39 protein-coding genes are annotated in these 43,729 nt (G+C 72.2%); 28 read left to right on the top strand and 11 right to left on the bottom strand.

Annotated features, from left to right (window positions below):
* Positions 1-205 precede the first annotated feature (205 nt).
* The 8 genes from SZ60_RS04790 (at position 206) to SZ60_RS04825 (ending at position 8,215) form a co-directional block, all read left to right on the top strand.
* Positions 206-1,594 (top strand): alpha/beta hydrolase, encoded by a 1,389-nt coding sequence (locus SZ60_RS04790; RefSeq protein WP_197073506.1) that lies wholly within the window; start codon positions 206-208, stop codon positions 1,592-1,594.
* Between the two features lie 180 nt (positions 1,595-1,774).
* Complete coding sequence (gatC, locus tag SZ60_RS04795) at positions 1,775-2,074, top strand: Asp-tRNA(Asn)/Glu-tRNA(Gln) amidotransferase subunit GatC (protein ID WP_043594160.1); 300 nt, start codon at positions 1,775-1,777, stop codon at positions 2,072-2,074.
* A gap of 2 nt (positions 2,075-2,076) precedes the next feature.
* Complete coding sequence (gatA, locus tag SZ60_RS04800; protein ID WP_043594162.1) at positions 2,077-3,627, top strand: Asp-tRNA(Asn)/Glu-tRNA(Gln) amidotransferase subunit GatA; 1,551 nt, start codon at positions 2,077-2,079, stop codon at positions 3,625-3,627.
* Positions 3,627-5,126, top strand: coding sequence for an Asp-tRNA(Asn)/Glu-tRNA(Gln) amidotransferase subunit GatB (gene gatB, locus SZ60_RS04805; RefSeq protein ID WP_043594163.1), 1,500 nt, complete (start codon positions 3,627-3,629; stop codon positions 5,124-5,126). The genes gatA and gatB overlap by 1 nt, the downstream gene beginning before the upstream one ends.
* A gap of 37 nt (positions 5,127-5,163) precedes the next feature.
* Positions 5,164-5,961: a hypothetical protein gene (locus SZ60_RS04810; RefSeq protein WP_043594165.1), complete on the top strand. Its 798-nt coding sequence runs from the start codon at positions 5,164-5,166 to the stop codon at positions 5,959-5,961.
* Positions 5,954-6,790, top strand: a complete 837-nt coding sequence (locus tag SZ60_RS04815; RefSeq protein WP_197073507.1) for a DUF3097 domain-containing protein — start codon at positions 5,954-5,956, stop codon at positions 6,788-6,790. Before SZ60_RS04810 ends, SZ60_RS04815 begins: the two co-directional genes overlap by 8 nt.
* A gap of 101 nt (positions 6,791-6,891) precedes the next feature.
* Entirely contained in the window at positions 6,892-7,746 is an 855-nt protein-coding gene (locus tag SZ60_RS04820; protein WP_043594166.1) for a hypothetical protein, read from the top strand.
* A gap of 52 nt (positions 7,747-7,798) precedes the next feature.
* The gene (locus SZ60_RS04825; RefSeq protein ID WP_043594168.1) at positions 7,799-8,215 is read left to right on the top strand and encodes a DUF3054 domain-containing protein; all 417 of its coding nucleotides are present in this window, start codon (positions 7,799-7,801) and stop codon (positions 8,213-8,215) included.
* 24 nt (positions 8,216-8,239) lie between these two features.
* Here the strand turns inward: SZ60_RS04825 and SZ60_RS04830 are convergent, their stop codons facing one another.
* Positions 8,240-8,566 (bottom strand): hypothetical protein, encoded by a 327-nt coding sequence (locus SZ60_RS04830; RefSeq protein WP_043594170.1) that lies wholly within the window; start codon positions 8,564-8,566, stop codon positions 8,240-8,242.
* A 191-nt stretch (positions 8,567-8,757) separates the two neighbouring features.
* On the opposite strand from SZ60_RS04830, the gene SZ60_RS04835 reads away from it, so the two are divergent.
* From SZ60_RS04835 to SZ60_RS04855, 5 genes are all read left to right on the top strand, one after another.
* On the top strand, positions 8,758-9,474 hold the full coding sequence (locus SZ60_RS04835; RefSeq protein ID WP_043594171.1) for a DedA family protein: 717 nt from the start codon (positions 8,758-8,760) through the stop codon (positions 9,472-9,474).
* Positions 9,475-9,517: 43 nt separating this feature from the next.
* Positions 9,518-10,402 (top strand): hypothetical protein, encoded by an 885-nt coding sequence (locus SZ60_RS04840; RefSeq protein ID WP_369700690.1) that lies wholly within the window; start codon positions 9,518-9,520, stop codon positions 10,400-10,402.
* Between the two features lie 90 nt (positions 10,403-10,492).
* Positions 10,493-11,503 (top strand): SDR family oxidoreductase, encoded by a 1,011-nt coding sequence (locus tag SZ60_RS04845; protein WP_043594173.1) that lies wholly within the window; start codon positions 10,493-10,495, stop codon positions 11,501-11,503.
* Complete coding sequence (locus tag SZ60_RS04850) at positions 11,500-12,963, top strand: NAD(P)/FAD-dependent oxidoreductase (RefSeq protein WP_043594175.1); 1,464 nt, start codon at positions 11,500-11,502, stop codon at positions 12,961-12,963. Before SZ60_RS04845 ends, SZ60_RS04850 begins: the two co-directional genes overlap by 4 nt.
* A gap of 109 nt (positions 12,964-13,072) precedes the next feature.
* Positions 13,073-13,528 (top strand): SRPBCC family protein, encoded by a 456-nt coding sequence (locus SZ60_RS04855; RefSeq protein ID WP_043594176.1) that lies wholly within the window; start codon positions 13,073-13,075, stop codon positions 13,526-13,528.
* Positions 13,529-13,625: 97 nt separating this feature from the next.
* On the opposite strand, the gene SZ60_RS04860 is transcribed toward SZ60_RS04855, so the two are convergent.
* Entirely contained in the window at positions 13,626-15,308 is a 1,683-nt protein-coding gene (locus SZ60_RS04860; RefSeq protein ID WP_043594178.1) for a long-chain-fatty-acid--CoA ligase, read from the bottom strand.
* A 123-nt stretch (positions 15,309-15,431) separates the two neighbouring features.
* Between SZ60_RS04860 and SZ60_RS04865 the strand changes: the two genes are divergently transcribed.
* The 3 genes from SZ60_RS04865 (at position 15,432) to lepB (ending at position 18,050) form a co-directional block, all read left to right on the top strand.
* The gene (locus SZ60_RS04865) at positions 15,432-16,250 is read left to right on the top strand and encodes an SDR family oxidoreductase (RefSeq protein WP_200925478.1); all 819 of its coding nucleotides are present in this window, start codon (positions 15,432-15,434) and stop codon (positions 16,248-16,250) included.
* A 130-nt stretch (positions 16,251-16,380) separates the two neighbouring features.
* Positions 16,381-17,298 (top strand): oxygenase MpaB family protein, encoded by a 918-nt coding sequence (locus SZ60_RS04870; protein ID WP_043594181.1) that lies wholly within the window; start codon positions 16,381-16,383, stop codon positions 17,296-17,298.
* A gap of 110 nt (positions 17,299-17,408) precedes the next feature.
* Positions 17,409-18,050, top strand: coding sequence for a signal peptidase I (lepB, locus tag SZ60_RS04875; protein WP_043594183.1), 642 nt, complete (start codon positions 17,409-17,411; stop codon positions 18,048-18,050).
* A 78-nt stretch (positions 18,051-18,128) separates the two neighbouring features.
* On the opposite strand, the gene SZ60_RS04880 is transcribed toward lepB, so the two are convergent.
* Both SZ60_RS04880 and SZ60_RS04885 read right to left on the bottom strand, forming a co-directional pair.
* Positions 18,129-19,823 carry a long-chain-fatty-acid--CoA ligase gene (locus tag SZ60_RS04880; RefSeq protein ID WP_043594185.1) on the bottom strand — a complete coding sequence of 565 codons (1,695 nt, stop codon included), beginning with the start codon at positions 19,821-19,823 and terminating at the stop codon, positions 18,129-18,131.
* Positions 19,824-19,910: 87 nt separating this feature from the next.
* On the bottom strand, positions 19,911-20,468 hold the full coding sequence (locus SZ60_RS04885) for a TIGR03086 family metal-binding protein (protein WP_043594186.1): 558 nt from the start codon (positions 20,466-20,468) through the stop codon (positions 19,911-19,913).
* 111 nt (positions 20,469-20,579) lie between these two features.
* Between SZ60_RS04885 and SZ60_RS04890 the strand changes: the two genes are divergently transcribed.
* Both SZ60_RS04890 and yidC read left to right on the top strand, forming a co-directional pair.
* The gene (locus SZ60_RS04890; RefSeq protein ID WP_052505164.1) at positions 20,580-20,876 is read left to right on the top strand and encodes a DUF6412 domain-containing protein; all 297 of its coding nucleotides are present in this window, start codon (positions 20,580-20,582) and stop codon (positions 20,874-20,876) included.
* 94 nt (positions 20,877-20,970) lie between these two features.
* Positions 20,971-21,714 (top strand): membrane protein insertase YidC, encoded by a 744-nt coding sequence (yidC, locus tag SZ60_RS04895; protein WP_043594188.1) that lies wholly within the window; start codon positions 20,971-20,973, stop codon positions 21,712-21,714.
* Between the two features lie 54 nt (positions 21,715-21,768).
* On the opposite strand, the gene SZ60_RS04900 is transcribed toward yidC, so the two are convergent.
* Positions 21,769-22,320, bottom strand: coding sequence for a YceI family protein (locus SZ60_RS04900; protein ID WP_043594190.1), 552 nt, complete (start codon positions 22,318-22,320; stop codon positions 21,769-21,771).
* Between the two features lie 165 nt (positions 22,321-22,485).
* Positions 22,486-23,490 carry an aldo/keto reductase family protein gene (locus SZ60_RS04905; RefSeq protein ID WP_043594192.1) on the bottom strand — a complete coding sequence of 335 codons (1,005 nt, stop codon included), beginning with the start codon at positions 23,488-23,490 and terminating at the stop codon, positions 22,486-22,488.
* A gap of 182 nt (positions 23,491-23,672) precedes the next feature.
* Between SZ60_RS04905 and SZ60_RS16340 the strand changes: the two genes are divergently transcribed.
* The 8 genes from SZ60_RS16340 (at position 23,673) to SZ60_RS04945 (ending at position 33,281) form a co-directional block, all read left to right on the top strand.
* Positions 23,673-25,124 carry a glycosyltransferase gene (locus tag SZ60_RS16340; protein WP_052505165.1) on the top strand — a complete coding sequence of 484 codons (1,452 nt, stop codon included), beginning with the start codon at positions 23,673-23,675 and terminating at the stop codon, positions 25,122-25,124.
* An 85-nt stretch (positions 25,125-25,209) separates the two neighbouring features.
* Positions 25,210-25,821, top strand: a complete 612-nt coding sequence (locus SZ60_RS04915; protein WP_082059883.1) for a GtrA family protein — start codon at positions 25,210-25,212, stop codon at positions 25,819-25,821.
* A gap of 15 nt (positions 25,822-25,836) precedes the next feature.
* The gene (locus SZ60_RS04920; protein WP_231567053.1) at positions 25,837-27,327 is read left to right on the top strand and encodes a glycosyltransferase; all 1,491 of its coding nucleotides are present in this window, start codon (positions 25,837-25,839) and stop codon (positions 27,325-27,327) included.
* The gene (locus SZ60_RS04925) at positions 27,324-29,330 is read left to right on the top strand and encodes a glycosyltransferase family 39 protein (RefSeq protein ID WP_052505166.1); all 2,007 of its coding nucleotides are present in this window, start codon (positions 27,324-27,326) and stop codon (positions 29,328-29,330) included. Before SZ60_RS04920 ends, SZ60_RS04925 begins: the two co-directional genes overlap by 4 nt.
* Before the next feature lie 98 nt (positions 29,331-29,428).
* Positions 29,429-30,295 carry a DUF4397 domain-containing protein gene (locus tag SZ60_RS04930; protein WP_052505167.1) on the top strand — a complete coding sequence of 289 codons (867 nt, stop codon included), beginning with the start codon at positions 29,429-29,431 and terminating at the stop codon, positions 30,293-30,295.
* A 133-nt stretch (positions 30,296-30,428) separates the two neighbouring features.
* Entirely contained in the window at positions 30,429-31,604 is a 1,176-nt protein-coding gene (locus tag SZ60_RS04935) for a glycosyl hydrolase family 8 (RefSeq protein WP_043594195.1), read from the top strand.
* Complete coding sequence (locus SZ60_RS04940) at positions 31,601-32,284, top strand: class F sortase (protein ID WP_052505168.1); 684 nt, start codon at positions 31,601-31,603, stop codon at positions 32,282-32,284. Before SZ60_RS04935 ends, SZ60_RS04940 begins: the two co-directional genes overlap by 4 nt.
* Before the next feature lie 190 nt (positions 32,285-32,474).
* Entirely contained in the window at positions 32,475-33,281 is an 807-nt protein-coding gene (locus SZ60_RS04945; RefSeq protein WP_043594197.1) for a polyprenol monophosphomannose synthase, read from the top strand.
* A gap of 78 nt (positions 33,282-33,359) precedes the next feature.
* Here SZ60_RS04945 and treZ read toward each other — a convergent pair whose 3' ends face one another.
* The 4 genes from treZ to SZ60_RS04965 form a co-directional block, all read right to left on the bottom strand.
* Positions 33,360-35,132 (bottom strand): malto-oligosyltrehalose trehalohydrolase, encoded by a 1,773-nt coding sequence (gene treZ, locus SZ60_RS04950; protein ID WP_043594199.1) that lies wholly within the window; start codon positions 35,130-35,132, stop codon positions 33,360-33,362.
* A gap of 149 nt (positions 35,133-35,281) precedes the next feature.
* Entirely contained in the window at positions 35,282-37,657 is a 2,376-nt protein-coding gene (treY, locus tag SZ60_RS04955) for a malto-oligosyltrehalose synthase (RefSeq protein ID WP_043594221.1), read from the bottom strand.
* 17 nt (positions 37,658-37,674) lie between these two features.
* Complete coding sequence (gene glgX, locus SZ60_RS04960) at positions 37,675-39,873, bottom strand: glycogen debranching protein GlgX (RefSeq protein WP_043594222.1); 2,199 nt, start codon at positions 39,871-39,873, stop codon at positions 37,675-37,677.
* A gap of 64 nt (positions 39,874-39,937) precedes the next feature.
* A complete protein-coding gene (locus SZ60_RS04965) occupies positions 39,938-41,506 on the bottom strand; it encodes a S8 family serine peptidase (protein WP_043594201.1) in 1,569 nt (522 codons plus the stop codon).
* Positions 41,507-41,800: 294 nt separating this feature from the next.
* Between SZ60_RS04965 and SZ60_RS04970 the strand changes: the two genes are divergently transcribed.
* Entirely contained in the window at positions 41,801-42,760 is a 960-nt protein-coding gene (locus SZ60_RS04970) for an NAD(P)-dependent oxidoreductase (RefSeq protein WP_043594202.1), read from the top strand.
* A gap of 33 nt (positions 42,761-42,793) precedes the next feature.
* Positions 42,794-43,159: an ASCH domain-containing protein gene (locus SZ60_RS04975; protein ID WP_043594204.1), complete on the top strand. Its 366-nt coding sequence runs from the start codon at positions 42,794-42,796 to the stop codon at positions 43,157-43,159.
* Between the two features lie 15 nt (positions 43,160-43,174).
* Here the strand turns inward: SZ60_RS04975 and SZ60_RS04980 are convergent, their stop codons facing one another.
* Positions 43,175-43,435 (bottom strand): hypothetical protein, encoded by a 261-nt coding sequence (locus tag SZ60_RS04980; protein WP_043594205.1) that lies wholly within the window; start codon positions 43,433-43,435, stop codon positions 43,175-43,177.
* Between the last annotated feature and the right edge of the window lie 294 nt (positions 43,436-43,729).

Here is a 43,729-nt window from a genome sequence, read left to right on the forward strand (position 1 = left end):
AGGTGGGGGACGAGGGGTCGCCTGATTCGTGATTTCCCTGGTCAGGGGTGCTTTTCTTTCCTAAGGTGTGAGGACGTGTCGTTCTCCAGCAGTAGGGAGCCGGGGTACAGGCACGTGACGAGGGGGAAGACCCGACGTGCTGTTCCTCGCTACAGCCATGCTCTCTGCTTCGGTGCACCTCGCCGGGGTGGCCGATGCTCCGACCGTGACCTCCGCGACGGTCCGGGCGCTCGACCGCCCGGCCGCCGTGTCGCTCGTCGACGCGTCCGTCCACGACGTGCCCGGGCCGGCTCCGGTGCGGGACGGTCGGGCCGTGCCCGAGCTCGACGGCTGCCGCGGGGTCGAGGCGAGCACGTTCTCGGCCGAGGCCTGCCTCGACCAGTTGTCCCGCGCCTCCTCGGCCGGGGTCGAACGCTTCGCCGCGTCGCTCGACGCCGACGGTGACGACGCGGCGGCACTCGTGGCGGCGGTCGGCGGACAGGTCCCGCCCGACGACGCGGCGGCCTGGTGGTCCGACCTGGGTGACGACCGACGGACGGTGCTCGCGCACGCCGTGCCCGGCGTCGTGGGCAACCTCGAGGGCGTCCCGTACTCGGTGCGCGACACCGCCAACCGCCAGTTCCTGCGGTACGCGACCACGGCCGTCGCCGGTCGGATCGGCTCGGACGCCGAGCGACCGGACGATCTCCGGCGCCTCGCGATGCTCGAGCAGGTGCGGGCGACCCTCGACGGGGCGACCCACGACGTGCCCTTCGCCGGGACCGCCGACCGGCACCTCGTCGCCCTCGACACGGTCCTGCCCGGCCGCGCCGCCGTCACCGTCGGCGACCTCGACACGGCCGACGACGTCAGCCTGCTCGTGCCCGGCATGCTCTTCACCGTGTCGGACCAGCTCGTCGACTGGACCAACACCGCCGGCGCCCTGCACGACGAGCAGGCCACCTGGGCGACGTTGCTGGGACGCAGCGGGCCGGGCCCCGTGCCGACCGTCGCCGTCGTGGCCTGGATGGGCTACCAGACGCCCGACCTGACGAACTTCTACGACCTCGGACTGGCTCAGCGGGGGGCCGCCCACCTCGAGGGCGCTCTCGCCGGGCTCGACGCGGCTCGCGCGGACGACGAACCGCGGGTGTCGGTCATGGCGCACTCGTACGGTTCGACGACGGCGACGATCGCCCTGTCGTCGGGACGCGTCGCGGTGGACTCGCTCGTTCTGCTCGGGTCGCCCGGCAGCGTCGTGCCCGACGCGGGCGACCTGGCCGTCCGCGGAACCGACGTCTACGCGGCAGCCGGCAGCTTCGACCCCGTGGCGGGCAGCGGCTTCTTCGGGGCGGACCCGGCCACGGCGGCCTTCGGTGCCGTCGTGCTGCACATGGGCGGCGGCTCCGACACGGTGACGGGCCGTCCCCTGTCCGGTGCCCTCGGCCACAACGACTACTTCCGTGCCGGCACCGAGTCGATGCGCAGCCTGGCCCTGATCGGGCTGGGCCACGGCGTGCTCGTCGACGGTCGTGCCGGCGACCCCGGCCGGGGTGGCCCCGAGGCCCCGGTGCTCACGCTCGTGCGTCCCCAGGACGTGTACTTCCGCGACTGACGTGCGCGTCGGGCGCGACGGGCGTGACGCCACCGGGCGGGGACGGGGTTCCGGTTCATGGCCGCCACGCGCTGGCCGGGGGACCCGCGGCGGACCCGGGGCCCCGGCGTCGGTGCCGCCCCGTAGAATCGTCCGGTACCCCCGCCGCGGTACCCCCGCACGACCACGTGAGAGAGAAGCATGTCCGAAATCACGCGCGAGCAGGTGCAGCACCTCGCCGGTCTCGCCCGCATCGCCCTCACCGAGGCCGAGATCGACACGATGACCGCCGAACTCGGCCACATCGTCGACAGCGTCGCCAAGGTCCGAGAGGTCGCCACCGACGACGTCCCCGCGACCAGCCACCCCATCCCGCTCGAGAACGTGTTCCGGCCCGACGTCGTGGGCGAGACGCTCACGGCCGAGCAGGCGCTGTCCGGCGCCCCCGACCACGACGGTTCGCGCTTCCGGGTGAGCGCGATCCTGGGAGAAGAGCAGTAGCCATGACCGACACCACCTCGCTCGTCCACCTGTCGGCCGCCGAGCTGTCGACCCGCCTCGCCGCCGGCGACGTGTCGTCGGTCGACGTCACGCGCGCCCACCTCGACCGCATCGAGGCGGTCGACGGCGACGTCCACGCCTTCCTGCACGTCAGCTCGGCCGCGCTCGGCACGGCCGCCGACGTCGACCGTCGTCGTGCCGCGGGCGAGGCCCTCGGCCCGCTCGCCGGCGTCCCGATCGCCATCAAGGACGTCCTGTGCACGATCGACATGCCGTCGACCTCGGGCAGCAAGATCCTCGAGGGCTGGGTGCCGCCCTACGACGCGACCGTCGTCGCCAAGCTGCGCGCGGCCGACCTCGTCCCGCTCGGCAAGACCAACATGGACGAGTTCGCCATGGGCTCGTCGACCGAGTTCTCGGCCTACGGGCCCACGCACAACCCGTGGTCGCTCGACCGCATCCCCGGCGGGTCGGGCGGTGGCTCCGCGGCCGCCGTCGCCGCCTTCGAGGCGCCCCTCGCCCTCGGCAGCGACACCGGCGGCTCCATCCGCCAGCCGGGCGCCGTCACCGGCACCGTCGGGGTCAAGCCGACCTACGGGTCGGTCAGCCGCTACGGCGCGATCGCCCTGGCCAGCTCGCTCGACCAGGTCGGTCCCGTCAGCCGCACCGTGCTCGACAGCGCCATGCTGCACGACGTCATCACCGGGCACGACCCTCGCGACTCCACCTCGCTGCGCGACGCCTGGCCGTCGTTCACCGAGGCGGCCCGAACCGGTCTCGCCGGCGGCGCCCTGGCGGGCGTCCGCGTCGGCGTCGTCCGCGAACTGAACGGCGAGGGCTTCCAGGCCGGCGTCAAGGCCCGCTTCGCCGAGGCCCTCGAGCTCATGAGCGCGGCCGGTGCCGAGATCGTCGAGATCTCGGCCCCCAGCTTCGAGCACGCGATCAGCGCCTACTACCTGATCCTGCCGGCCGAGGCGTCCAGCAACCTCGCCAAGTTCGACTCGGTGCGCTTCGGCCTGCGGGTCGTCCCCGCGGGCGGCGGCACCGTCGAAGACGTCATGGCCGCCACGCGCGAGGCCGGCTTCGGCCCCGAGGTGAAGCGTCGCATCATCCTCGGCACCTACGCCCTGAGCGCCGGCTACTACGACGCCTACTACGGCAGCGCACAGAAGGTGCGTACCCTCGTGCAGCGTGACTTCGCGGCCGCGTTCGACCAGGTCGACGTGCTCGTCTCGCCCTCGGCGCCCACCACGGCGTTCCGACTCGGCGAGAAGATCGACGACCCGCTGGCGATGTACCTCAACGACATCACGACCATCCCCGCCAACCTGGCCGGCATCCCCGGCATCACGGTCCCGATGGGCCTGGCCGAAGAAGACGGTCTGCCGACGGGGTTGCAGTTCATGGCCCCCGCGCGCGGCGACGCCCGCCTCTACACCTACGGCGCCGCCCTCGAGCAGTTGCTCGAGCAGGGCTGGGGCCACACGCTCATCTCGCGCGCGCCCGACCTGAGCGCGACCGAGCAGACCGCCGCCACCGAGGGAGTCATCTGATGGCCAAGGCAGACCTGATGGACTACGAGAAGGCTCTCGAGCAGTTCGAGGTCGTCCTCGGCTTCGAGGTGCACGTCGAGCTCGCGACCAAGACCAAGATGTTCTCGGACGCCCCGAACTTCTTCGGCGGCGAGCCCAACACCAACGTCACCCCGGTCGACCTGGGCCTGCCCGGCTCGCTGCCGGTGGTCAACGAGCAGGCCGTGCGCTACTCGATCAGCCTCGGCCTGGCCCTGGGCTGCTCGATCGCCGAGAGTTCGCGCTTCGCCCGGAAGAACTACTTCTACCCCGACAACCCCAAGAACTACCAGGTCAGTCAATTCGACGAACCGATCGCGTTCGAGGGCGAGGTCGAGGTCGAACTGCCCGACGGGACGATCTTCGCCATCCCGATCGAGCGCGCCCACATGGAAGAAGACGCCGGCAAGCTGACGCACGTCGGTGGGTCGACCGGTCGCATCCAGGGCGCCGAGTACTCGCTCGTCGACTACAACCGGGCGGGCATCCCGCTCGTCGAGATCGTCACCAAGCCGATCATCGGTGCCGGCGCCAAGGGCCCCGAGCTGGGAGCGGCCTACGTCTCGACCATCCGCGACATCGTCCGGGCCCTGGGCGTCAGCGAGGCCCGCATGGAGCGCGGCAACCTGCGCTGCGACGCGAACGTGTCCCTGCGTCCGCACGGGCAAGAGAAGCTCGGCACCCGCACCGAGACCAAGAACGTCAACTCGTTCCGCTCGGTCGAGCGCGCGGTCCGCTACGAGATCCAGCGCCAGGCCGCGATCCTCGCCGCAGGCGGCACCATCACGCAAGAGACGCGCCACTGGCACGAAGACACCGGTCGCACCTCGGCGGGCCGCCCGAAGAGCGACGCCGACGACTACCGCTACTTCCCCGAGCCCGACCTGCTGCCCGTCGTCCCTCCGCGCGAGCTCGTCGAAGAACTCCGCCTCGCCCTGCCCGAGGCGCCGGTGGCCCAGCGTCGCCGGCTCAAGTCCGAGTGGGGCTTCGCCGACCTCGAGTTCCAGGACGTCGTGAACTCGGGGCTGCTCACCGAACTCGTCGAGACCGTCGCCGCCGGTGCCTCGCCCCAGGCCGCACGCAAGTGGTGGACCGGCGAGATCGCCCGCCTCGCCAACGCCCAGGGTGTCGAGGCCTCGAGCCTCGTGTCGCCGATGCACGTCAGCGAGCTCATCGCGCTCGTCGAGAGCGGCGACCTGACCGACCGACTGGCCCGTCAGGTGCTCGAGGGCGTCGTCGCCGGCGAGGGCAGCCCGTCCGAGGTCGTCGAGGCTCGCGGGCTCAAGGTCGTCTCCGACGACGGCGCCTTGATCGCGGCGATCGACGAGGCCCTCGCCAGTCAGCCCGACGTGCTCGCGAAGATCCGCGACGGGAAGGTGCAGGCGGCCGGTGCCGTCATCGGCGCCGTCATGAAGGCCATGAAGGGTCAGGCGGACGCCGCGCGCGTCCGCGAGCTGGTGCTCGAGCGGGCGCAGGCCTGATCGACGTGACCACGGCCGCGGCAGGGTGCGGCGCACGATGAACCTCGTCGCGCGTCTGCGCCCCGCCGTGCCCGTGGCGGTCGCCCTCGTCGGCGTCCTCGTGATGCTGGCCGTCGCCTCGCGCGTCCTGCCCGGCCGGGTCGTGATGGTCCACCTCAGCGAGACCGGTGGGTCGGCGTTCGCGGCCAGCCGCAGCGACGTCGTCCTGCTCGGCGCCGTCCTCGTGGTCGGCATCGTCGTGACCTGGCTGGTCTCGGCGCTGTTCCTCGCGGTGACGCCCGTCCGCCACGTGCTCGTCCCGCATGCCGCGTTCTGGAAGCAACCGACGAACCGGGCCGAGATGAGGCGCCGGTACGCGCGGTACCTCGCCGTGGCGACCAGCGCCTCCTTGTGGTTCCTCGCCGCGTTGTTCGTCGTCGCGACGGTCTCGCAGAGCGGCCCTCTCACCGTCTGGTGGTTGCCGGCGGCCGTGTCGGCCGCGTTCGTGCTCTTCGTCCTGGGCGGTCTGGTCTGGGTCTTCACCGCCGGGTTCACGCCGATCCCGCCGGGCGTCGCGGCCCGTGCGGCCGCGTCCGACCCGGAGGCGCGGGTCGCGTCCAGACCGTCGACCCCGGTCGTCGAGACCCTCCGGTCCGGCCCGTCGGCGGCACGTCCACCGCGCGCGAGCGCCCGTCCGCCGTCCGAGACCCCGCGGATCGGCACCGCGCCTCCTGCTGCGTCACCCCGGCCGGGCCGTGCACCCGGACGGCCCGCGACACCGACCGGAGACGGTCCACGCAAGGGTCCGCCCCGCCCCTATCAACCCCGACCCCGCTCTGGAGGCCCCCGTGGATGACGACCGGTACGGTGCCGACGTGCTCGCCGGCGACTGGAAGCGATCGTCGAGGCCCGCGCCGACGCCGACCGACGCCGTCCGCGACCTCGTGGTCGAAGAGGTCCGGACGGGTTTCACCGGGGCGATCGTGCGCGTCGAGGCCGGCACCGTCGAACTCGAGGACTGGAAGGGCCGGGTGCGGGCCTTCCCCCTGGCCGGTTCGTTCCTCATCGACGGCGCCCCCGTCGCGTTGCGGGTACCGCGAACGGCACCTCAGGGCCGAGCACGCACGGCCTCCGGCTCGTTCGCCGTCGAGGGGGCGAAGGCCCGGATCGCCCGTCAGAGCCGCATCTTCGTCGAGGGGCGACACGACGCCGAGTTGGTCGAGAAGGTCTGGGGCTCCGACCTGCGGGTCGAGGGCGTCGTCGTCGAGTACCTCGAGGGCGTCGACCACCTGGCCGACGTGCTGCGCGATTTCCGGCCGGGGCCCGAGCGACGCGTCGGCGTGCTCGTCGACCACCTCGTCCCGGGCTCGAAAGAGAGCCGCGTCGCCGAGGGCATCGCCCGCAGTCCGCTGGGCCGCCACGTGCTCGTCGTCGGGCACCCGTTCGTCGACGTGTGGCAGGCCGTGAAGCCGGGCCGCCTCGGCATCGACGCCTGGCCCGTCGTGCCCCCCTCGGTCGAGTGGAAGCACGGCGTCTGCGAGGCGATGGGCTGGCCGCACGACGACCAGGCCGACATCGCCCGGGCCTGGCAGCACATCCTGTCGCGCGTGCGCAGCTACGCCGACCTCGAACCGTCGGTGCTCGGCCGGGTCGAAGAGCTGATCGACTTCGTCACGTCGGGCTGAGCTCACGCATCGGCCCCGCGAGGCCGGTTCGGGACCACGATCCCCGGGAATCGCCCGGGCGTGTCGGCTCTCGGGCGGCTTTTCGCCCTAGATTCGAGGGCATGGCCGAGCAGATCGAGGGACGCGTCAGCTCGGCCGTCGACGCCTGGCTGCGCTGGCTGCCACGGTGGCACATCGGCACCGCCCGGGGTCGCACGCGACCCTGTCGGGTGTGCCTCGGCTCGCCCGTGGCCACGGCGGCCGGTTTCGACCACGACGTGCCGCACGCCGTGCAGCACGCGCTGTTGAACCGGATGCGGCAGATCGTCGACGACGACGTCGACGAGTACACGGCCCGCAACCTGCCTCTCGTGACGCGCGAGCTGCGACTCGCCGAAGCCCAGGAGGCGCGGGGCTACCGACCCGAGCAGGGTCTCGACCCCGAGTTCCAGGGCCTCGACCTCGACCCCGAGCCCGAACCGGGGCAGCCGTTCCTCTTCACGCTCGCCGGTCTCGCGGGGATGCCCCCGGACGACGGTCTCGTCCCGCCCGACCCCTCCGTCGCGGGTGGCGAGCCCGCAGGGCCGATCACCGAGCCCGACGTCGGGGCCGCCTCGTTCGACATCGACGATCTCGACGGCTGGTTGTTGCCGCCCGACTCGGCGACGCCGGTCGACGCGCTCCCGCCGGACGCGCCTGACCCCGTGACGCGATCGGAACACCAGCCCGAGCCCGAGCCCGCCCCGCGAGCCGAGTCCGAGCCTGAACCCGAGTACTCGGACGAGGCCAAGGCCGCGCTGCGACACGAGATCACCCTGGCCGGCGACCACGCGGAGGCCGTGGGCACGAGCCTGTGCCTGGCCCTCGTGCAGCACCGCCCTCGCATCGCCGAGGCGATCGACCGCCTCGTGGCCCCGCAGGTCGACGAACTCCTGGCAGAGTTGTCGCGCGCACTCGAGCAGCCGCGGTCCCGCTGAACCGGCACCGTTCGACCCACTGCGGGTGCCGATGCCACGAGAGGACCCCGAGATGACCCGCCCCACCCCGACCGCGACCACCACGACCCGGCGACGCGACGCAGGCCAGGCCAGGTGGCCGATCGTCGTCGACCTCGTCGCCGTCCTGGCCTTCGTCGCGATCGGGCGCCGCAGTCACGCCGAGGGCCTCGACCTCCCCGGGCTGCTCGGCACCCTGTGGCCGTTCGTCGTCGGCGCGGTCGTCGGCTGGGTGAGCGTGGCGGGGGTCCGCTGGCCGCTGTCGGCCGTCCGGTCGGGCGCGGTCGTCTGGGTCTCGACCGCCGTGATCGGGGTGCTGCTGCGGGTGGTCGCCGGTCAGGGCGTGCAGCTCAGCTTCGTGGTCGTGACGATCGTGGTGCTCGGCGTGTTCCTCGTGGGCTGGCGGGCCGTGGTCGCCCTGGTGCGTCGGGTGCGCGGCAGCCGGAGCTGAGGCTCGACGGCCACCCGACCCTGGTCAGCTGCGGCGCTTGGTGCTGTTGTCGAGACTCGGTTCGTCGGTCAGCACGAGGCCGGACGAACTGTTCGACGAGGCCGTCAGCTCGGTGAGCCAGTCGCGGTTGATCGATGGCACCCGGCCGCCGGAGTACTTGAAGTACAGGGGGATGCCGGCGTCCAGCCAGATGCTGCTCCGACCGTCACCGACCTTCTGTGTGTCGCGCCACGAGAAGAAGAACGACTCGCGGCGACGCAGCTTGGTGGCGATGACGATCTGGAGGTGTTCGAGCACGCGGTCCTCGAACTCGACCTCGATGCCCGAGGTTCCGTAGATGAGCGATCCCATGGGGGTCCTGTTTCTCCAGTGTGTCCGACGTCGGAAACCAAGCCGACACAGGTCAATCTAGCAAGCGATCCGGTGTTCCTCGTCAGGCGCAGCCCACCCGGGCGTTGTGGGCGGACGTGCAGGCTGCCCCGCCATACTCGGGGCTGCCGATCCGTTGCGCCCCCGAGCGCCCGACCGACCCCCTGGGACCCATGACCTCGACAGCCCCCGTCCTCCGCGCCTCCTCGTCCTCGAGCCAGGACGTCGTCGCCGACCTCGACGGCCTGGTCGGGTTCGCCGCGCGCGTCATCGACGCCCTCGGTGAATGGGGCGTCGCCCTGCTGACCTTCGTCGAGACCGTGTTCCCGCCGATCCCCAGCGAGGTCATCCTGCCGCTGGCCGGGTTCCTGGCCGGCGCCGGGTCGATGAACATCGTGTTGTTGATCGCGCTGAGCACCCTCGGCGCCTACCTGGGAGCGCTGGTCCTCTACGGGCTCGGGGCGGGTCTCGGTCTCGACCGCAGCATCCGGTGGCTGGCCAAGCTGCCGCTGGTCGACCGCCACGACTTCGAGAAGGCGGCCGGCTGGTTCGAGCGCCACGGGCGGTCCGCGGTCTTCTTCGGCCGGTTCATCCCGGGCGTGCGCAGCCTCATCTCGCTGCCCGCAGGCGCCGAGCGCATGCCCCTGCTGGTCTTCTCGGTCTTCACGATCGTGGGCAGCGGCCTCTGGAACGTGCTCTTGATCGGGTTGGGTGCCGCGCTCGGCACCCAGTACGAGCTCATCGACCGGTACGCGAAATACCTCGACTACGTCGTGTACGCCGCGATCGTGGGCGTCGTGGTGTTCCTGGTCGTCCGGTCGGTGCGCCGACGGCGAGCCGGCGTCGACGACGCGTCGCGTGACGCCGTCGATCAGGACGTTCGCGGCTGACGCTCCGTCACCGTCCAGGCGGCGGGCCGGAACGATCCGTACCGTGGTGGCCAGACCGACGTCGCGCCCCGTGCGCGGCACCGAGCACACGATCCGACAGGACACCACCATGGGATTCCTCGACCGCCTCCTCGGCCGCGAGCCGCAGCAGGGCCAGCCGCAGCAGCCCTCCGCTCCGCAGGGCTACCGGTACGGGCAGCAGAGCTACGAGCAGCCCGCCGCCCCGCAGCAGGGGTACGGCCAGGAGGGCTACGGCCAGCAGCCGCCGGTCCCGTCCTCGTCGGCCGGTGCCGGCCCGGCCCGCAGCGACGACGAGATCGCCGTCGAGCGGTACCGCTACCTGCTGAAGACCGCCCCGCCCGAGACCATCGAGCAGGTGCACGCCGAGGCGTTCGCGAAGCTCAGCCCCGAACAACGCCGTCTCGTCTTCGACCAACTGACGGCCGAGTCGAGCCCCGGCGAGGCACCGCGCGGCGACGACGCCGGCTCGCTCGCCCAGGCCGCCACCCGGTCCGAGTTGCGACGACCCGGAACCCTCGAGCGCACCCTCGGCGGCGGCCCGGACGGGCGGCAGCAGGTCGGGCCGAACGGCCAGCCCCTCCGTCAGGGCCCCGGCATGGGTTCGATCATCGGCGGGTCGATCCTGGGCACGGTGGCCGGTTACGTCATCGGGTCGACATTGATGAGCGCGTTCCTGCCCGACGCCGGGGCGACGGCGGACGGCGGCGCGGGTGACGCCGCCGGCGGCGACCAGGGCTCCGAGGGCGACGGCGGCGCGGACGGCGGTGCCGACGCCGGCACCGAGACGGCGAGCGACGGCGGCGGCGACTTCGGTGCCGACGGGGCCGGCGACTCCGGCGGGGGCTTCGGGGACTTCGGGGGAGGGGACTTCGGCGGAGGCGACTTCGGCGGAGGCTTCGACATCTGACACCTGGGCATCTCCCCCGGGACGGACCGCCGGTCGCGGACTAGCGTCGGGGATCGATCCACGACCCGCCGAGAGGCCCGAGGGAGCACCATGACCAGCACGAGAACCGCCGTCGTCACCGGGGGGTCCGCCGGACTCGGCCGGGCCACCGTCCGAGAGCTCGCCGCGCGCGGATGGGACGTCGCGATCCTCGCTCGGGGACAGGACGGACTCGACGGTGCCGTCCGCGACGTCGAGGCCGCCGGTCGCCGTGCACTGGGAATCTCGACCGACGTGGCGGATCGTGCCCAGGTCGAGTCGGCCGCCGATCGCGTCGAGGCCGAGCTCGGGCCGATCGACCTCTGGGTCAACGACGCGATGGTCGGTGTGTTCGGCGAGTTCCTCGAGACGGACCCCGACGACTTCGAGCGGGCCACGGCCGTCAACTACTTCGGCTTCGTCAACGGCACTCGTGCGGCCCTGTCGCGCATGGTGCCCCGTGACCGCGGTCAGGTCATCCAGGTGGGGTCGGCGCTCGCCCACCGGGGCATCCCGCTCCAGGCCTCGTACTGCGGCGCGAAGCACGCCGTCCAGGGGTTCACCGAGTCGGTGACCACCGAGTTGATCCACAACAAGAGCTCGGTGCGGATCAGCACGGTCGACATGCCGGCCCTCAACACCATCCAGTTCAACTGGGTGCGCTCGACCCTGCCCGAGCACCCCCAGCCCGTGCCGCCCATCTTCGAACCCGAGGTCGGGGCGCGGGCGATCGCGGACGTCGCCGACAAGCCGCGTCGCCGGACCTGGCTCGGCGAGCCCACCGTCATGACGGTGCTCGGCAACCGGTTCGTCGCGAACTTCCTCGACGTCTACCTCGCCAAGAGCGGGTACTCCGGCCAGCAGGCTCCCGACAAGAGCGAGCCCATGCTGCCCGACAACCTCTACGAGCCCACCGCCGGCGACCACGGGGCTCGCGGCATCTTCAGCGACCGCGCGCGCACCACGAGTCCGCAGGTCTGGTACACCCGGAACCGCGCCCTGACCGTGGGGGCCGTGGTGGGAGCATCCGCGGCCGCCACCGCCGCCGTGGTGGGTCGGGTGACCCGCGGGCGTCGGGCATGAGCGCCGCGCCCGAGGTGGACGCGGTCGTCGTCGGCGCGGGGCCCAACGGTCTCGCGGCGGCCGTGGTGCTCGCTCGGGCCGGTCTCCGCGTCGAGGTCGTCGAACGGGCCGACACGATCGGTGGGGGAGCGCGCACCCAGGAGGCGACCCTGCCGGGCTTCCGCCACGACATCTGTTCGGCCGTGCACCCCATGGCCCTCGCCTCGGGGTTCTTCCGGCGGTTCCAACTCGACCGCCGGATCGAGCTGACGGTCCCCGACATCTCGTACGCCCACCCGCTCGACGGCGGGCGCGCGGGCATCGCCTACCGTGACCTCGACCGGACGGCGGACGGGCTCGGAGCCGACGGGGCCGCCTGGGCGCGCCTCCTCCGGGGCCTCGTCGAGACCGAGCCCCGCATGGCGAAGTTCACGATGCGCGAGCTCGTCCGGGTGCCTGACGACCCGGTGACCCTCGCGCGCTTCGGTCTGGCCGCCCTGTCACAGAGCGGCCCCTGGTGGAACGCCGGGTTCTCGGGTGACGAGGCCCCGGCCATGCTCGCCGGGGTCATGGCCCACGCGATCCGCCCGATGCCGAGCCTGTCGACCTCGGCCGCCGGGCTCGTCCTGGCCGTCCACGCGCACGCCCGAGGCTGGCCGGTGCCGACCGGTGGCAGCCAGTCGATCGTCGACGCCATGGCCGACGACGTCCTGGCCCACGGAGGCACCATCACGACGGGCGTGGACGTCACGTCGATCGACGAGCTGCCGAGGGCGAGGGCCACGATCTTCGACACGAGCGCCCGGGCCCTGGCCGACATCGCGGGCAGTCGTCTGCCCGACCGGTACGAGCGCGCCCTGCGGCGCTTCCGCTACGGGAACGCGGCGGCCAAGGTCGACTTCGCGCTGTCGGGGCCGGTGCCCTGGGCGAACGACGAGGCCCGGCGCAGCCCCACGCTGCACCTCGGGGGGACGCGGGCCGAGATCGCCTCGGGCGAGCACGACGTCGCCTCGGGTCGACACGCCCGCACGCCGTACGTCCTGGTGGCCCAGGCGGGCGTGGTCGACGGCACGCGCGCCCCCGACGGTCAGCAAGCCCTGTGGGCGTACACGCACGTGCCGCGCGGGTCCACGGTCGACCAGACCGAGACCGTCATCGCCGGCATCGAGCGCTTCGCACCGGGATTCCGCGACACGATCCTCGCCACGAACAGCCGGACGGCGGTCGACCTCGAAGCGCACGACCCCAACTACATCGGCGGCGACATCGCCGCCGGGGCCCCGAGCGTCTGGCAGCTGGCGGCACGGCCGACGCTGTCGACCGAACCGTGGCGCACGCCGACGCCGGGCCTCTACCTGTGCTCGTCCTCGACCCCGCCGGGCCCCTCTGTGCACGGGCTGGGTGGCGCCTACGCCGCGCGCAGCGCCCTGAAGCACGAGTTCGGCATCGACCGGCTGCCGTACCTCGGCGTCGACTCCTGATCGGGTCGACTCCCGACGGGGGAGGCGCCCGACGCCCGATCTGATCCACGGCGGCAGGGGCGCGTCAACGGGGGTGCGCGGCGCGCGGGGACCGTGCCAGGATCGACGGATGAGCACCACGCACCGCTTCATCGAGGCCTCACCCCACGACGTCTTCGACGTGCTGAGCGACGGGTGGCTCTTCACGAGCTGGGTCGTCGGGTCGGCGCGCATCCGCGAGGTCGAACTGACCTGGCCGAGCGTCGAGGCCAGGGTCCACCACTCGTTCGGAGTCTGGCCGCTGGTCATCGACGACGTGACGACCATCCTCGAGTGGGACCCTCCGGTCCGGGCCGTGTTCCACGCCAGGGGCTGGCCGATGGGCGAGGCCCGGGTCGAGATCGACGTGCGCAACCGCATGGGCGGCTGCGTCGTCACGATGACCGAGTACGCCGTCGCGGGCCCCGGTCGGCTGGTGCCGAAACCCCTGATGGACCCTCCGCTGCACTGGCGCAACAGAGAGGCGCTGCAGCGTCTGGCCTGGTTGGCCGAGGGACGCGTCAACGATCGCGTCTCGCCCAGCTGACCCGCGCCTCCCGGGCCGACCGACCGACCGACGGCATCGAAGGCGAGCGACCCACGCCTCCTGACCGTCGTCCGGTCGAGGAGGCGCGGGTGCGGTCTCAGCGCTCGGCGAGCGAGTCGCGCACCTTGCGGCGCAGGACCTTGCCGATCAGCGACCGGGGCAGGTCGTCGACGACGACGATGCGCCGCGGCACCTTGTACGGCGTGAGGTGCTTCCGTGCGAACGAGCGCAGGGCCGCGACGTCGACGTGTGCGCCCGGCTTCACGACGATCGCGGCGGCCACCTGTTCGCCGCCGGGGGTGGGCAGACCCACCACCGCGGCTTCGGCGACGCCCTCGAACCGGGTCAGGACCTCTTCGACCTCGGACGGCGAGACGTTGAACCCGCCCGTGATGATCAGCTCTTTGATGCGGTCGACGATGCGGACGAACCCGTCGTCGTCGATGGTGACGATGTCGCCGGTACGGAACCAGTCGCCGTCGACGAAGACCTCGCCCGATTCTTTCGGCTTGCGGTAGTACCCGCTGAACACCTGCGGTCCGCGGACGATCAGCTCGCCGCGTTCGCCGGCCGCCACGTCGACCGTGGGGTTCTCGGGGTCGACGACGCGTACCTCGGTGCCCGGCAGGGGCAGGCCGACCGTGCCGGCCCGGCGCGTCGGCCCCACCGGGTTGGCCATGAGGACGGGCGAGCACTCGGAGAGCCCGTAGCCCTCGACCAACCAGCCGCCGGACTCGGCCTCCCACGGCTCGACGACGTCGGCCGAGAGCGGCATGGCCCCCGAGATCGCGACGTCGACGCCCTTCAACGAGACGCCGGCGTCGTCGGCGGCCTTCTGCAGGCGGGCGTAGATCGGGGGGACCGCGGGGAGGAAGGTCGGCGGGTGCTTCTTCATGACCTTGAGCACCAGCGCCGGGTCGAAGGCCGGGAAGAGCACGAGTCGGGCCCCCATGCTCATCGCGAAGGTGAGGCAGAGCGTCAGGCCGTACGCGTGGAACATCGGGAGCACCGCGTAGACGACGCAGGTGCCGCGTTCGATCGTCGGCACCCAGGCCTGGGCCTGCGCGGCGTTCGACAGGAGGTTGTGGTGCGTCAGCTGGGCACCCTTGGGCGCGCCCGTGGTGCCGCTCGTGTACTGGATGACCGCGAGGTCGTCGGTGGTCGGTCGCGGGTGCTTCGCCTTGATGCGGGACGAGCCGACGACCTTCTCCCACGGCGTGGTGCCCGTCACGGTCGTCGTGAGGCGCTCACGGGACTGGCGGGCCTTCTTGATCGGCAGGGCCAGGGCGGCCCGCGTGGTGAACGGCATCGCCCGGGTGACGTCGACCGAGACGAGGTGCTCGACGGCCACGTCGTCGGGGAAGGCCTGGATGGTCTCGACCACCTTGTTCCAGGCGATGGCCACCTTGGCGCCGTGGTCCTCGAACTGGTGACGCAGCTCGCGCGGCGTGTAGAGCGGGTTGTGCTCGACGACGATCGCGCCGAGACGCAGCACGGCGTAGAACGCGACGACGTGTTGCGGACCGTTCGGCAACACGATCGCGACGGTGTCGCCGTGGCCGACCCCGAGCTTGCGCAGCCCCTCGGCCGCCCGCGCGATCTGGTCGACGAGCTCGGAATAGGTGGTCGTCGCCCCGAAGAACTCGAGCGCCACCGCCTTCGGGTACCGCGCGGCGGAGGCCTCGACGAGGTCGAGCAGCGAGCCGTCGACCGGTTCGAGGTCGTGCGGCACGCCGGGTGCGTAGGAGTCGAGCCAGGGACGAGCGCTGTCGGTGGTCACCGGGCCACTCTATCGACCGCCGGGCGTACCCCGTCGGCTCCGGGCCGCCTGGCAACCTGACCGCGGACGAGGAGGCGCGGCGCAGCATGGTCCATGACATCACGAAGAGAGGAACGACACATCGTGAGCAAGGTCTGGTTCATCACCGGTGCATCCAAGGGCTTCGGCCGCGAGTGGGCCGAGGCGGCCCTCGAACGCGGCGACCAGGTCGCGGGCACCGCACGCAGGATCGACGACGTCGCGCCCCTCGTGGACGCGTACGGCGACTCCTTCCTGCCCATCCAGCTCGACGTGAACGACCGTGCGGCCGACGTCGCTGCGGTGAAGAAGGCCGCCGAGCACTTCGGCCGCCTGGACGTCGTCGTGAACAACGCCGGCTTCGGCCACTTCGGCATGATCGAGGAGATCACCGAGGACGAGGCCCGCGCCCAGCTCGAGACCAACCTGTTCGGTGCCCTCTGGGTGTCGCAGGCCGCGCTGCCGATCATGCGCGAGCAGGGCTCCGGGCACATCGTCCAGGTGTCGAGCATCGGTGGCATCAGTGCCTTCCCGACCGTCGGCATCTACCACGCCTCGAAGTGGGCCCTCGAGGGCTTCAGCCAGTCGCTGGCCCAGGAGGTCGCGGGCTTCGGCATCAAGGTCACCCTCGTCGAGCCCGGCGGCTTCTCGACCGACTGGTCCGGTCCGTCCGCCTCGCGCAGCGACGAGCTCGAGGCCTACGCCGAGGTGCGCGAGGCCGCGTCGAAGCGTCCCTCGGCCGCCGACCCCGGTGACCCCACGGCCACCCGCTCGGCGATCCTCACCGTCGTCGACGCCGACGAGCCGCCGCTGCGCATCTTCTTCGGCAAGGCACCGCTCGAGATCGCCACGAAGGACTACGAGTCGCGTCTGAAGACGTGGAACGAGTGGCAGCCCGTCTCGGTCGAGGCGCACGGGAACTGACGCCCGCGCCGTCCCGCCCGCCGCGCCTCCTGCTCTCCTCCCCGGGACGCAGGAGGCGCGGCGCACGTCCGCCGGGACCGCGAACGACGTCCGCCGCGAGCGTCCAGCCACCGCGGCGCATGATCGAGGCATGCCCGCACTGACCGAACCGCTCCGCGCCCGCCTGCAGTACACCTTCAACGGGCAGTACACGGGCACGCCCGAGTGGGTCACCGACCTCGAGAAGGGCGACGACGAGGGGTTCTTCCTGCCGGGCTCGGCGGTGTGGGCCGTGCACGGCGCCATGTCGACCATCCCGGCCGGCGTGCGGGCCCTGCTCGTCCAGGCGCTTCACCCGGGAGCGCTCGCCGGCGTGCACGACCACTCGCGCTTCCGCGAGGACCCGCTCGGTCGCCTGGCCGGGACCATCCGCTGGATCTACACGGTCTCGTACGGGAGCCGCGAGGCCGCGACGCACGCGTCGAACTGGGTGTCACGCCTGCACACGAAGGTCGTCGGCACGTACGACGACCGGAACGGCGTCACCCACGACTACGCCGCCAACGACCCCGACCTGCTCAGCTGGGTGCACATGGCCTTCGCCGACTCGTTCCTCGCCGCCTACCTCGAATGGGGTCGCGAGCCGGTCCCGGGTGGGCCCGATGCCTACGTCCGCGAGTGGGCCACGGCCGGCGAGCTGATGGGCGTGCCGAACCCGCCGCGCAGCGTCGCCGAGATGCAGCAGCAGCTGATGGACTTCGACCGTCGGGGCGTGCTCGAACGGACGGCCCGGACCGACGACGTCGTGAAGTTCATCAAGCGGCCGCCGCTCTTCCCCGCACTGAAGGTCGGCTACCCCGTGCTCTTCAACGGTGCGGTCGGCACGCTGCAGCCGCGTTTCCGCGAGCTGCTCGGGCTGCGCGCGCCGCACGTCGGGCCGATCGACCTGCCGACCCGGGCACCGGCCCAGGCCATGCTCGCCGGCGTCGGGGGAGTGCTCGGCAAGCGACCCGTCGCCGAGGAACACGCCCTCGCGCGTCTCGACCGCATCGGGTGGACGGCGGCCTGACGCGGCGCCTGACGCGCAGCGCGATCGTCCGCCCGAAGCCGTGCGCCCGCGACCGGACGGCCCCCTGACCGGGGAGGGCGGGGCCGGGCGTCCGCTGACAGGATGAGCCGGTGACCGACACCAGCCCCCTCGCCGACGCGACCGACGAGGCCGGGGCGACCCGCGCCTCCTCGACTCGGCGGGGCCCGACGGGACGGTGGCTGCTCGAGTTGCTGGCCATCGTGCTGGTCGGGCTGGTGCTGTCGTGGGGCGTCAGGACGTTCCTCGTGCGCAGCTTCTCGATCCCGTCGGGGTCGATGGAGCAGACGCTCATGATCGGCGACCGCATCATGGTGAACGAACTCGCCCCCCGCGTGATGCCGCTGCACCGGGGCGACATCGTCGTCTTCGAGGACCCGGGCGGGTGGCTCGGCTACGGTGACGACGCCGGGCAGGATCTCGTCAAGCGCGTCATCGGGCTGCCGGGGGACCACGTCAGCTGTTGCGACGCGGACGGCCACGTGCTCGTCAACGGCCGGCCCCTGGACGAGCCGTACCTCACGCTCGCCGACGGCGGCCCCCGGGCCTCGGCCACCGACTTCGACGTGACCGTGCCCGAGGGGGCGCTCTGGGTGCTCGGCGACAACCGCGATCGCTCGGCGGACTCGCGCGCCCACCAGACCGGGCCCTACGCGGGCTTCGTGCCCGTCGACGACGTGATCGGGCGGGTCTTCGTGATCAGCTGGCCGACGGACCGGTGGCAGCGGCTCTGATCTCGGCGACCGGGCCTGCCGACATCCCGGCCGGCCGGTCCGGCCGGCCGTGACCCGCCCGCCACCCTGCCTCGGCGCTCAGCCCGCGGCGATGAGCCGGTCGCGCACCTCGCGCCGGAGCACCTTGCCGATCAGCGACTTCGGCAACTCGTCGAGCTGCACGACCCGGCGCGGCACCTTGTAGGCCGCCAGTTGGCCGCGTGAGGCGTCGCGGATGGCCTCGGCGTCGAACGAGGCGCCGGGCTCGAGCACGACGGCCGCCACGACGTCCTCGCCGCCGCCCGACCGGGGCAGGCCGACCACGGCGACCTCGGCCACGCCGGGCGCGTTGCGCACGGCCTCCTCGACCTCGGAGGGGGCGACGTTGAAGCCGCCCGTGACGATGAGCTCCTTGATGCGGTCGACGATCGTGACGTACCCGTCGGCACTCATGGTCACGATGTCGCCGGTGCGGAACCAACCGCCCTCGAGGAACGCCTCGGCGGTCTCGTCGGGGCGGTTCCAGTAACCGCGGAAGACCTGCGGCCCGCGCAGCAGCAGTTCACCCGCGGCCCCGGCCACGACCGGACGGCTCGGGTCGGGGTCGTCACGGTCGACGACCATCGCCTCGGTCGACGGGAACGGCACGCCGACGGTGCCGACGCGGCGGGTCGGTCCGATCGGGTTGCCGAGCGCGACGGGCGAGGTCTCGGTCAGGCCGAAGCCCTCGACGAGCATGCCGCCCGTGACGCCCTCCCAGGCCTGGACGACCGCGGTCGGCAGGTTCATGGCGCCCGAGATGGCGAAGCGAGCCGACGACAGGTCGACGCCGCGCTCGCGGGCCGCGTCGGCCAGACGCTGGTAGATCGGGGGAACGGCCGGCAGGAAGGTCGGCGGGTGCTTCTTCGCGGCCTTGAGCACGAGGTCGACGTCGAACTTCGGGAACAGGACGAGGCGTGCCCCGATGCTCATCGCGAAGGTGAGGCAGAGCGTGAGGCCGTAGGCGTGGAAGAACGGCAGCACGCCGTAGACCGTCTCGTCGCCGTCGACCAGGCCGGGCACCCAGGCGCGGCCCTGCGCGGCGTTGCTGCGGAGGTTGCGGTGCGTCAGGATCGCGCCCTTCGGCGACCCCGTGGTGCCGCTGGTGTACTGCAGCAGGGCGATGTCGTCGACGTCGGGGCGGGGGTGCTTCTTCCGAAGCGGACGGTTCGCCAGCAGGCCCTGCCAGGTGACGTCGCCCTCGGCCCCGTCGGTCAGGGCCGCCCGGCTCTTCTTGGCGGCGGGCACCGGCAGCTTGAGGGCGAGGCGCGTGCCGAGCGGCATGCCCTTCGTCACGTCGACCGAGACGACGGTCGAGAAGCCGATGTCGGCGGGCAGGGCGCGCAGCCGGTCGACCAGCTTGTCCCACGCGACGGCGATCGTGGCGCCGTGGTCCTCGAAGAGGTGCCGCAGCTCGCGGTCGGTGTAGAGCGGGTTGTGCTCGACCACGACGGCGCCCAGGCGCAGCACGGCGTAGAACGCCACCACGTGCTGCGGGCTGTTCGGCAGGATCAACGCGACCCGGTCGCCGCGACCCACGCCGAGCCTCCTGAGGCCCTCGGCCGCGCGCGCGACCTGGTCGCCGAGGTCGCGGTAGCTGGTCTCACGGCCGAAGAACTCGAGGGCCGGTTTGTGCCGGTACGTCGATACGGCGTCGTCGATGAGGTCGACGAGGCTGCCCGTCACGGGCTCGATGTCGTCGGGGACGTCGGGGGCGTAGCTGTGCAGCCATGGGCGGTCGAACGGGGCGGTCATGCCACCACCTTGGCAGGGCCGGGTGATGAACCCCCGGGAGGCGCGGGTCGCCTCGCCGAGGACGCCCCCGGTCGGGCCCGCGCCGCCTCAGCGGGCGTCGCGCCCGGTGAGGGCGAGCAGGCGGATGCGCAGCGGGGCGTCGTCGTCGACCGGTACCGGCGAAGCGAACAGGCCCGAGGCCTCGAGGGCGTCCTTCTGCGGTGCGAACACGCCCCAGACGGCCTCGACCAGCGCGTCGTCGAGTTCCTCGTCGGTGCCCACGGCGCGGGCGAGGTCCCAGGTGTGGATCGTGACGTCGGCGACCTGCTCGGCGAGGTACTCGTGCACGGGCACGACGTCGGCGCTCAGCCGCACCTCGGCGTGGGGGTCGGCCTCGCTCCAGGCGGCGGTGGCCGCGCTCGACCACCGGTGCCAGGCCTCGACGAGGTCGTCGCCGAGCGGCTCGATCGAGTTCTCGGCCTCGGCGGGGTCGCCGCCCTCGAGCAGGAGCGGCACCCACTGCTGCTCGCGCGTGACGTGTCGCACGAGGTCGCGCACCTTCCACTCGGTGTCGGGCGTCGGGGCGTCCCAGTCGGCCACGGCCTCGACGCGGCGGGCGAACTCGTCGTGGGCGGTCTTCTGCAGGGTGATCCAGTCGACGGTCATCGGGAGTCCTCTCGGGGTGGGGCGGTGGCTCTCGGCGTCAACCGCCCGGGACGGCGCGGTGTTCCCGAGAGCACTGCCCCGATGGTAGGACCGTCGGCTAGGGTCGTCGGCATGACCCTCGGCCTCTCGATGCTGGCGCCCCTCGCGGCGTTCGTCGAGGCCGTGCTCTCGTCCGGCGGGGCGCCGCTGTCCGCGGTCGTGCTCGTCGGCCTGCTCGGCGCCGCCACCGCGGTGGTCGCGCTCGGCGTGGCCCGGGTCGTGCTCACGCTCTGCGGGCTGGCGGGGGCGGTGCCCGAGGTGACGCTCCGTGAAGAAGCCGGCACGCGCCTCCTCGTCTGGCGACGCGACCCCGACGCCCGCGGGCACGTGCGGTCCCGGGCTCCCGGGCGGGCCGTTCCGGCCGCCTGAGCGCACCCGCGCCCGCGTCGATCCGACGTCGCGTCGATCCGACGACCCTCGGCGGCCAGAAGACACCCACCGTCTCTCTGACCGAGGAGTCCTCATGGACCTGTCCACCTTTCCCCCGATCGCCGTCGTCCTCGGCGGTCTGCAGTCGCTCGTCACCACCCTCGGCGTGCTCGTCGAACCGGTCGCCGGGGCGTCCGCCGCCGCCCTCGGCGTCGTGCTGTTCACGCTGCTCGTCCGCCTCGTGCTCGTGCCGGTGGGTGTGTCCCAGGTGCGCGCCGAGATCGCCCGCCGTCGACTCGCCCCGGCGATCGCCGACCTCACCCGCCGGATCACCGACCCCGAGGCCCGGAGCAAGGCGCTGATGGCGCTGTACGCCTCCGAGAAGGTGTCGCCGCTGGCCGGCTGCCTGCCGACGCTCGCGCAGGCCCCCGTGCTCACGGCCGTCTACTCGCTGTTCGCGCATGCCGAGATCGCCGGTCACGCCAACACCCTGTTGACGCACACGCTCGGCGGTGCGGCGCTCGGGGCGAACCTCGTCGTCACGCTCGGGACCGGGTTCGCCGCGGTCTGGCCCTATCTGGTGCTGCTCGTGCTGCTCGCGATCGTCGTCGAGCTGAGCCGGCGCGCCACGCTGCGTTTCACCGGACCGGCGACCGTCGCGACGGCGGGGCCCGGGCAGGAGACGCTCCCCGGCACGGCGGCCGTGCTGCGGTGGTTGCCGTTCGTCAGCGTGCTGTTCGCGGCGTTCGCGCCGCTCGCCGCCGCTCTCTACCTCGTGACGAGCGCGGCCTGGACGCTGGGGGAGCGCGCGGTGCTGCGCCGGGTGCTCGCCCGGTGACGCGGAAGGGCCCGCCCTCGCCGTGCGAGAGCGGGCCCTTCGGTGTGCTGCTGCCTACGCGGCGAGCGTGAACTGGATCTCGAGCGTGACGGTGACGTCGTTGCCGAGCGTGAAGCCGCCGGCCTCGAGGGCGGCGTTCCAGGTGACGCCGAACTCGGTGCGGTCGATCTTGGTGGTCGCCGAGAAGCCGAGCTTGGTCTGGCCGTAGCCGTCGACGACGAGGCCGCCGAACTCGCTCTTCAGGGTGACGGGCTTGGTGACGCCGCGGAGGGTGAGGTCGCCGTGCACGAGGAACGCGTCGTCGCCCTTCTCCTCGATGCTGGTCGACACGAAGGTCATCTTGGGGTGCTCTTCGGCGAGGAAGAAGTCGCCGGTCTGCAGGTGACCGTCGCGGTCCTTCTGGTTGGTGTTGACCGAAGCCACGTCGATCGAGGCGGTGACCTTCGAGGCGGTGTGGTCCTCGGCCGTGACGAGCGAGGCGTCGAAGGACTCGAACGAGCCCTTGACCTTGCTGATGGCCAGGTGGCGGACGCTGAACGAGACCTCGCTGTGCGTGGGGTCGAGGCTCCAGGTGCCGGCGGGGATCTTCTCTGCGGTGATGGTCATGGTGTTCTCCTGAATCTGTGAGGTCGAGGTCGATGACGTGTCATCGAAGCTGGTACGAGTATATGCAAGCGCATCCAGCCGGACAACATTCCCGGGGTGTCCGGAAGATGTCGAGGGGGTGACCGACGGGCCGGCCCGGGTCGGGCCGGCCTCGGGTCGGGCGGGTCAGGCCGGGCGACGCTCGGGCGAGACCGTCTTGGCGGGGTCCTTCTCGGCGAGGTCGCCGAGCGCCTCGTCGATGCGGGCCATGACGTCGGCGGGAAGCACCACACCCGCCGCCTTGACGTTGTCGGCGACCTGCTCGGGGCGCGAGGCCCCGATGATCGCGGACGCCACGTTGTCGTTCTGCAGCACCCACGCGATGGCCAGCTGGGCCATCGAGAGGCCGAGGTCGGCGGCGATCGGCTCGAGCTTCGCGACACCGGTGAGCACCTCGTCGGTGAGGAAGCGCTTGATCGTGTCCGCGCCTCCCTTGTCGTCCGTCGCGCGGCTGCCCGCGGGCAGCTCGGCGCCCGGCTTGTACTTGCCGGTCAGGACGCCCTGGGCGACGGGCGACCAGACGATCTGGCCGAGGCCGTGCTGCTTGCTCGCCGGCACGACGTCGGACTCGATGACGCGCCAGAGCATCGAGTACTGCGGCTGGTTCGAGATCAGCTGCACGCCGTGCTTCACGGCGAGCTCGTGGCCCGCGCGGATCTGCTCGGCGGTCCACTCGCTGACGCCGATGTAGAGCGCCTTGCCGGCTCGGACCACGTCGGCGAAGGCCTGCATGGTCTCTTCGAGCGGGGTCTCGTGGTCGTAGCGGTGGGCCTGGTAGAGGTCGACGTAGTCCGTGCCGAGGCGGCGGAGCGACCCGTCGATCGACTCGAGCACGTGCTTGCGGCTGAGGCCGACGTCGTTGTGCCCGCGGGGGCCGGTGGGCCAGTAGACCTTCGTGAAGATCTCGAGGCTCTCGCGACGCTCGCCCTTGAGGGCGTCGCCGAGGACCTGTTCGGCCGCGGTGTTCGCGTAGGCGTCCGCGGTGTCGAAGGTCGAGATGCCGGCATCGAGGGCCGCGCGGACGCACTGCGTCGCCACGTCGTTCTCGACCTGGGACGCGTGCGTCAGCCAGTTGCCGTAGGTGATCTCCGAGATCTTGAGTCCGCTGTCGCCGAGGTGTCTGAATTCCATGACCCCACGCTACGCGTCGCGACGGACGGGGCGAAGGGGTGTGCGGCCGACTCGGAAGGCGTACAGTGACGATTCATCAGATCGTGTCCCCCACCTGGGGGACACGATCCGTCGGACACCGCGGTCCCACCCGGGGCGGGCGTCCGAGGCTCCTGCTGACCCGACCCGACTGGAGCACCACCGTGACCTCCGCACCGCCCCTCGCGGCGCCCGGCCCCGTCCTCACCCCGACGCTGCCCGCGACGCCCACGCCGTTCGCCCCGAACCGTGACGGCCTGCCCACCGGCCCGGTGGAGAACGCCGCGGCCGCCCTGCCGTGGGCCGACTGGTCGAGCCTGCAGTGGGCCGGCTTCCTGCTCCTCGCCGTGCTCGTCGCCCTGGTCCTGCTGGTCTCGATCCGTCGCATCGTGCACAGGCTCCACCTGGTCCGCGAGCAGGAGGAGCTGGGCCACCGCGACCTCGACGGCCCGGTGCTGCCCCCGGCTCACGTCTTCACCGCGCTGGTGCCGGCGCGTGGTCCGGCCGGCCTGGCCGTCACCCTCGACCTGCTGGCGAGGCAGCAGCACCCCGACGTGCGCGTCCTCGTCGCCGTGGACCCGGTCGACACGCTGACGCTCGACGTCGCGACCTCCGCCGTGCGGCGTCACCCCGGTCGCGTCCGGGTCGTCCGAGCCGGGTCCTCCGCCGGGCGTCCGTCCGCGGTCGCCGCGTCGCTCGTCGACGCGCTCGCCGAGGTCGCCGAGGTAGGCGACGGCGTGGTCGGGATCTTCGCGGCGGGCGACCGTCCCCACCCGCGGCTCTTCGCCCTCGTCGACTCGGTCCTGACCCGCACGGACGCCGACGCCGTCCAGCACGCGAGACGGCCGGCACTCGAGGCGGCTCCCTGGTGGGCGCCCCGAACGGCCCTCGACCGGTGGTGGTGGTCCCGGTCGGTGGTCCGCTCCCACGGCCGGGCCGGCTTCGTGCCGCTGTCGGACGGCACGCTCTTCGTCCGCCACTCGTGGCTCGCCTGGTCGGGCGGCTGGGATGCGAGCTGTGCCGAGGCGGGCCTGGACCTCGGCGTCCGCATGACGGTGGCCGGGGCTCGCGTCGTCATCGCGACCTCACCCGAGACGACCACCGTCGAGCGTTCGCCGGGCGGGCTGCGCGACCTGGCCCGCGCCCGGTCGTCCTGGGTCCGGGGGTGCCTGCAGGTGCTCGGCCACGGGGACTGGCGTCGGCTCCGGCCGGGGGCACGGCGCCGTGCCCTCGGTGTGCTCACCGAGCCACTGCTGGACGCCGGCGTCACCATCGTGACGGCCGCGGCGCTCGTGTCGACGGTCCTCGTCGGTGCCCCCGGCCTCGTGATCGCACTCGCGGCGGTGCCGGTGCTGCCCTGGCTGCTCTCGCAGCTCCTGGACGTCGGGGGCGCGACGGAGGCGGCCGCGGAACAGGGGCGCCGGGCGACGGGTCGGGAGCGCCTCCTGGTCGTCGTCGGTTCGGTGCCCGACCGGCTGGTCACCCTCGTCGCCGTCGCGGCGGCGGTCGGGGCGGAGCTCGCGACCGTGCGGTCGAGGACCGAGGGTCCGTCCGCGTCGAGCGACCCGATCCGCGCCGGACGACCCGTCGGGGTCGACGAACCCGCCACCGGATGAACGGCAGATGTCGCCTGTCTGGCAGTTGGCCCAGATCTGCGTACCCCGACCAAACCGATCCGGCGACGTCCCCCGAACCGGTGTCATGCCCGAACCAGAGTCCCCCGTCCAGGGGGCACGTCCCGACCGTGCCGCCACGACGAACCCGACGCCACCCCTGCGCCTCGTCGCCCGGGTGAAGGAGCTCGCGACGTTCGGCGCCGTGGGCGGGATCGCCTTCGTCGTCGACGTCGGCATGTACAACCTGCTCCGTTCGACCGTCCTCGACGACAAGCCGATCGGCGCCAAGGTCATCTCGGTGATCGTCGCGACGGCCGTCGCCTGGCTCGGCAACCGCTACCTCACCTTCCGGGAGGGCCGCAACCAGGCCGTCGTCCGCGAGGCCGTCACCTTCGGCCTCGTCAACGTGGGCGGCCTGCTCATCGCCTCGGCCTGCCTGTTCGTGTCGCACTACCTGCTGGGCTTCACGAGTCAGCTCGCCGACAACGTCGCGGCCAACGGCGTCGGCCTCGTGCTCGGGACGGCCTTCCGGTACGTGGCCTATCGCCACGTCGTCTTCCGCGGCTCGTCCGCGGTCCCCACCACGGTCGACACCCCCGACGCCTCGACCGCGCTCGCCACCGTCATCGGCCCCGGGCCGACCGACGACCCCACCCGACAGAACACCGCGCAGCCCCACCTGCACCCGACCCACTGACTGGAGAGTGATCCTGTGTCGACTGACCCGACCCAGATCCCGACATCACGTCTCGCAGCGGGCGAACCCGCCCCGCTGCTCACCCCGCAAGCCCCCGCCGACCCGTCGCAGTTCGTCCCGAACCGTGGCTCGACCGGTGCCACCGAGTCGATGATCGGCTTCCAGTTGCCCGACTGGTCGCCGCTCGAGTGGATCGGCTACTCGTCCCTGATCGTCGTCACCATCCTGCTGACCGCGGTCGCCGTGTCGACCCTCTGGTGGATGCTGCACGCCTGGCGGTCGAAGGACAACCTCGACGACAGCCAGTTCAGCGAGAACCCGCTCGAGGCCGCCCACTCGTTCACGCTGCTCGTGCCCGGCCGGCACGAGGAGGAGGTCATGGGCCAGACCCTCGACCGTCTCGCCCAGCAGGACCACCCCGACTTCGAGATCATCGCCATCGTGGGCCACGACGACCCCGGCACCGAGCGGGTCGCCCGTGAGGCCGCGGCCCGCCACCCCGAGCTGATCCGCGTGGTCGTCGACTCGAGCGTGCCGAAGAACAAGCCCAAGGCGTTGAACCTGGCGCTGCAGTCGTCGCGCGGCGAGATCGTCGGCGTGTTCGACGCCGAGGACGAGGTGCACCCTCGCCTCCTGACGCTCGTCGACTCGCGGTTCACCGAGACCGACGCCGACGTGGTGCAGGGCGGCGTCCAGCTGATGAACTTCCAGAGCAGCTGGTGGAGCCTCCGCAACGTGCTCGAGTACTACTTCTGGTTCCGGTCGCGCCTGCACTTCCACGCCAAGGAGAAGTTCATCCCGCTCGGCGGCAACACCGTCTTCGTGCGCAAGGACTGGCTCGACTGGTCCGAGGGCTGGGACGCCGAGTGCCTCGCCGAGGACTGCGAGCTCGGGGTCCGCCTCTCGAGCGCCGGTGCCAAGGTCGTCGTGGCCTACAGCCCCGAGGTCGTCACCCGGGAGGAGACCCCCGGCACCTTCGTCTCGCTGCTCAAGCAGCGCACCCGCTGGAACCAGGGCTTCATGCAGGTCTACGGCAAGGGCGAGTGGAAGAAGCTGCCCCGTCTGCGCCAGCGCCTGATGGCCCGCTACCTGCTGACCATGCCGTTCATCCAGGCCGCCACCGGTCTGCTGATCCCGGTCTCGATCATCCTGATCCTGACCACCAAGGTGCCGACCGCCATCGCGCTCGTCTCGTTCGTGCCCCTGGCACCGACGCTCGTGCTGCTGGCCGTCGAGTTCACCGGCCTGCGCGAGTTCGGCCGCGTCTACGGGCAGAAGGTCCGCGCCCGGGACTACTTCCGTCTCGTCTGGGGACTGCTGCCCTACCAGATCTTCCTCGCGCTGGCCGCGGTCCGGGCGGTCTTCCGCCAGTTGAAGGGCCTCAACGCGTGGGAGAAGACCGAGCACACCGGAGCCCACCGCGACGAGGTCGCGACCGAACCGCAGGAGGCGCCCCGCGCCTCCCAGCCGGAGCCCGCCCTGGCCATGACCGGAGGTGACCGATGACCAGCACGCTGAACCGCCCCCGCGCCGCCGACACCACCGTGTCGAACGGCCCGGGCACTCCCGTGGTCCCCACCAAGGACCCGCGGCGCTCCGAGCCCGCCTCGTGGTTGCGTCGGCACGGCGCGAGCCTCGCCTGGCTGTTGCCCGTCCTCGCGATCGCCGCCGTCGTCATGGCGTTCAACATGGACGGCTCACCGCAGCGCATCGACGACGAGGGCACCTACGCCGCCCAGGCCTGGGCGATCCAGAACCTCGGCGAGATCACCCACTACACCTACTGGTACGACCACCCGCCCGTCGGCTGGCTGCAGATCTCGGCCTACACGGCCGTGACCGGTGCCTTCTCGCGCTACGACGTCGCCGTGCTCGCCGCGCGGGAAGCCATGCTGTTCTTCACGGTCGTCTCGGTCGCCCTCGTCTGGCTGCTCGGCCGCAAGCTCGGCCTCAGCCGTCCCGCGGCCGCCGTGGCGGGCCTCGTGTTCGCCGTCTCGCCGCTGGCCCTGCAGTTCCACCGCACGGTCTACCTCGACAACGTCGCCACCCCGTGGCTGCTCGCCGCGTTCGTCTTCGCCCTGAGCAAGCGGTACCAGCTCGCCGGCTTCGCCGCGGCGTCCCTGTCGTTCGGCATCGCGGTGCTCTCGAAGGAGACCTACCTGCTGGCGCTGCCGTTCCTGGCCTGGATGATGTGGCGCGGCGCCGACAAGTCGACCCGTCGCTACACGTTGTCGATCGCGGGCAGCCTGCTCGTGCTCGTCGGCCTCGGCTACGTCGCGCTCGCCGCCGTCAAGGGCGAACTGCTGCCCGGCGCCGGCCGGGTGAGCCTGCTCGAGGGCATCCAGTTCCAGCTCGCGACCCGTGAGGCCAGCGGTTCGGTGTTCGACACCGGCAGCCTGTTCTTCGCGACCGTGTCGCAGTGGTGGCAGCTCGACCAGGTGCTCATCGTGCTCGGCACGCTGGCCTCGGTCGTCGCGGTCTTCGTCAAGAAGCTGCGTCCGCTCGGCGTGATGATGGTGTTCCTGATCGCCTTCATGTTCCGCCCCGGCGGCTACCTGCCGGTGCCCTACGTGATCATGCTGCTGCCGTTCGCGGCGCTGCTCGTCGCGGCCGTCACCGACCACGCGGTCCGGGCGTTCCGTGCCCGCCGGGCCGGCGCGCTCTCGACCGCGGCGTCCCGCACCGGCTCGGTCGCCTGGCTCGCCCTGACCCTCGCGGCCGTCGTGGCGATCGTCCCGCTCTGGGCCGTGCAGCTGCGCGGCTTCCTGGACAGCGACCTCGACGCGCCCATGCGCAACGCCGAGAGCTGGGTCGAGACCAACGTGCCGAAGGACAGCCGCCTGCTGGTGGACGACGCCGTGTGGGTCGACCTGGTCAAGGCCGGCTTCGCCCGCGACAACGTGATCTGGTTCTACAAGATCGACACCGACGGTGCCGTCCAGGCGCAGTCGCCGAACGGCTGGCGCGACTCGGACTACCTGTTCGAGACCGAGTCGGTCCGCACCTCGGGCCCCACCTCACCCGAGATCCGCGAGGCCCTCGCGAACTCGACCGTCATCGCCTCGTTCGGCGACGGCGACCAGCAGGTCAACGTCCGGCAGATCGACAGCCAGGGCGCCGCACAGGCGCAGACCGAGGCGGACGACGCCGCGTCGGCCCGCGCGCAGGCCGGTGCCGAGCTGGCCCAGAACCCGAACCTGCAGATCTCGTCGACGCTGTCGACCGCGCTCTCGGACGGCCGCGTCGACCCGCGCGCCATCATCGTGCTCGGCCAACTCGCCACCCTGGGTCCGATCTCGGTCGCCGATCCCGAGGCCCTTCCCGGCGAACAGGACGCCCTGTTCCGGCAGTTCGACGTCACCCCGCAGGGCGGCCAGTCGGTCGACGAGGTGCGGACGACGCTCGAGGGCCTGGGCAGCGTCTACGTCCCCGCGTCGGTCGTCCCCTCGGATGACGGACTGCGCGTCACCTTCTCGGCCGTCGCCCCGACCGGCGTCCTCTCGAACTGATCGCCACGCCGGTGCCCGTCCTCGGGCGGGCACCGGCACCTCCTCACCGCGTCCCACCCGTCCCGGGTGGGACACCCGACCGGAAAGGACCAGCCCCCGTGGCTTCCCTCTCACGCACCACCGGCGCCCCCGCCGCCGTCACCGCCGTCCCGACCCGGCGCCGCCGTCTCCTGACGGTGCTCGCCCTCACCGCCGCCACCGGGGTCGCCCTCGCCGGCGCCCTCGTGGGCACGTCGCCCGCCCACGCCGCCGACGGCGACGGGTGGGTGCGCGTCGGCCATCTCTCGCCCGACACGAAGGCCGTCGACGTCACGCTGACCTCGCTCAAGGGCGGGCAGGTCGTCATGGACCTCGACGACGTCACCTACGGTCAGGTCAGCCCGTACCAGGCGCTGGCCGCCGGCACGTACGTGGTCGCGATGACCGCAGCCGACGCCCCCACCAGCGCGAAACCCGTCATCACGGCCAACATCACGGTCGACAGCGGCCAGCCGATCACGGCCGTCGCCTACGGTCCGAACGACGCCCTCAAGACCCAGGTCTTCAAGGACGACCTCACGGCCCCGGCCGACGGCCAGGCCAAGGTCCGCCTGGTGCAGGCCGCGAACGTCAGCAAGACCGTCACCGTCGCGACCAGCACCGGCACCACCATCGCCGAGGACGCGCCCTTCGGCAGCGCCAGCGGCTACGCGCAGGTCGCGGCCGGCCCCTGGACCCTCGACCTGACCGGCAAGAAGGTGACCGGCACGAGCGACGTCGACCTCGCGGCGGGCAGCATCAACACGCTGTTCGTGCTCGACAACTCGACCGGCGGTCTGACCGTCGTCCCGGTCGTCGACAGTGCGGCCACGGCGCAGGCGCCCGTCGGTGGCGTCCAGACCGGTGGCGGCTACCTCGCCGAGCACCCGCAGAAGAGCGAGTCGAAGGGCCTGTGGGCCACCGTGCTCGGCTGGTTCGGGGTCTGACGACCCGGCACGGCGAGCACGGCCCGGCAGGACGAGGAGGCGCGGTGAGCGACACACCGCACCGCGCCTCCCCGGCTCCCCGCCCCACCGCACGACCGACGCCCGGCACCACCGGGCAGGAGAAGAGGACGACATGACGAAGAAGACGAAGGCGCTGCTCGCAGCGGCCGTCGTGGTGGCCCTCGCCATCACCGCCGGCATCGCCTCCCTCGTCGTCGGAGGGGCCGGCGGCCCGTCGACGGACCAGGCAGGCGGCGGCGCGGGCGCGACCGGCACCCCCGGCGCGGGCACCGCGACCCCCCAGCCCCGGACGGCCACCGAGATCGGCGAGGACTTCCTCGCGGACTACGTCGACGACGACGGCCGCGTCGTCCGGCGCGACCAGGGCGACGACACCGTCAGCGAGGGGCAGGCCTACGGGCTGCTCGTCGCGGTCGCCGTGGGCGACGAGAAGCGGTTCGACGCCATCTGGCGCTGGACGGAGGACGAACTCGTCCGACCCGACGGGCTGCTCGCCTGGCAGTGGAAGGACGGCGCGGTCGTCGACGACATGCCCGCCAGCGACGCCGACGTGGACGCCGCCCGGGCCCTGGTGCTCGCCGGTTCGACCTTCGACCGACCCGACCTCACCACCGCGGGCGTCGACCTCGGCACCGACGTGCTCGACGAGATGACGGTCTCGACCGACGTCGGCCGCATCCTCTTGCCCGGACCGTGGGCGATGGGCTCCGGCCCGTGGTCGTACAACCCCTCGTACGCGTCGCCCGCCACCTTCGCGCAGCTCGGCGAGGCCAGCGGCGACCCCCGATGGGCCGAGCTCGAGACCGGCTCGCGAGCCGTGACCACGAACATCCTCGCCTCGACGGCCCTCCCGAGCGACTGGGCCCAGGTGCGGCAGGACGGCACGACGGTCCCGCTGCCGAGCGCCGACGGGTCGTCGGGCACCGTGCAGTACAGCTACGACGCCGGTCGGCTCGCCCTGCGCTACGCCGAGTCGTGCCAGCCCGAGGACGTGGCGCTCTCGGCGTCGATGGCCTCCGTGCTGCAGCGCTACGACGAGCTGCCCATGCAGCTCGACCTCGGCGGGCAGTCGGTCGGTTCGGACCAGAGCCCGCTCGCCTACGCCGCCCGCGCGGCCGCCGAGGCCAGCGACGGTCAGCACGACCGGGCGACGGCCGACCTGCGGACCGCCGACTCGCTGTCACAGTCGACTCCGACCTACTACGGCAGCGCCTGGGCGGCTCTCGCCGCCCTGCAGCTCGAGGGCACGAGCCTCGGCGCCTGCTCCCCCCTGGCGGTGGCCGGATGAGCCTCTCGACCTTCGTCGCCGGTCACCGCGCGGCGGTCCTCGCCGCGGCCGCCGCCGTCGTGCTCGTGGCCGGCGGCGTGACGGTGGCCGCCGTCGCCGCCCGGTCCGACGCGGACGCACCCGGCTCCGTCGCCACGGCCTCCGCCACCACCGGTGCGACGCCGGATGCGGCGAGCGGAGCGGCCGGCGCCTTCCAGGACCCGGCGGCCCCGTCGTACACCCCGCCCCCGGCCGACGCGACGCCGGTCCGCCTGAAGATCCCCTCGATCGGGGTCGACTCCGGCCTCGAAGACCTCGGCCTCGGCGCCCAGGGCGAGCTCGACCCGCCGAAGGAGTGGCTGTCGGCCGGGTGGTACCAGGACGGCGTCGTGCCCGGCGCGGTCGGACCGGCCGTGATCGCCGGACACGTCGACTCGGGTGACGCCCCCGCGGTGTTCGTCGACCTCGCGAAGCTCGTGCCCGGCGACGAGGTGCAGGTGACGCTCTCGACCGGCTCGGTCGAGACCTTCCGCGTCACGGGCAGCGAGCGCACCCCGAAGGCGACGTTCCCGACGAGCGACGTCTACGGGGCCAGTCCGACCCCCGGCCTCCGGCTCATCACCTGCGACGGCACGTTCGACCGGTCCACCGGTCACTACGTGGACAACCTCATCGTGTTCGCCGACCTCGTGACCTCGTGACCTCGTGACCTCGTGACCTCGTGACCTCGTGACCTCGTGACTTCGTGACCTCGTGACCTCGTGACCTCGTGACCTCGTGACCGTAGGCCACCCGGTCGGCCGGCGCCGCGCCTCCTGAGCCCCGGGCACCCGACACCCGACACCCGACACCCGACACCTCCGACTCCCACCCGACGGGAAAGGACCCACCATGAACGACGCCCTCGTCATCATCCCGACCTTCAACGAGCGCGAGAACCTCGACTGGATCGTGGGGCGCACCCTCGCCTCCGGTGCCTCGGTCGACGTGCTCGTCGTCGACGACGGCTCGCCCGACGGCACCGGCGAGCTGGCCGACGCCTACGCCGACCGCGACCCCCGCGTGCACGTGATGCACCGCACCGAGAAGGCCGGCCTCGGTGCCGCCTACCTCGCCGGCTTCGCCTGGGGGCTCGAGCGCGGGTACGACGCCCTCGTCGAGATGGACGCCGACGGTTCGCACCACCCCGAGTACCTGCCCGGCATGCTCGAGCTGCTGCGCGAGAACGACCTCGTGCTCGGTTCGCGCTGGGTGCCCGGCGGCGCCGTCGAGAACTGGCCGCTGCGTCGCGAGCTGCTCAGCCGCGGCGGCAGCTGGTACACCCGGGGTGCCCTGGGCATCCGCGTGGCCGACACGACCGGAGGGTATCGGGTGTTCCGCTCGTCGGCGCTGCGCCGGATCGACCTCGACCGGGTCGAGTCGCGCGGCTACTGCTTCCAGGTCGACCTGCTGTGGCGCGCGCTCCAGGCGGGTCTGCGGGTCGTCGAGACTCCGATCACGTTCACCGAGCGCATCCACGGTGCCTCGAAGATGAGCGGTTCGATCGTCCGGGAGTCGCTGACCAAGGTGACCCTCTGGGGTCTGCGGCGACGGTCCCGCGCCGTCGTCGAGCTGGTCGTGCGACACCGTCGGCTGCCGAGCGTCCGCGCCACCTCGCACCGGGTCGGACCCGTGCGCGGCGGCGTGTCGACGCGCTAGCCGCGACGCGACACGCGGGCGCCCGGGGTGGTCAGCCCCGGGCGCCCGTCGTTCGTGACCGCCTGGTCCGCGCCGGGGTCAGCGGACGATCGCGACCGAGTGCGCCGGGAGCAGCAGGCTCGCACCCGGGACGATCGACCCGTCGCTGGCGAACAGGACGGTCTCGGCGCTCACCGCGACCCGTGCCTCCTGGTCGGCGAAGTTGACCGCGATCTTCAGGTCGCCACGGGTCAGCACGAGCCAGCGGGCGTCGCCGTCGTACTCGACGCCGGTCTCGCCGAAGCGGGGGTCGGTGAGCGCGGGCTCGCTGCGGCGCAGGGCACCGAGGCGGCGGTACGCGTCGAGCAGCACCGCGTGGCGGCCGGTCTCGAGTTCGGACCAGTCGAGCTTGCTGTCCTCGAAGGTCGAGGGCTCCTGTGGGTCGGGCACGGACGACTCGTCCCAGCCCATCTTCGCGAACTCCTCGATGCGGCCCTTCGCCGTCGCCTCGCCGAGGTCGTGTTCGGGGTGCGAGGTGAAGAACTGCCACGGGGTCGAGGCGCCCCACTCCTCGCCCATGAAGAGCATCGGCGTGTAGGGGCCGGCCAGGGTCAGCGTCGCGGCGATGATCAGCTGCCCGTCGTCGAGGGTCGCCGCCAGGCGGTCGCCGATCGCCCGGTTGCCGATCTGGTCGTGGTTCTGGTTGGCCACGACGAGGCGCCAGGTCGGCATGTGCTCGGTGTCGACCGGGTGCCCGTGCGTCGCCTCGCGGAACGACGACCAGGTGCCGTCGTGGAAGAAGCCCTTGGTCAGCACCTTCGCGAGGGCGCCGAGCGGCTCGAAGTCGGCGTAGTAACCCGTCGTCTCGCCGGTCAGCGCGACGTGCACCGCGTGGTGGAAGTCGTCGCTCCACTGGGCGTCGAGGCCGTAGCCCTGGCGGTGGTCGGGGCCGAAGCCACCGCCGTCGCGCGGGGTGACCAGGCGCGGGTCGTTCAGGTCGCTCTCGGCGATCAGCGAGAGCGGTCGGCGCAGATGGCTGCTGAGGGCTGCGGTCCGCTCGGCGAGCTCCTGCAGCAGGTGGACCTCGCTGTCGTCCTTGAGGGCGTGCACGGCGTCGAGGCGCAGACCGTCGACGTGGTAGTCGTCGAGCCACATCGCCGTGTTGTCGAGGATGAACTCGCGCACCTCGTGGGCTCCGTCGTCGTCGAGGTTGACGTTGTCGCCCCAGGTGTTGGCGTGCTTGCTCGACAGGTACGGCCCGAACAGCGGCAGGTAGTTGCCCGAGGGGCCGAGGTGGTTGTAGACGACGTCCTGCACGACGCCGAGGCCGGCCGCGTGCGCGGCGTCGACGAAGCGCTGGTACGCCTCGGGGCCGCCGTAGTTGTCGGTCACCGTGAACCAGTCGACGCCGTCGTAGCCCCAGTTCCAGCGGCCGTTGACGCCGTTGACCGGCAGCAGTTCCACCAGGTCGACGCCGAGGTCGACGAGGTACGGCAGCTTCTCGATCGCCGAGTCGAGCGTGCCCCCGGGCGTGAAGGTGCCGACGTGCAGCTCGTAGACGACCGAGCCGGCCAGCTGGCGGCCGGTCCACGCGTCGTCCGTCCAGGAGAAGGCACCCGGGTCGTAGGTCTCGCTCAGGCCGTGCACGCCGTCGGGTTGGCGACGCGACCGCGGGTCGGGCATCGGCGTCCCGCCCTCGGGGGAGTCGCCGCCGTCGAGCACGAAGCCGTAGCGGTGGCCCGGGCCCCGGTCGAGGTCGGCGGGGGCGCGCCACCAGCCGGTGTCGGCCTCGGCCGTCAGCGGCAGCAGATCGCCGTCGAGGTGCAGGTGCACGGTGGTCGCTTTCGGGGCCCAGACGTCGTAGACGCTCATCGGTCTCCTCGGGTTCGGAAGGGTCGGGGGAGGGGAGGGGAGGTCGAGAAGGCACGACATGCCGCTCACCACCAGAGGTGAGCGGCATGTCGTGACGTGTCGCCCGGGGGCGACGGTAGTCGGGCGCGACGCGGCGCGACCCGACGGGGTCAGTCCTCTGCGGGGATCAGCAGGGCGACGGGGTACGTGTCGAGCACGTCGGCCAGGCGGAGGCGACCGCCCTCGTGCCGACGGCCGGTGAGCACGTCGCGGTACGCGCCTCCTGCGGTCAGGACCACGGTGTCGTCCCAGCCGCCGGCCTGCTCGAGTGCGACGGGCAGGCGGGTCGCGATCGCGAGCGCCCCGCCGCGGTCGACGGCGACGGCCGACGCGGCCTGCTCACCGAAGACGGGCAACGCGGCGTAGCGCGTGAACAGGTCGGGTCGGTCACGGCGCAGCGTCAGGGCGTGGTGTGTCACGACGAGCTTGGCGGCACCGGTGTCGTCGATCGCCGGCGTCGCCCCGCCGCGGATGTCGTCCAGGAGGCGCCGGCGCAGCCCGAAGTCGACCTCGCGTCGGTTGTCGGGGTCGACGAGCGAGAAGTCCCACAGCTCGCCGCCCTGGTACACGTCGGGACTGCCGGGGCCGGTGAGCTGCATCAGCGCCACGCCCAGCGAGTTGCTGTACCCGGGTGCGCGGAGGACGTCGACGATGCGCTCGACCTCGTGACGCACCTCGTCGTCGTCGAAGGCGGCGTCGACCGCGGCGTGCATCCGCCCCTCGAAGGCCTCGGCCTCGTCGGTGCGGTCGGTCCACGTGGTCGACGTGCTCGCCTCGCGGGAGGCCTTCTCGGCGTAGGCGTGCAGGCGCTCGCGCGACGCGGGCCAGGAGCCGACGATCGTCTGCCAGAGGATGTTCTCGAACGGTCCGTCGCCGACCGGGGCGAGCTCGCGCAGGCGCTCGAGGGTCGCCGCCCACTCGGTGGCGACCTCGGCCAGCACCGAGACGCGGGCGCGCACGTCGGCACTGCGCTTCGTGTCGTGCGTGGACAGCGTCGTCATGCCGAACGGACGCTCGGCCAGGCGCACCTGCTGACGCGCGTGGAACTCGTCGGGCGTCAGCGAGAACTCGCTCGGGTCGGCACCCACCTCGGTCAGCGTCGCCAGGCGGCTGTAGCGGTAGAAGGCGGTGTCCTCCACGCCCTTGGCCATGACCATGCCGCTCGTCTGCTGGAAGCGCACGGAGGCGGGGTGCGACTCGTCGCGCAGCACGGCGACGACGCGTCCGACGGCGTCGGCGAGGTCGGGACGGTGGCTCGTGGCGACCTCGGCGGCCTCGGTCAGCCACTCGGCGCCCTGCGGCAGGTAGCTGCGGTACACGGGGAAGGCCGCGGCCAGCTCGGCCAGCGCGTCCACCACGGACGGGTCGACGGCGCTGCCCTCGGCGATCAGGCGGGCGAGACGGTTGATCTCGCTGCCCAGGATGCCGTCGGCGATGCCGCGCTTCGTGCCGAGGATCATCTCGTGCCAGTCGACGGGCGCGTCACCGGTCGTCTCGTCGGCCCCGGCGGCCTGCTCGTCGGCGTCGACCCCGCGGGCCCGGCGCAGGCGCGCGTCGAGGGCGTCGAGGGCGGGTGCTCCGCTCGGGTCGACGAAGAGGCGGTCGAGGTCGGCCAGGGCGTCGTAACCCGTCGTGCCGGCCGTCGCCCAGTCCTCGGGCAGGCGCTCGTCCCCCTCGAGGATCTTCTCGACGAGCACGTGCGCGTCGCCGGTCAGGGCGGCGAGCAGGTCGAGGTAGCCCTTGGGATCGGCGAGGCCGTCCGGGTGGTCGACCCGCAGGCCGTCGACGAGACCCTCCGAGAACCAGCGGCCGATCTCGGCGTGCGACTCGGCGAAGACACCCGGGTCTTCGACGCGGATGCCCGCGAGGGTGTTGACCGCGAAGAAGCGACGGTAGTTGAGGTCGGTGTCGGCTTTCTTCCAGTGAACCAGCTCGTAGTGCTGACGCGAGTGCACGGTGGCGGCGTCGTCGCCGGGCGAGCTCGTGCCCGGGGCGATCGGGTAGACGTTGTCGTAGTAGTGCAGCTCGTCGCCCTCGACCGTGAGGCCCTCGATCGCGCCGTCCGCCGAGGCGGGCTCGCCGAGCACGGGCAGCAGCACCTTGTCATCGCCCGCGGCCCAGTCGACGTCGAACGCGTCGGCGTAGCGGGACGCGCGGCCGTGGGTCAGGAGGTCCCACCACCAGACGCTCGCCTTCGGGGTCGCCACGCCGACGTGGTTCGGCACGATGTCGACCAGCACGCCGAGGCCCTCGGCGTGCGCGCGCGTCGAGAGCTCGTCGAGACCCTCGGCACCACCGCGCTCGGGGTCGACCTGGCTGTGGTCGACGACGTCGTAGCCGTGGTCGCTGCCCGGCTCGGCGGCGAGGATCGGCGACAGGTAGACCCAGTCGGCACCGAGGTCCCGCAGGTACGGCACCAGGTCGGCGGCCGCGTCGAGGTCGAAGGAGGCGCGCACCTGCAGGCGGTACGTCGAGCGCGGGTGCATGGTCGGTTCGTGTCGGGTCACAGTTCTTCCTCGGCCGTGGCACGCAGGACGACGAGCGAGCGACCCGCCACGGGGAGTCGGTCGCCGGCCCGCAGGGCCGCGGGGGCCTGCGGGGTCGAGGGCGGTTGGGTGGTGGTGGCGGCGCGGGTGGCCGTCGGGGTGCGGGGAGCGGCGCTCGCCGGGGGCGGGGGCGCCGTCACGGTGCTGTCGACGACGACCTCCCAGCCCTGGGCGTACTCGTCGGGCGGGAGGACGAAGGTGACCGTCTCGGCGCTGGCGTTGAAGTACAGGACGAAGTTGACGTCGGTGATGCGACCGCCGCGGGCGTCACGGCCACGGATGCCGTTGCCGTTGAGGAACATGCCGATCGCCTTGGCGTAGGACTCGTTCCACTCGCCCTCTTGCATGGCGTCGCCCTCGGTCGTCAACCAGACGATGTCGGGCAGGGGTTCGCCCTCGCCGCGGGTGACGGGACGGCCGTTGAAGTAACGCTGTCGGCGGAAGGTCGGGTGGTCGTGGCGCAGCTTGATGACCTCGGCGACGAACTCGATCAGCTCGCGGTCGGCGTTCGGCCAGTCGATCCAGCTGATCGGGTTGTCCTGTGCGTACGTGTTGTTGTTGCCGCCCTGGGTGCGGCCGAGCTCGTCGCCGTGCAGCAGCATGGGCACGCCCTGGCTGAGCAGCAGCGTCGCCAGGAAGCTGCGCTGTCGTTGCTCGCGCAGGGCGCGGATCTCGCCGTCCTCGGTCTCGCCCTCGACGCCCGAGTTCCACGAACGGTTGTGGCTCTCCCCGTCGTTGCCGTCCTCGCCGTTGGCGTCGTTGCGTTTGTCGTTGTAGCTGACGAGGTCGCGCATCGTGAACCCGTCGTGCGCGGTGACGAAGTTGATGCTCGCGACCGGGCGGCGTCCGTCGCGTTCGTACAGGTCGGCCGAGCCGGTGATCCGGCTGGCGAACTCGCCGAGCGTCGAGGGCTCACCGCGCCAGAAGTCGCGGACGGTGTCGCGGTACTTGCCGTTCCACTCGGTCCACTGGGGCGGGAAGTTGCCCACCTGGTAGCCGCCGGGGCCGACGTCCCAGGGCTCGGCGATCAGCTTGACCTGCGAGACGATGGGGTCCTGCTGCACGAGCTCGAAGAAGGTCGAGAGGCGGTCGACCTCGTAGAACTCCCGGGCGAGCGACGCCGCGAGGTCGAACCGGAAGCCGTCGACGTGCATCTCGGTGACCCAGTAGCGCAGGCTGTCCATGATGAGCTGCAGCGAGTGCGGGTGACGGACGTTCAGGCTGTTGCCGGTGCCCGTGTAGTCCATGTAGTGCTGTTGGTCGCCGTCCATCAGCCGGTAGTACGCGGCGTTGTCGATGCCCTTGAAGGACAGCGTCGGACCCAGGTGGTTGCCCTCGGCCGTGTGGTTGTAGACGACGTCGATGATGACCTCGATGCCGGCGTCGTGCAGCACCCTCACCATCGTCTTGAACTCCTGCACCTGCTGGCCGATGTCGCCGGTGGCCGAGTAGGCGGCGTGCGGGGCGAAGAACCCGATGGTGTTGTAGCCCCAGTAGTTGCTGAGGCCCTTCTCGAGCAGCGTGTTGTCCTGCACGAACTGGTGCACGGGCATCAGCTCGAGCGTGGTGATGCCGAGCTTCTTCAGGTGGTCGATGATCGCCGGGTTCGCGACGCCGGCGTAGGTGCCGCGTTCTTCCTCGGGGATGTCGGGGTGCGTCTCGGTCAGGCCCTTGACGTGCGCCTCGTAGATGACGGTCTCGTCGTAGCTGTACTTCGGTGCGCGGTCGCCCTGCCAGTCGAAGAACGGGTTGATGACGACGCCCAGCATCATGTGCGGGCCGCTGTCCTTGTCGTTGCGCGAGTCGGGGTCGCCGAACGTGTAGGCGAACAGCGCCTCGTCCCAGTCGATCTCGCCGCAGGTGGCCTTGGCGTACGGGTCGAGGAGCAGCTTGTTCGGGTTGGCACGCGAGCCGTTCGCGGGGTCGTACTCGCCGTGCACTCGGTAGCCGTAGCGTTGGCCGGGCTGCACCGTGGGCAGGTAGGCGTGCCAGACGTAGGCGTCGACCTCGGTGAACTCGACCCTCGTCTCGGTGCCGTCGTCGTCGAACAGACACAACTCGACCTTGCTGGCGGCTTCGCTGAAGATCGCGAAGTTGGTGCCGCTGCCGTCGTAGGTCGCGCCGAGGGGGTAGGGGTTGCCGGGCCAGGTGTGCATCGAACCTCCGATTGGGACTCGCTCAGCCTAGGGGCGAACGAGCGCCCCGTCGGGGCGACGACCGCTACTTCGTGACGGCCGCCAGGGCGTCGACGATCCCCTCGCCGAACCACCCGTTGTCCGCCGGCGTGCCGGTGCACGTCGTGGTGGCGGACGGGCAGGGGGTGTCGGTCGCCTGCTGCTCGAGCAGTCCGGTCAGGGCCGCACCCTTCAGACGCGGGTGGGTCGACTTCAGCAGGGCCAGCACGCCCGCGACGTGGGGCGAGGCCATCGACGTGCCCGACTTGGTGCCGTAGCCGCCGCCGGTCACGGTCGACAGGATCGCCGAACCGGGGGCCGCGACGTCGACGACGCCGTCGCCGTAGTTCGAGAAGCTCGACTTCGTCCCCGCCGAGGTGGTCGACGACACGGTGACCACGCCGTCGAGCTCGGTCGGGATGTCGAGGCAACGCGAGTCGATCGGCCGGGAGACCGGGGTGGTGTCGTTGGGGCTGGCGGTGTCGACCGTCTTGTTCGCGAGGTCGATCGACGAGTTGCCGGCCGCCGCCACGTTGACGATGCCCTTTTTCTGCGTGAACTGCACCGCGCGGTCGACGGCGGTCAACACGGCCGCCTGGTCGACGTCCGAGCCGCACCAGAACTGCCACGGGTCGACGTAGTAGCTGTTGTTCGTGATGTCTGCACCGGTCGCGGCGGCCTGCATGAAGCCGCAGATCGCGGCCTCGGGGTAGATGAAGCCGTCGTCGCTGACGACCTTGACGGCCGACATCGTCACGCCCGGGGCGACGCCCACGATGCCGACGCCGTTGCGGGCCGCCGCGATCGTGCCGGCCACGTGGGTGCCGTGGTCGCTCGTCGTGGGCTGCCAGGCGTCGTAGCTCGCATCGGGCGTCCCGGTCAGGCAGCTCGCCGAGGCGGCCACGTCGATGTTCGGCTGCAGGTCGGGGTGGTCGCCCTCGATGCCCGAGTCGAGCACGGCGACGAGCACGTCGCGGCTGCCGTCGGTGACCTGGTGCGCCCGGTCGGCCCCGATGGCCGTGAGGTCCCACTGCTGGGCCTCGAGGGGGTCGGCGACGACGGTCGTGGCCTCTTCGAGTCGCTGCTCGGGCGAGGTCGCGGCCTTCGGCTTGCCGGGGTGTCCGGGCCCACCGGGCTTGCCCGGCTTGACCGGCTTCCCCGGGCCCGGGGTGGTCGTGCCGACGCCGAACGTCGGGTCGGTCTCGGCGACCGCGGCCGTGCGGGTGGCACCGGCCGACGTCACGGCCTTGTCGCCGCGCACCGACGCGGCGAAGTTCGTGTTGCTCGACTGCGCGACGACCACGCCGAGCTCGGCGTACGCGGCGATGACGCTGCCGCCGGCCGCGGCGACCGCCCGCTCGACCTGCTTGGTCGCGCCCGGGTTCGCCTTCGTCGCGTTGACGACGTAGTTCATCACCGGGCCCTCGACGACCGGCAGGGTCGGGGCGGGGCCGGGCTTGCCCGGGGCCGCGGGGGTACCGGGTGCGGACGTGGGAGGCGCGGCGACCGCGGCTCCGGAGCCCACGGCGACGAGTCCCAGGGTCAGGGACGCCGCGAGGCAGGCGGTCGTCACGCGGCGGCGGATGCCGCGGGTGCGGGGGTCGGTGAAGGTCATGGTTCTCCTCGTCGGGTCGCGTGTGCCGGATGGGACGCGCGGAGCGGGTGGCTCGTCGCGGGCCGTGCCCGGTGATCCGACGAGCCGCCGTGCTCCTCATGGGAAGTCTGAAGAATTCGGGGCCACGGCGCAGTGGGCACTTGAGGGGACGCTGCACGACCCCCATGCGGGGTACACCGGTGTCAGGGGCGCCGGGTAGCGTCGGGCCATGTCCTCCGATGCCGTGCGCAGCGCTGCCACTCCTCGCCCCCGTCCTCCGCTCCGGGCCCTCTCGATCGTGTCGGGGGTCGCGTCGTGAAGATCGTCGTCATCGGGTCCACCGGCCACGTGGGCGGTTTCCTCGTCCCGCGACTCGTCGAGGCCGGCCACGAGGTGGTCGCCGTCAGCCGCGGGGCCTCCGAGCCGTACCGGCCGCACGCGGCGTGGTCACGCGTGGCGCGCCTCCTGCTCGATCGCGAGGCGGGCGACGCCGACGGCACCTTCGCGGGCGCGATCGCCGGGCTCGGGGCCGACGTCGTGATCGACATGATCTGCTTCACGGTCGCGTCGGCACGTCAGATGGTCGACGCCCTGCAGGGCACGGGCACCGTGCTGGTGCACTGCGGCACGGTGTGGGTGCACGGCCCGTCGCGTGAGGTGCCGATCACCGAAGAGGCCGAGCGCACCCCGTTCGGCGAGTACGGCACGCAGAAGGCCGCGATCGAAGAGCTGCTGCTCCGCGAGTCGCGGCGTCCTGGCGGAGTGCAGAGCATCGTGCTGCACCCCGGGCACATCACGGGTGCGGGCTGGCCGATGATCAACGCGGTGGGCAACCTCGACCTCTCCGTCTGGGAGGCCCTGGCCGCCGGGCGCGAGATCGCCATGCCGGGCCTCGGGCTCGAGACCGTCCACCACGTGCACGCCGACGACGTCGCGCAGGCCTTCCAGCTCGCGGCCGAGCGGCACTCGCAGGTGGTCGGCGAGGCGTTCCACGTCGTCAGCGAGCGGGCGATCACGCTGCGCGGGCTCGCCGAGGCGATCGCGCGGCACCACGGTCAGGAGGCGCGGCTGCGGTTCGTCTCGTGGGCCGAGTTCCGAGACCAGACGTCCGACGAGCACGGCGACGCGTCGTGGCAGCACGCCTCGCGCAGCCACTCGATGAGCATCGAGAAGGCCCGCCGACTGCTCGGCTACGCTCCGCGGTACACCTCGGTGCAGGCCGTCGTCGAGGGCCTCGAGTGGCTCGAGGCGGACGGGCAGCTGACGCTGGGTTGACCCGGGTGCGCGTGGCTCGGGCAGGCTGGGCGAGTGACTGATGACGCTCGACAGCTCGTGCATTTCCACCGGAAGCACCACGACGCGATGGTCCGTGGTGAGAAGGTGACCACGGTCCGGTGGGGCGAGTCGATGCGGGTCGGCCCGTCGACGTTCGTGTTCGACGGCCATCCCACGGCCGTTCCCCTCGCGGGGCACGTCACCGCCGTGCGGAGGCACCGACTCGACGAACTCACCGCACGACAGGCTCGGCAGCCCGAAGGCACGGACATGATGCGCTTCGGGGAGCAGCTGCGGGAGAACTACTACCCCGACATGCCGGACGACGCGATCGTCGAGGTCGCCGAACTCGTCGTTGAGACGCCATCCCCCCAGCCGGGTCGTCGAGACCGAAGATGACCGGACCGGTCGTCGTCAGCCGCGGCGGAGGAGGTGGGCCGTGACGGCGGCCTGCCACGAGGGGCCGTAGCGGGTCGTGCCGGCCGCGGTACGGACGACGAACGCGCCGGCCCGGTAGGCGAGCCGCCCGTGGCTGACGAGTTGCTCGCCGAAGCGCTCGGCGATCGACCAGGTGTCCGACGACTCGAAGCTGATCGCGACGGGGAACCGTGAGCGTGGCAGGCGCACCTCGACCGGCGCTGCTCCGGCATGGGTCGGGAGGCGCCCGAGGAGCATCGGGGGAGTCGGAGCTGAGGCGGGGTGCACCACGGGGTTCCGTTCGTCGGTCGGCGGCTGGGCAAGGGCAGAGGAAACCCCCTCCCGCCCGGAGGCGGAAGGGGGACCACCGGGATGACCGGCCCTCGACGAGCGAGGGCCGGTGCGTCGTCACGGAGACGACCCGGGTTCAGGGCCGCACCTCGCGAGGCGGGGTGCGGCCCTGGGCCGGGCCGGCGGGTAGCCGGCCAGACGGGTGTTACTCCGTGGCGGCGGTGATCTTCGCGACGCCGACGAGCATCTCGTCCTGGACGG

It is taken from the genome of Frigoribacterium sp. MEB024, assembly GCF_000878135.1.
In the GTDB taxonomy this organism is placed as follows: domain Bacteria; phylum Actinomycetota; class Actinomycetes; order Actinomycetales; family Microbacteriaceae; genus Frigoribacterium.

What these genes read in the sequence shown, in the direction of transcription:
- gatC (WP_043594160.1), top strand. Translation starts at nt 1,775, where the DNA reads ATGTCCGAAATCACGCGCGAGCAGGTGCAGCACCTCGCCGGTCTCGCC.
- gatA (WP_043594162.1), top strand. Translation starts at nt 2,077, where the DNA reads ATGACCGACACCACCTCGCTCGTCCACCTGTCGGCCGCCGAGCTGTCG.
- gatB (WP_043594163.1), top strand. Translation starts at nt 3,627, where the DNA reads ATGGCCAAGGCAGACCTGATGGACTACGAGAAGGCTCTCGAGCAGTTC.
- SZ60_RS04810 (WP_043594165.1), top strand. Translation starts at nt 5,164, where the DNA reads ATGAACCTCGTCGCGCGTCTGCGCCCCGCCGTGCCCGTGGCGGTCGCC.
- SZ60_RS04820 (WP_043594166.1), top strand. Translation starts at nt 6,892, where the DNA reads ATGGCCGAGCAGATCGAGGGACGCGTCAGCTCGGCCGTCGACGCCTGG.
- SZ60_RS04825 (WP_043594168.1), top strand. Translation starts at nt 7,799, where the DNA reads ATGACCCGCCCCACCCCGACCGCGACCACCACGACCCGGCGACGCGAC.
- SZ60_RS04830 (WP_043594170.1), bottom strand. Translation starts at nt 8,566, where the DNA reads ATGGGATCGCTCATCTACGGAACCTCGGGCATCGAGGTCGAGTTCGAG.
- SZ60_RS04835 (WP_043594171.1), top strand. Translation starts at nt 8,758, where the DNA reads ATGACCTCGACAGCCCCCGTCCTCCGCGCCTCCTCGTCCTCGAGCCAG.
- SZ60_RS04845 (WP_043594173.1), top strand. Translation starts at nt 10,493, where the DNA reads ATGACCAGCACGAGAACCGCCGTCGTCACCGGGGGGTCCGCCGGACTC.
- SZ60_RS04850 (WP_043594175.1), top strand. Translation starts at nt 11,500, where the DNA reads ATGAGCGCCGCGCCCGAGGTGGACGCGGTCGTCGTCGGCGCGGGGCCC.
- SZ60_RS04855 (WP_043594176.1), top strand. Translation starts at nt 13,073, where the DNA reads ATGAGCACCACGCACCGCTTCATCGAGGCCTCACCCCACGACGTCTTC.
- SZ60_RS04870 (WP_043594181.1), top strand. Translation starts at nt 16,381, where the DNA reads ATGCCCGCACTGACCGAACCGCTCCGCGCCCGCCTGCAGTACACCTTC.
- SZ60_RS04880 (WP_043594185.1), bottom strand. Translation starts at nt 19,823, where the DNA reads ATGACCGCCCCGTTCGACCGCCCATGGCTGCACAGCTACGCCCCCGAC.
- SZ60_RS04885 (WP_043594186.1), bottom strand. Translation starts at nt 20,468, where the DNA reads ATGACCGTCGACTGGATCACCCTGCAGAAGACCGCCCACGACGAGTTC.
- SZ60_RS04890 (WP_052505164.1), top strand. Translation starts at nt 20,580, where the DNA reads ATGACCCTCGGCCTCTCGATGCTGGCGCCCCTCGCGGCGTTCGTCGAG.
- yidC (WP_043594188.1), top strand. Translation starts at nt 20,971, where the DNA reads ATGGACCTGTCCACCTTTCCCCCGATCGCCGTCGTCCTCGGCGGTCTG.
- SZ60_RS04900 (WP_043594190.1), bottom strand. Translation starts at nt 22,320, where the DNA reads ATGACCATCACCGCAGAGAAGATCCCCGCCGGCACCTGGAGCCTCGAC.
- SZ60_RS04905 (WP_043594192.1), bottom strand. Translation starts at nt 23,490, where the DNA reads ATGGAATTCAGACACCTCGGCGACAGCGGACTCAAGATCTCGGAGATC.
- SZ60_RS04915 (WP_082059883.1), top strand. Translation starts at nt 25,210, where the DNA reads ATGCCCGAACCAGAGTCCCCCGTCCAGGGGGCACGTCCCGACCGTGCC.
- SZ60_RS04925 (WP_052505166.1), top strand. Translation starts at nt 27,324, where the DNA reads ATGACCAGCACGCTGAACCGCCCCCGCGCCGCCGACACCACCGTGTCG.
- SZ60_RS04935 (WP_043594195.1), top strand. Translation starts at nt 30,429, where the DNA reads ATGACGAAGAAGACGAAGGCGCTGCTCGCAGCGGCCGTCGTGGTGGCC.
- SZ60_RS04940 (WP_052505168.1), top strand. Translation starts at nt 31,601, where the DNA reads ATGAGCCTCTCGACCTTCGTCGCCGGTCACCGCGCGGCGGTCCTCGCC.
- SZ60_RS04945 (WP_043594197.1), top strand. Translation starts at nt 32,475, where the DNA reads ATGAACGACGCCCTCGTCATCATCCCGACCTTCAACGAGCGCGAGAAC.
- treZ (WP_043594199.1), bottom strand. Translation starts at nt 35,132, where the DNA reads ATGAGCGTCTACGACGTCTGGGCCCCGAAAGCGACCACCGTGCACCTG.
- treY (WP_043594221.1), bottom strand. Translation starts at nt 37,657, where the DNA reads ATGCACCCGCGCTCGACGTACCGCCTGCAGGTGCGCGCCTCCTTCGAC.
- glgX (WP_043594222.1), bottom strand. Translation starts at nt 39,873, where the DNA reads ATGCACACCTGGCCCGGCAACCCCTACCCCCTCGGCGCGACCTACGAC.
- SZ60_RS04965 (WP_043594201.1), bottom strand. Translation starts at nt 41,506, where the DNA reads ATGACCTTCACCGACCCCCGCACCCGCGGCATCCGCCGCCGCGTGACG.
- SZ60_RS04980 (WP_043594205.1), bottom strand. Translation starts at nt 43,435, where the DNA reads ATGCTCCTCGGGCGCCTCCCGACCCATGCCGGAGCAGCGCCGGTCGAG.